This window comes from Natronospirillum sp. (genome assembly GCF_022565775.1).
Taxonomy (GTDB): domain Bacteria; phylum Pseudomonadota; class Gammaproteobacteria; order Pseudomonadales; family Natronospirillaceae; genus Natronospirillum.
This window is the reverse complement of sequence record NZ_JAIUMC010000017.1, coordinates 1-46,846: the sequence shown is the minus strand read 5'-3', so window position 1 is coordinate 46,846 and position 46,846 is coordinate 1. Positions and strand designations below refer to the sequence as shown.

Here is a 46,846-nt window from a genome sequence, read left to right as displayed (position 1 = left end):
GCGTCAGCGTGGCCAAGGAAATCGAACTGGAAGACAAGTTCGAGAACATGGGCGCGCAAATGGTCAAAGAAGTTGCTTCCAAGGCCAACGACGAAGCCGGTGACGGCACCACGACGGCGACCGTTATGGCGCAGACTCTGGTTAATGAAGGGCTCAAGTCTGTTGCGGCAGGCATGAACCCGATGGACCTGAAGCGTGGTATTGATCAGGCCGCCAAGGCCATGGTTGATGAACTCGCCAAGATCTCCGTGCCCTGCACAGACGCCAAGGCCATCGCCCAGGTGGGCACCATTTCCGCCAACTCCGACAAGACCATCGGCAATCTGATCGCCGATGCGATGGACCGGGTCGGCAATGACGGCGTGATTACCGTTGAAGAAGGCACCAGCTTTGAAGACGAACTGGAAGTCGTTGAAGGCATGCAGTTCGATCGTGGTTACCTGTCACCCTACTTCGTGACCAATCAGGAAACCATGACCGCCGAGCAGGAAGAGCCCTTCATTCTGCTGGTCGACAAGAAACTGTCCGCTATCCGTGACCTGATTCCCGTGCTGGAGCAGGTAGCCAAGGCCGGTCGTCCGCTGTTCATCATTGCGGAAGACATCGAAGGCGAAGCGCTGGCCACTCTGGTGGTCAACAACATGCGCGGTACCGTCAAGGTCAGCGCTGCCAAGGCGCCCGGTTTCGGTGATCGCCGCAAGGCCATGATGCAGGATATCGCTATCCTGACTGGTGGTACTGTTATCTCCGAAGAAGTCGGTCTCGACCTGGAAAGCGCCACTCTGGAGCATCTGGGTACGGCCAAGCGAGTTGTGTCTTCCAAAGAGAACACCACTTTGGTCAACGGCGCTGGTGAACAGGCTGACATCCAGGCTCGCGTCGAGCAGATCAAGGCAGAGATTGAAAACTCTACCTCTGACTATGACAAAGAGAAACTGCAGGAGCGGATGGCCAAGCTGGCTGGCGGTGTAGCCGTGATCAAGGTTGGCGCCGCGACTGAAATGGCCATGAAAGAGAAGAAAGCGCGCGTTGACGACGCTCTGCACGCAACTCGTGCCGCCGTTGAAGAAGGTGTTGTGCCTGGTGGTGGTGTGGCTCTGGTGCGCGCACTGTCCGCTCTGGGAGCGCTGGAAGGCGAGAACGAAGAGCAGACTCTGGGTATCAAGATCCTGCTGCGGGCCATGGAGGCGCCGCTGCGCCAGATCGTGACCAACGCCGGTGGCGATGCCTCTGTCGTACTGAACGAAGTGAAGAACGGCAGTGGCAACTTCGGCTATAACGCAGCCACCGGCGAATACGGTGACATGAACGAGTTCGGTATCATCGATCCGGCCAAGGTCACGCGCAGCGCGCTGCAGGCAGCCGCTTCCGTCGCTGGCCTGATGATCACCACCGAAGCCATGATCGCCGACAAGCCGGACGACAAGGACTCCGGCGGTGCCCCTGATATGGGTGGCATGGGCGGCATGGGTGGCATGGGCGGTATGATGTAGCGTTCGACCCTGCCCAAGGCGGACAGCTGCACCGCAGTCGTCTGCCTGTCCACAAAAGCCCGCCTCGAGCGGGCTTTTTTGTCAGTATCGGATTTGTTCAGCTTTACCCCCGCGTCATTGATGCCATACCGCTGCCTCAAGTACACTTGCCTATTGGCTGTACGACTGTGTCTGAGCATAATGACCAAAACCCGTATACTTTTTGTTTTTTTTCTGCTGGCTTTTATTGTCACGCTTGTCCTGACAGTGCCCGTGCGCCTGCTGTGGCACCATGGAGGCAGTCAGTTGGGTTTGCCGGTTGAACCGCGAAACCTGTCGGGTAACCTCTGGCAGGGTAGCGGCGATATATCGCTGGCCGGTGAAGAATGGCGATTGCATTGGCAAATTGATCCCAAGACACTGGGCTCTGCACATGTCGGTTATGCGATTTCGGTCAACAGCAATGGCATGGACCTGCAGGGCCGGCTGGATTACCGCCCGGGCAGCTATCGGGTGACCGGGCTTGAAGGTTATGCTGATATGGCACGCGCCAACCCCTGGTTGAGCCAGGTGGATACCGAACTGGAGGGCCGCCTGCTGGTCGACAACCTCGACCTGCAGTGGCGTCCGGGCCATGGTCAGGTGAGTGGCGACGGGAGACTGGACTGGCAGAACGGCCATGCCGCGTTCAACTGGATCGACGGTCAGCGCCGGTCGGTCAGCCTGCCGCCCATTGAGGGGGCCATCAACACGGATGCCGAGGGGCTGACACGTGCGCTGATTCGGGATGTCGATAACGACATGCCCATACTGCTGGCTGAGCTGGACAGTAACTCGGAATTGATGTATCGCATCTATACGCACCTGCGCGATGTATTGCAGGTGGAAATGCCGGGAGGCCAGGAAGTCATCATGGAAGGACAGACCAACGTACGTGAGTGGTTGCTATGACTGGACTGGGTCGCTTGTCGGGCAGATTACTGGGGCTGCTGCTGATCGTGCTGGCGATCTGGGCGGGGTCTCTGCTGGCGCGTGGCATCTGGTTGCTTCTGGAGCCGCAGCCACAGGTCGTCGCTCGAGTGGACTGGAGTGCCAGCCCACAGCCGATGTCGGACAATGGCGTTCCGGCGCGCGAACAGGCCGAGCAGATTGCGGCCAGCTACTGGTTCGGCCGACTTGAAGACAATGCCGACGACCCCGAGCCGGAGCCCGTACAGGTAGTGGAAATGCCGGAGACCCGACTGCAATTGGTACTGCGCGGTGTTGTTGCCCGGCAGGACCCGGCTCAGGGGTCGGCTCTGATTGCTCGCGAAGGCAGAACCTCCGAATACTTCCGCGTGGGTGACACCCTGTTTGATCAGGCCGAGTTGATCGAAGTGCATGGCAACCGGGTTGTGCTGAACAGAGGGGGTGAGCTGGAAACTCTCAGTTTCGACAAGAACCTGCCTGCCGGCGCCAATGGGGAGTCGGCACCTCAGACCGCCCAGCGCCAGACACAACAATCCCAGTCTTCCGCTCGTTCCTCATCGGCACCTGACCGAAATCGCAGCAGCAACGACAGCCGAACCAGCAGCCCTGGCGGCGCCTCTGCCAGCAGAGACTCCGGCCAGCAGGCCAGCAGTGCACAGCAGCGACTCGAGGAAGACCTGCGGCAGGCCATGAACGAGTTGCAGGCCCGTGCTCAATCCGACCCGCAGGGTCTGATGCGCCAGTATGGGCTGGAGCCTACCGATGGCGGTTATCGGGTGACCTCACGCGCCGGCATTCTGATCGCCAATGGCCTGCGCCCGGGCGACCGGATTACCGAAATCAATGATCAACCGGTTGGCAATATCGATCGCGATCAGCAACTGGTGGACTCAGTGCTGGGGTCGGATCAGGTCAAGATTACGCTGGAGCGCTCTGGGTCAACCTACCGCTTCTATCAGAGTTTACCGAGTTTCTGAGGAACTTATGGACATCAAGTCAATACTTCGGCCAGTGATGGTCGCGCTCTGCCTTTGTCTGTTGTCGGGGGCGCTACTCGCAGAAACATTCCGTATCAATCATCAGGAAGCAGACCTCAAGCAGTTCATCAATCAGGTCGCCGACATCACCGGCAAGACTTTCGTGCTGGATCCGCGGGTACGGGGTCAGGTGACCGTCATTTCCGATGAAGAGCTCACTGAAGAGCAAGTCTATGAGGTGTTTCTCGCGGTCCTGCAGATGCAGGGCTTTACCGTAGCCGAGCGGGGCAACGAAGTTCATGTGATTCCAGTCAATGACGCCAAGCAGATTACCGGCCCGGTGATTGAAGGCGAGCTGCCGCTCAGCCGGGACTTTGTGACCCGGGTGATTACGCTGGACAACCTGTCGGCCATGGAACTGATCCCGATTTTGCGCCCGGTGGGGGCCAGTTATGGCCACATGTCGGGCATCCCGTCAGCCAACGCCATTCTGATGGTGGATCACGCGGAGAATATCGCCCGCATCGAACAGATTCTCAACCGGTTGGATGTCGCTACTGAATCCGACATCCGCATGCTGCCGCTCGAAAGCGCTTGGGTGGGCGATGTGCTGGAACTGCTGCAGGCCCTGATACCGAATGAACTGGCCAGTCGCAGCGGCGGCGAAGACGCCATCCAGGGCAGCTTGCGCCTGGTGGCGGATGAGCGCTCCAATCGGTTGATCGCCCGCGGCAGTCCGGAAGTGCTGGATTTTGTCGAAGAGCTGGTGCGTGAACTGGATGTCGAGTCACAGGCCGCTCGCGGCAATACGGAAGTCATCTTTCTGGACAATGGCGATGCCATGCGCATGGCAGAATTGCTGCGCGGTCTCGGCAGTGAATCCTCCAACGGTGCCAACGGGGAAGGCCAGCGCCGCACCGAGTTGTCCATTCTTGCGGATGAAGAGCTCAACGCTCTGATTGTGCGCGCCGAGCCGGACGACATGTCCGAAATCAAGCGCATCATCGACCAGCTTGATATTCCGCGTGCCCAGGTGCTGATAGAAGCCGCTATTGTCGAAGTCAGTGGCAGCCTGAGTGAACAGTTTGGTATTCAGGCTGGGTTGTTGCATCAGGGCGATGGTACCGCCCCGGCGCTGCTGGGCGCCAATGTGCGCGAAAGCACCGCGCAGTCGATATTGAGTGGCGGCCTGCCCATCAGTCAAATTGGTGAGGGCGGGCTTTTCGCTGGAGTGGGTGGCACCGAGGGCGATGTTTCTTTCGCGGCCATCATTCAGGCCCTGGAGACTCAATCCAATACCAACCTTCTGTCGACGCCCTATGTCATGACCATGGATAATTCCGAGGCCCGACTTGTCGTCGGGGAGACGGTGCCGTTCCGGCGCGCCGACCCCTCGGATGACAACCCGTTCACCATTACCCGGGAAGACGTGGCGACGGAAATCACCGTGCGCCCCAATATCCAGCAAAATGACGTCATCCGCCTCGCCATCAATCAGAAAACCGAAGAGTTGATTGGTGCTGCCAGCCTGGAATCAAGAACCTCAAAGCGTGAAATTGATACCAATGTTCTGGTCGGCAATGGTGAAACCATCATACTGGGCGGCATGGTCAAGGACCGCGTTATCGACACCGAACGCAAGGTACCCTTGCTGGGTGATCTGCCGATCATCGGTGGACTTTTTCGCAGCACCTCGTCAGAGCATGAAAAGGTAAACCTGCTGGTGGTTATCCGGCCCAGTATCGCCCGTGAGCGCACCACTGATCAGGCCCGGGAGCGCTATTTGGGTATCTGGGATCTGCGCTTTGGTCCGGAAGGCCCGGAAATGGATGCGGTCATCTCTCCACCGAGCTTTGATGAGCTGTATCGTGGCATCCAGACCATCGAAGACGAATGAGCAGCCCTATGCACTGGAACACGGCGGATGCGCTGATTTTCGATATGGATGGCACCCTGGCCGACTCCATGCCGGCCCATTTCGAGGCATGGCAGGTAGCGGCTAGAGAATTCGGGTTCAGCTTCACGGCGGAGCGATTCCAGCAACTGGGGGGCGTTCCGACGCGCCAGACGCTGGAGATACTGTGTCGCGAGCAGCAACTGGATCTGCCTATCGAGACCATTGCCGGGGTCAAGGAGCAGGCCATTCTGGGCAAACTGGATCATGTACTGCCCCTGCAACCCATTCTGGACATAGCGCGCTGGTGGCATCATCAGGGTCGCCCGATGGCAGTAGCGACCGGTGCATCCAGAACCAATGCCGAGATAACCCTGCGCACCATTGGTGCGGACCGCTGGTTTTCGGTGGTGATGACGGCGGAGGATGTCAGTGCTCACAAACCGGCGCCGGATGTGTTTCTCAAGGCTGCCCTGGCAATCGGCGCAGAGCCGGCACAATGTGCCGCCTTTGAAGACACGGACATAGGCCTGCAGGCCATTCGGGCTGCGGGTATGCAGGCCTGGGATGTGCGGCAGCCAATTCCTGTGCCACCTGATAATACCGCGCTTTCAGACTGAAGTATGACGGCCATCGACTTGTCTCTCGTCGATGATGCGGTTATCTTTACCCGCCTTTGACCGGCCAGAAAAACAAAAGAGATCAGGTTGGCCGGCCGATCCGCAGCAGACAGGAATCATATTCAGGAGTCAATCATTATGCGCGTCATACTCTTGGGAGCCCCGGGTGCGGGGAAGGGAACTCAGGCGCAGGCCATCTGCGAACATTTCTCGATCCCCCAGATCTCCACCGGAGACATGCTGCGTGCCGCAGTAGCGGCAGAGAGCGAACTGGGCCTGAAGGTCAAGGAAATCATGGCGTCAGGCGCTCTGGTATCCGACGACATCATCATTGCGCTGGTCAAGGAGCGTATTGCACAGAAGGATTGCGCCAACGGGTTTCTGCTCGACGGTTTTCCGCGCACCATCCCGCAGGCAGACGCACTCCGCGAGAGCGGCGTGACGATAGACAATGTGGTCGACATTGATGTGGCTGATGAGGAAATCGTGCAGCGGTTGAGTGGACGACGCATTCACGAGGGCTCGGGCCGCGTCTATCATGTGGATTTCAATCCGCCCCGGGAGCCGGGCAAGGATGACGCAACCGGTGAGCCGCTGATCCAGCGCACCGACGATCAGGAAGACACCGTGCGCAAGCGTCTGCAGGTCTATCATGATCAGACTGCACCGCTGGTCGAGTACTACCGGAGCTGGGCGGCCAAAGATGCTGCTGCGGCACCCAGCTATCACCACATCGTCGGCAAGGGCACTGTTGATGACATCGCTCGCCAGATACTGTCTGCGCTAGAGGGTTAATACGGTTCAATGACGCGCCTGCTGGCTCTGGACACCACCACCGAAGCCTGTTCTGCCGCCCTGTGGGCGTCAGGGGAGCTTGTCGCCGAGGAGCGCGTCATCGAGCCGCGCGGCCACACGCAGCGCCTGTTGCCCATGGTCGAGTCACTGCTGGCGCAGGCAGGCTGGGCTCTGACTCAGCTTGACGGCATTGCATGTACCCGAGGCCCGGGCAGCTTTACCGGTGTCCGGGTCGGCGTCAGCGTCGCACAGGGGCTGGCGTATGCCGCCGAACTGCCTGTACTGTCGCTCTCCACGCTGGATGTTCTGGCCTGGCAGGGGCGACAGTTGTTGCCTGGCCCGGGGCGTTGGCAAGTGGCCATGGATGCCCGCATGGGTGAACTATATACCGCCGGCTATCGGGTCACAGACGCCGGGCTGGAACGGGTCACCGAAGAGGCGCTGCTGGCACCTGATGCGCTGACGGTATGGTCTGAAAACGATTGTGGACGGATCGGCGCTGGCTGGGCCCTGGCACCGCTGAATCATTGGGGCAGCAGTGTTTCTGATGATCTTCCGGCGGCGCGCCATGTGGCGTCATGGGCGAACCGGCTCTTGCAACAGAATCCAGGTGCCTGGGTGACTCCGATCGAGCTGCAGCCGGTTTATCTGCGTGATCGGGTTACCTGAACCAGGACGCCGCTGCAGAGCCGTTATGGCGCAGCGGAGAAAATTGATTTATATTATTCACTGAGCAGCCGATACAGGTTGCACAGACGTTGCCGCCAGAAAGTGGCAGCGGAAGAAGCGGTGCCCGGTGGCGTCCGCAAGAACAGGTAGGGTCTGGACGTGTCAAACGGTCTGATCAACTCGCTCATCAATCCCGGCATGAAGATGCGTGGCAATGTGTCTGCGCCGGTGCAGCCTGTGCCTCCGGTTCAGGAAGCCTCGAACCGTGTGCGTGAACCAGAGCAGACACCAGAACTGCCGCGTCCGGTCAATCGCAGTGGCCCGGTGGAAATGCAGGCCATGTCGCAGTATGAAGCCTTTTCCGCTCAATCGCTGGCAGGCGCCGGCTCCGGGTTCAATGCAATTGTCTGACCCCGCCAAAGCGGTGCCGTGTTTACCTTTCAAGCTTTATCCATGCTGAGCATACACCCCGAAGCGCACGCCTATGCTGAAGTCCACACGCTTGCGTTACCTGATCTTCCGGTGCGCAGCCAGCCCTGGGCAGAGGACAGTCTGCAACTGGTGCGCGACGAAGGTCTGGCCGTCAGGCTGCTGAGCCAGCCCAAAATGAAGCCTCTGAGAATCGATTTCGTCTCCGGAAAGCTGGATCACCGACGCCGTTTCGGTGGCGGACGACAGCAGGATCTCGCCAGGGCCTGTGGTCTTCATGAAACAACCAACCTGACCATTCTTGATGCCACGGCCGGTCTGGGACGTGATGCCTTTGTGCTGGCGTCTCTGGGGGCTTCTGTCTTGCTGGTCGAGCGCCACCCCGTTCTGCAGGCACTGCTGCAGGATGGCTTGCAGCGTGCTGCAGAGGCTGCGGGCGAGGACGACGCAATAAGTCAGATTTTGCAACGCATGCAGATTAGACAGGTCGATGCCCTGACCCTGCAGCCGGAGCCTGCACCCGATGTCATCTATCTGGACCCGATGTTTCCACCGCGAGAAAAAAGTGCCTCGGTCAAGGCAGACATGCAGATCATGCATGCATTGATGGCAGAACAGCAGAGTGGTCCTGATCAGGCAGCAGGATTGCTCGACTGGGCACTGAATCAGGCCCGCCACAGAGTGGTCGTGAAACGCCCCAGAACAGCGCCACCGCTGGCCGGGCAGTCGCCATCCCATCGCCTGACCGGCAAAAGCAACCGCTTTGACGTCTATACGCTCAAACGCCTGCCAGTTTGAATGCCTTCAGCAGGTCCGGCAGGGGCTGAGGCCGGGCGTGCAGGAAGCCCTGTACCTGATCGCACCCCATGCACTCGAGCCAGGCTTGCTGTTCCGACGTTTCAACCCCTTCGGCGACGACTTGCAGGTTCAGGTTGTGACCCAACTGCAGAATGGCTTCCACAATGGCTTCATAATCCGCTTCGGTGCCCAGGCCGCGAACAAACGACTTGTCAATTTTCAGCGCAGCCAGTGGCAACTGCGCCAGGCTGGCCAGGTTGGAGTAGCCCGTTCCGAAGTCATCGAGTGAAAAGCTGACGCCGTGCTGGTTCAGTTCCCGCATGAACCGTTCGCAGTCGGCATAGTCCTGCACGATGAAGGTTTCCGTGATCTCGAGATCCAGTCGCTCTCCGGGCAGGTTGTAGCGCGCCAGGGCCTGCAGAATGAATTCGTTCAGTTTGTTGGCCATGATCTGGCGCGGAGAAAGATTGATCGACAGAGTGATCTCTGGCGGCAGTGACGACTGATGGTCCCGAAAATCGCGCAAGGCACGGTTCAGCACCCAGTGCCCCAGTGCGACAATCTGCCCGGACTCTTCCGCGATCGGAATGAACTCGTCCGGAGCGACTTGGCCATAGCGCTTGCTTTTCCAGCGCAGCAGGGCTTCTATGCCGGTGATCCGCCCGGTTTTCACTTCTATTTTGGGCTGGTAAGCCAGTGACAGCTCATCCGTATCAATGGCCTGGCGCAGTGCTGATTCCAGTTGCGTTCGCCGGTTGAAATCCTCGGCCAGGTGTTCGGCATAGACCTGATAAGTGCCGCGCCCTCTGGATTTGGCCCGATACAGTGCCAGGTCAGCGCACTGGTACATGGCCTCATAGTGCCGGGCATGGTCCGGGTAAATCGCGATACCCACGCTGATACCCATGAAGATGTCATGGGACAGAGCCGACATGGGCGAAGACAGTTTGTGGATGACCCGTGCCGCGACATGGCCGGCATCATCTCCCGGGGGCAGATTCGGCAGCACCGCGATAAACTCGTCACCGCCCGTGCGTGCCAGTGTGTCCTCCGGCTTCAGGGCACTGCCGATGCGCTGACTGACAATGCGCAGCACTTCGTCACCCACCTGATGACCCAGTGAGTCGTTGATGTCCTTGAAGTGATCCAGGTCGATGTGCAGTATGGCCAGGCGCTGTCCCGTCTGCTGGTGTTCTGCCAGCAGTTGCTCCAGTTTCTGTTTGAAATAGAACCGGTTGGGGATATGCGTCAGGGCGTCATAATAGGCCAGATGCTGCAGCTTCTCTTCAGTGGCCTTCTTTTCGGTAATGTCCAGAAGGTTGCCAATGATCAGTTCGGCCTCGTCGCCATCCCGTGACTGGCTGCGTTCTGCCGTGTGCAACACGGTCAGCTCACCCTGCCGGGTGAGCAGGCTGTGTTCCAGTGTCATCTGCTGGCTATCACCCTGAATCAACCTGTCCATTTGCTCGCGCACACTCTGGCTGTCTTTTTCGGTAATCAGTTTCTCCCACTGCGCCATCGGCATTTGTCCGGGCTGTCGCAGCAGCTTCTGCAGGTAGGGTGACAAGGTGCAATACTGGTTGCCGGGGCGGTAGCTCCAACTGCCCATGCGGCCCAGACGTTGCGCCTCATCCAGCATGAATGCGGTGGTGCGAAGTCTCCTTTGAGCTTCACTGGACTGTTGTCGGGTGCGCACCAGCAGCAACGTAATCACGATCGAGACGGCCAGAAGTGCGGCCATGACCAGAGCCACACTTATGCGCACATGCACCGGCAGCACCACAGGCACCGTTGGTGCAACCTGCAACGTCCACTGACCATTGGGGATGCTGGTGGTATGCTCAGCCCAGGCCTCCACAGATGAGTCGGTGCTGCTCCAGATAAGTTCCGGGCCGTCGGGTGACTGCTCGGACTCGGCATAAATCGCGACATCGAAGCGGTTTGCCAGTTCGGTGATCCCGCTGGCTTCAAGAATGCCATCCAGGGGCAGCACGGCAGCAATCACGCCCCAGGCTTCATCGTCTGCCGGGAAGACGCCCTGATGGATGATGAACCCGGAGCCTCCCTGAACCAGTTCAATGGGGCCGATCAGCACTGGCTCGCCCGTTGCCATGGCGACCTGAATCATCGGCCACTGGGTGGGTACGTCGGGATAATAAAGACCCAGGGCGGGCTCGTTCCCGACCACCGGATAAATCAGGTTGATCGTCATGTCCCGGGCGGCTGCGACATTGGTATAGAGGCCAGGGTACGTCAGCATCCTGTCCAGAAACACTGAATAAGCGGTTTGCTCTATGTCAGGCTCTGATTCGAGGTAGGCTGCGAGAGCTCGGGCTTCAACGAGTCTGGCTTCCAGCACGCCATCCAATCGCTGCCCCAGGTCAATCAGTTCATTGTCCGCCTGTTGCTTGAGAGCCTGCTCGAAACGAATGGTCAACTGATGGCCCGAATAGGCATACACCAGCAGCCCGCCCAGTACCATCAAGGGTAGCACCAGCTTAAGGTGCCGGGTGCGCACCAGTCCCCAGATCAGAAAGAGTGCCGTACCCACCAGCAGGGCAAGGGCCAGGTCGGCCAGGCTGGCAGCAAGGTACTCGAAATCAGCCATCGTTCTGGGTCGCCTGAATTGCGGTCAAGGCAATGGTGTATACGATATCTTCGACCAGGGCACCGCGGGACAGATCATTGACCGGCTTTCTCAACCCCTGCAGCATCGGGCCGATCGACACCACATTGGCACTGCGCTGCACGGCCTTGTAGGTGGTGTTGCCGGTATTGAGATCGGGAAAAATGAATACGGTGGCGCGACCGGCTACCGGGCTGTCGGGTGCCTTGCTTTTGGCCACACTGGCGATCGCGGCCGCATCATACTGCAGTGGGCCGTCGAGCAGCAGGTCTGGCCGTTTGCGCCGGGCAATTTCCGTGGCCTCACGCACCTTGTCCACGTCCGCGCCAGTGCCGCTGCTGCCGGTTGAATAGCTGATCATGGCAATGCGCGGTTCAATGCCAAAGGCGATGGCCGAATCGCCGGACTGGATGGCGATGTCGGCCAGTTCCTCCGCGTTGGGGACAGGATTGACGGCACAATCGCCGTAGACATACACCTGATCGGGCAAAAGCATGAAGAACACGGAAGATACCAGGGCTGCGTCGGGGCGCGTCTTGATCAGCTGCAGGGCCGGCCGGATTGTATTGGCAGTCGTATGCACAGCTCCGGAAACCAGGCCATCCACTTCATCCAGAGCCAGCATGATGGTGGCCAGCACCACAGAATCCTCGAGCTGGGCTTCGGCCATCGGCTCACTCAGGCCCTTGTGCTTGCGCAACTCCACCATGGGTGCAATGTAGCGCTGACGAACGTCATCAGGGTCAATGATTTCGATACCCTCCGGCAGCGTAAGCCCCTGACTTTCGGCCACGCGTTGTACCGTTTCGGGGTGCCCGATCAACACGCAGTCCGCGATACCGCGGGTCTGACACTGCACCGCAGCCTGCACCGTGCGCGGCTCGTCGCCTTCGGGCAGAACAATCCGTTTGCGCGCCTGCCGTGCCCGCTCAATCAGGTAGTGGCGAAAAGCCGGCGGTGACAGGCGCCGCTCGCCCTTGATACTGGCGAGGCGGGCCAGTTGCTCGGCTTCCAGCGCGGAGGCCACCGCATCCATGACCCGTTCCATGCGCGGCAGGTCATCTACTGGAACTTCATTGTTCATGCTGTTCAGCCACTGGGCCGTCGAGTAGGTGTTGTAAGAGGTCAGCAGTACCGGCAGGCCAGTGGCTATGGCGGTTCGGCACAGGTCGAGTACTTCCTTGTGCGGTCGCAGGTCGCCGGTCAGCAGCAGGCCAGCGAGGGGCACATGATTCAGTGCGGCCATGCAGGCGGCGAGCAGTATGTCTTCCCGGTCGCCCGGTGTTACCACCAGGGTGCCGGGGCGCAGGGTATACAGCATATTGGGCATGGTGCGGGCGCACAGCGTGATGCTCTGCACCCGGCGCTCTTGCAGGTCACCCGCACTGAGCACCTCAGCTCCAATGTGGTCTGCCACGTCACTGGTGCGTGGTGCAACCAGAGCGGGCTCCCAGCGAATGGCGCCGAGTAACAGGAAATCATCATCGAAGACAGTGAGTTTTTCCCGGATGCGTTCAACGGAAATGTCGCGCGGGCCTTCTTCGTCAGGGCCGTCCGAAGCACGGACAGACTGGTACTCCCTGGGCGGTGCGCCGACCTTGTTCAGGATACAGCCCAGCACCTGCGGGCTGCGGGTGCCACCAAACAGACTGGCTGTCATGCGCAGACGCTCGTTCAATTCATCGGAACGGATCTCGTTTTTGGCGGATACCAGGATCACCGGCGCACCCAGTGCCTTGGCCATCTCGATATTGAGCCGTGACAGATAGTTTTCATTGGCTGTCGGGACGAGACCCTCGACAATGACCAGGTCGGCGTCGCTGGCCGACTGCTGATACACCTGAATCACTTCTTCCATCAGCTGGTCTTTCTGACCCAGCGTCAACTGATGCTGGGCATACTGCAGGTCCAGCGGCTGCGCCGGCTGCATGCCCAGTATCTGCTCTGCCAGCAGCGTCGAGCGCTCCGGTCCATCATCGCCTTCGTGAATCTGCGCGATTGGCTTGCAGAATGCGACGCGCACACCCAGGCGCTCCATGGCGCGGATCAGGCCCAGCGTCACCGAGGTCAGGCCGGTGCCTGCTCCCGTCGGGGCCAGGAAAAACGCATTCTGCATTCTGCTGCTCCTGTTCGAAACTACGTGACTGTCGGGTCCGGATACTGACAGGTTAGCGTGCGTTGGCTACCAGTGCCTGTGTGTCCTGTGCAATCATCCATTCTTCCCGCGTTGGAATGACCAATACTGCAGGTTCCTGCGTGGTACTGATGATGCCCTGCTGATAGCGGCCATGATTGAGATTTGCCGTCACATCCAGGTTGAGTCCCAGCCACCCCAAATGATAGACAGTGCGCTCGCGCACCCCGGCTGCATTCTCGCCTATGCCCCCGGTAAAGACCAGTGCATCCAGGCCCCCGGTGGCGACAAGCAGGCTGCTGATGCCCCTGGCCAGTCTGTAACAGAACACCTCGATGGCCAACTCGGCGCGCGCATGACCGTCTTCTGCTGCCGCCAGCAGTGTGCGCATGTCATTCGATAGACCGCTGATGCCCAGCAAACCGCTTTCGCGATTCAGCAAACCGGTAATCTCCGCCAGATTCATGCCAGTACGTTCGTGCAGAAACAGATGGATACTGGGGTCGACATCACCGCTGCGAGTGCCCATGACCAGGCCTTCCAGCGGTGTCATGCCCATGGTGGTATCCAGGCTTTGCCCATTTTTTACGGCACAGGCCGAGCACCCGTTGCCCAAGTGTGCCGTAATCACCCTGTGATGGTCCGGTTCGAGCTGCAATAGCCGTACTGCTTCGCTGCTGACATAGCGATGTGACGTGCCATGAAACCCGTATCGGCGGATGCCGTGGTCCTCATAAAGGTGATAGGGCAGAGCGTAGGTGTAGGCGGCAGCCGGAATAGTCTGGTGAAAAGCGGTGTCGAAGACGGCAACCTGAGGCAAATCTGGCAAGAGTCTGGACAGCGCGCGAATACCCTCAAGATTGGCCGGATTATGCAGTGGCGCGAGGTGGCTAATGTCGTCAATCCGCTGCACTATGTCTTCGGTGACCCGAACCGAGGCACTGAATGACTCGGCACCATGTACAACTCGATGGCCGGCTGCCAGCCAATGCTCCGGAGAAAATCCGCGCTCAGAGAGCGCTGCAACCAGAGCCTCCAGAGCAACCTGATGATCCGCGCCAGGCAATTCCCGGCTGGTTTTGCCGTCTGCTGAGCGCACGGTCAACCGGGCGTCTGGCTGCCCCAGGTTTTCTGCCAGACCAGACACCGGCTCAGTCTGGTCTGCACTGTTGAAAATGGAAAACTTGAGCGACGAACTGCCGCTGTTGAGCACCAGAATCATTGAAGCGGTCATCAGGATGTCATGCCTTGTATCGGATCATTGCGTTCAACACTCTAGTCAATTATACAGAAAATAACAGGGGCCAGTTTGGCCCGGAACCGGTTTGAGGTCGGGTAGATGAAGAAACGCGAAGTGCTGTTGCGATTACTGTCCGGTCTGGTACTCCTGCTGCTGACCAGCAGTGTGTATGCCAATGAAGAACGAGAAATGGTGCCCTGGTTCGGCAAGCTCGAATCCGGCGGCCACCTCTGGATTGAGACCCCCGAGGGCACAGAGCTCGAATGGCAGGGCAGCTTACTGGACGTCTATCAGCCGCGCACTCTGATCGGCTTCAGTCGTGATGAAGCCGGCGAGTTTGAACTGGTGCGCCGACTGCCAGATGGTGAAGAGGAGTCCTGGACCATTGATGTCGCGTCTCGAACCTATCGCGAACAGCGGGTTGAAGGAGTGCCCTCGGCTACAGTTTCACCTTCTGAGGAGCAACTGGCGCGCATTGCCCGTGAAGCGGAGCTAACCCTGGCTGCTCGGGACTCACTGACGCCGGGCAACACAGGGGTCACCATGCCTTTTGCCTGGCCACTGCACGGGCGTATTACCGCCGTCTATGGCAGTCGCCGTTGGTACAATGGCGAGCCGGGCACACCTCACTGGGGGATCGATATTGCCAGTCCGACCGGCACACCGGTGCGCGCTCCGGCCGACGGTCTGATTACTTTGTCTGAAGATCTTTTCCTGTCGGGAGAAACCCTGTTCATCGATCATGGGCAGCGCCTGACCTCGGCACTGCTCCACTTGTCTGAGCGTCACGTGGAAGCGGGGGACTGGGTGCGCCAGGGGGATGTGCTGGGTCTGGTCGGGGCCACTGGCAGGGCCACTGGGCCGCATCTGGACTGGCGGCTTGATCTGGCTGGTCAGCGCATCGATGCAGCGCTTTGGGTACCTCCCATGGATGATGTATGCACCATTCGTGGCGACGGGGATGAGGTGGTTATCCTGCTGCATGGTCTGGGGCGTACATCGCTGTCGATGGAAGACATGGCGCTGGCACTGCGCAATGAGGGGTTCAGTACCTGCAACCAGGGCTACCCGTCCCGTGATGAAACCATTCAGAACCTGTCGTCCTATGTTGCCAGTGCAGTTCAGCACGCCCGAGAGGAAGGAAAAACCACCATACACTTTGTGACGCACAGCATGGGTGGCATCATCCTGCGCTATTATCTGGGGCATAGCAGCCACGCGGAAGAGGGTCGAGTTGTGATGCTTGCCCCCCCCAACCAGGGGAGCGAAATAGTGGATGCGCTGGATGATATCCCCGGTTTCGAAGAATTCATGGGGCCTGCCGTGCTGCAGCTCAGCACTGACCCGGACAGTGTGCCCAATCAATTGCCACCCATCGAGTTGCCGGTAGGTGTGATTGCCGGCGATCGCAGCAGTGACCCCTGGTTCGATGGTATTTTCGAACAGGAATCTGATGGCAAGGTCACTGTGGAATCAACACGCATGACCACCATGACGGATCATCGGGTGATGCCTGTCGGCCATACCTTCATGATGCACAGTCGTGATGTACATGCGGAGGTGATTCACTTCCTGCAAAACGGTGCGTTCAAATAGGCGCCTGGACTTCAGGAGGTCAGTCGGTTCATAGCATGTCACCGCGAGCGGCTCGATACAGCAGTTCGTCGCGCCATTGCTCGGCCAGTTCGACGGTCAGCCAGGGCAGCGTCAGACGCCCACCAGCGGCTCTTACCTCCAGCGAGGCTCGCCCAAGTCGGCGCTGCCAGAGGGGTTGCTTCAACGTGACCGACTGAACACGGGCAGCCGGAAGCCAGCGTGTGGTGCGTCCTACCACCCCCTGGCGAACACCCAGCCATTCAGGCGTGCGACACAGGCGCAAACGACGCCAGGCCAGCAGTGACCAAGCCGAACCCAGCACCATCAGGCCAGCCGGGACGAGCAGCGCGACCGCAGACGCCCCCACAATGAACAGAACTACCAACAGCAGGCTGCTCAGCACCAGCCAACTGATCAGGCCGGGAAACAATACACCCACATGAGTCGTCTGCCACGGTGGAGCTTCTGGCAGCTCGAACTCCTTGCACATAGCGTCTGCACGCTTTGCGTCCAGCACCGGGACAACGAAGCTTTCCTTGTCCTGCCCGGTTGCGATATCTCCGGCCTTGTTGATCAGCATGGATTGCCGCTGCAGCAGCCGCCCGACCCAGCTCAGGCGCAAGGTGACCATCTGCACACGCGACAGGCGCACACTGCGGGTCAGCACTGTGGTCAGGCCGGCACGATAGCGAAAATGTTCGCCATGGCGTTCCAGCCGGTAGCCGTAGTAGCGCATCAGACCCAGCACGACCGAGACCAGTACCAGGGCCAGCAGCACAGCCAGCAATAATGCCAGAATCGCCGTGATCCGCTGACCGCCACTTAGCGCATCGCTGGCAATCCAGTCGGGCGCCAGCCATGACAGCACGGTTTCCAGACGGCGGATCAGTACTTCGGAAAAGGGGGCCAGCACCGGCAGAATGACCAGCAGCGTGTTGTGCATCAGGCCATAGCGCACCACTTCACTGGCTGGCAATGTCATTACATAGTCCGCTTCAGCAGTGCTGTCCTTTGCCAGGTCGGGCCGGTCTGCAGTGGCCTGATCCCGCTGGGTAAGTGCCCGCTCACGCAGGGCTTCGGCCGCGTCCAGTCTGATTCCGGAAATATGCACCGTCTGGCCGCTGGCGCCGGCGCTGTCCAGAGACAGCATGGCCAGACCGAAAGGGCGATAGTACCAGGGCACCTGAACATCGGCCTGTTGCACGCGCTTGAAGTCCAGGGTCAGGGCCCGTCGCCGCAACACGCCCTGGCGCAGCAGTATCCGGTCGGGTTCGACAGCATAGCGAAAAGTCAGATACCAGAGCAGAGCACCGCCTGACAGCGCAGCCACTGCCAGAACCAGGCCATAGTTCAGAGCCAGTTCGCGCAAAGACTCGTTGATGATGACCACCACCAGCAGCGGCGTCAGGCTGATCGCTTCACTTATCAGTCGGCGCATGCCGCGCAGGGCAAAGAAAAGGATGGCCACCGGCGACACACGCTGCCACTGGGTCTCCCCGGCAGCTGCGGGTTCGCTCATGGTGAGTCCTCGTCAACACGGCTCATGGTTCGGGTCTGATTCAGGTGCTCCAGTACATAGAGCCGCAACTGATCGGCATGAGCGCGCTGCAACCCCGGTATGGCCAGATCCTGTCCACTGCCGCCGGCGGTGTATACCAGCAGCCTCGCCAGTCCGAGCAGACGCTCAAGAGGCCCTTGTGTGACTTCGAGGTGCTGAATGCGACTGAAGGTGACGGAGGTCGTGCTTTGCCAGAGAGCGCCTGTGCGCAGATGAAGATCATGCTGGCGCAGGCAATAGCCGGTCAGCCGATAGCGTCGGGGCGCCCAGATCAGCGCCAGCAATACGACCAGCAGCATCGGGGGCACCAAAGCAAGAAGAGTCAGGAGAGGCAAAGTCAAAGACCAGGGGCCCTGAAAGAGTATCCACCACAAGGGCACTGAAAAGAGCAACATCGGCAGTAGAGACAATCGCAGTTGCGTGACATAGGCGGGCGCCACCCGCGTATAGTCGGTCTCTGACAAGGGCGGGAAACGGTCGCTCGGCAGCACCGGGTTCTCGTGCACGGTCATGGGCGTTTCGGCCATTCAGTCAGTATCTGTGAATTGTCCCGCGATGGTCGCTGGGTGCGTGATGGCCAGGGTCGACCCTGAGTATGGCTGACGTAGCGCACACCCGTGTGCAGGGCCACCTTGGCCATCATGTGCGAGCTCACGGGTGCGGTGATGAACAGAAACATGGAAATCAGAAACTCGTGCAGGCTAAGGGTCTGCAGCGAAAAGCTGAAATAGATCACTGACGCGATCAGTGTGCAACCGACGCCCAGCGTGGTGCCGGCCGTGGGCAGGTGCACCCGCATGTAGAAATCCGGCATGCGGGCCAGGCCCAGCGCGCCGATCACGGCAAAACCGGCTCCTGTCAGTATGAAGGCCGAGACAATCAGCTCTACCAGAAAGGGCAGCTCACTGTTCATGGTCGTCAGTCCTCCGACTGTTATTCAATGATATTGCCGCGCAACAGGTATTTGCACACGGCGACCGTGCCGACAAACCCCATCATGGCAATCAGCATGGCGGCTTCAAAAAACAGGGTCGACCCGAGGAAAATACCCAGCAGAATGATCATGGCGATGGCATTCACATACAGCGAGTCCAGGGTGAGAATGCGGTCTGCGAGATCCGGGCCGCGCACCATGCGATACAGGTTCAGCAGCACGGAGACAGTAAACATCAGCATGGCGATGATGACGGCAATGCGCAGCATCAGAATATCTCCTTCAACGGTGCTTCATAGCGCGCCTTGATCTGTGCAATGGCGGCCTCGACGTCCGGCACATGCAGGCCATGCACCAGCAGCCGCTCCTGGCGGGAAGACAGGTCCGCACTGACCGTGCCTGGCGTCAGCGTGATGGTATTGGCCAGTACCGTGATGGCCACCGGGTTGGTCAGTTCCAGATGAATGACAAAAAAGGCCGGCTTCAGTTCCTGGGGTGATTTGAGCAGCAGGCGCACTGCCTGCAGATTCGCGGTAATGATGTCCCAAATGACGATGATGGCAAACCGCACCAGCCCGGTCCAGGAGCGGACATGCACCGGATGGCGCCAGAAACGACGTGTCATGCGGGGCAGCGCCCAGGCCAGAAAGGCCCCCAGCAGCACATTGGCGGGGGTCAGGTTGCCGTCCAGCACCAGCCAGGCGGCCAGAATCACCAGACTGATCAGCGGGTGCGGAAGCAGGCGCAGCCAGAGCGGATCGCGTGCGGGCGCTGCCGGTGGTGTCGAGTCTGTCATCAGAGTCCTCCCCCGGTGGTAATCAGGGATGTGGTTTCGCTGCTCAGTACTGCCTGAATGTACAGCCAGGGTGCATTCTGCTGCAGCGCCACGGATTCGGTAAACAGAATCACCGGCTCGGCAAATATAGCCAGAGCCGGACTGAGCAGCAGTGTAAAGGCGGTGACCCCCAGTTTGATCGGGTCTGCCTTGCGACGACCCGGTGGCTGGCGGTTGGTGCGCCAGAACAGGGTACTGCCGGCCCGCACAAGTGCAATCAGGGCAATCAGCCCGGCCAGCAGCAACAAAGTCCACAGCAGCGGCGCAAGCGGGTGCGTCACCGTGCCCCGGAAAATCAGCACCTTGCTCAGAAAACCGGACAGCGGCGGCAGGCCGATAATGGCCGTCGCACCGATGAAGTAGAGTACACCCAGAGTATTGGGCTGCACCAGCGGCTGTGCCTGCGTCAGGTAGTCTCGAGTGGTACCGCGCTGCGCGCCGATCAGGTCTGCCAGCAGATAGAGGCCGGCCACCACGAAGGTGGAATGAATCAGGTAATACAGTGCCCCGCTGAGCACATTGGGATCATTGATCGCCAGTGTGGTCAGCACGGTGCCCACGGAAATGACCACCAGGTAGGACACCGCGCGTTTCAGCGTGCGTGCTGCCACCAGCCCGATGATGGCCAGCGCCAGGGTGCCGATGGACAGAATCCACAGCCAGATCTGCATACTGCCCGCCAGCACTCCGGCATGATCGCCAAACAGCAACCCATGCACGCGCAGAATGGCATATAGCCCTACCTTGGTCATGATCGCAAACAGCGCTGCCACAGACGGACTGGCCGCACTGTAGGCCGCCGGCAGCCAGAAATACATGGGTAGCATGGCCGCCTTCAGACCGAACGCCATCAGCATGATCAGACCGGCTGTGCGCACGATGGGTGCATCTGCCGGGTCGATCTCGATAATGCGCAGCGCCAGGTCGGCCAGATTCAGCGTGCCGAGCATGCCGTACAGAGTGCCGATGCCGATCAGGAAGATGGCGGAACCGGCTACATTGAGGATGACATAGTGAAAGCTGGCGCGGGTGCGTTCAGGCCCGGCGCCATGCATCAGCAGCGCATAGGAGGCGATCAGCAGCACCTCGAAGAACACGAACATGTTGAACAGGTCGCCAGTCATGAAGGCGCCCTGAACCCCAAGCAGCAAGAAATGAAACAGTGCATGATAGTTGCGCCCGAAGCGGTCGTCGCCACGGATGCCATAGAGCAGCGCAATCAGTCCCAGCAGGGCCGTCATGGTGACCAGCAGCGCACTCAGCCGGTCGATGACCAGTACAATGCCGAACGGTGCCGGCCAGTTGCCCATCGCATAGGCCATGATGGCGCCACTCTGTGCCTGCATCAGCAGCACAATAGCGACCGGAACGCCCAGTACCGCTGATATGACGCTGACCCAGCGCTGCGCATTCAGGTCGGCCCGTGCCATGAAGATCAGAATGGCGCCAGTGAACAGTGGCAGCAGCACCGGGAACAGCGACCAATGCTGCATCATGGGCGCGGCTCCTGTGTGTCGTCCCCGGGCTCCGCAGGCTTTTCTTCGCTGGCAGACTGCTGGCGCTCCTGCTCCCGGCCGCGCTCCTCAAAGCCGTCTACATGGTCATTGCCCAGTTCACCCCGGGCGCGCAGAGCGAGCACGGTGACGAAGGCCGTCATGGCAAAGCCGATCACGATGGCGGTCAGCACCAGTGCCTGCGGCAGCGGATCCGTGTAGGACTCGCCGGTGCCGATGATGGCCGGCTGCCCGGTACGCAATCGGCCCATGGCTAGCAGGAACAGGTTCACCGCATAGGAAATCAGCGCCACTCCCATGACCACCGGAAATGTCCGCGCGCGCAACAGCAGGTAGATGCCGGTGCCGGTCAGGATGGCAATCAATACGGAAAACAGCAGTTCCATCAGCGATTCTCCTCTGCAGACGTGTCGAGAGAGCGCAGTTTGCCCAGGTTGGCGAGAATCAGCAGCGTTGCCCCGACCACTGCCAGGAACACTCCGATATCAAACAGCATGGCCGTGGCCAGTTCGACTTCACCCAGCAATGGAATGGTGAAGTAGTCGAAGGCCGAGGTCAGGAAGGGGGCACCGAAAAACCAGCTGCCCAGCCCGGTCAGCCCGGCCAGCAATACACCGGCGCCGACCAGCGGGTGATAGTCCCATTGCATCCGGTTGTTGGACCAGCGCAGGCCGTTGGCCAGGTACTGCAGAATCAGCGCTATGGCGACAATCAGCCCGGCAATGAAGCCGCCGCCCGGCATGTTGTGGCCGCGCAGGAAGATATACACCGCCACCATCAGCGCCAAGGGCAGTACCGGCATGTTCAGTATCAGCAACAGCAGTGGATACTTGTCGCTGGCCCATTTGATATTGGGGTCCTTCTTCGGGTCGAACAGGCGCATGCCGTCCAGCAGGCCGAAGATGCCGATGGCGGCAATGGCCATCACGGTGATTTCACCGAAGGTATCGAAGCCACGGAAGTCGACCAGTATCACATTGACCACATTGGTGCCGCCACCGCCGGACACGCTGTTCTGGATGAAATAGTCACTGATGGTTTCCTGCGGCCGGGTCAGCACCGCATAGGCCAGCACACCCACTCCGGTACCGGCTGAAGTGGCCACAATGCCGTCGCGCACCAGGTGGCCATAGGTCGAATCATTGGGGCTTTTGGGCGGCAGCAGAAACAGGATCAGCATCAGCAGCACAATGGTAACGATTTCCACCGACAACTGCGTCAGCGCCAGATCCGGCGCCGAGAAGCGGGCAAACACCAGGGCCATGCCCAGGCCGACCACACTGAGAAACATCAGCGCCGCAATGCGTTCATGGTGCCAGATGGCTGAATACACAGCCGTCACCATCATGATCAGCGCAATGGCCACACTGGGCGGGTCGATCGGTGACAGAGGGACGTCGCCGCGAATGCTCTCCAGGCCCCACAGGCCCGTGGCTGCTACCACTACGGTCCCCAGTATCAGTAGGCTGAGATAATGCTGCAGCGACCCGTTTTCCAGCAGGCCGGTGAACTGGCGTGCCCGCACAATGACCACGTCGTGCACAAAGTCCTCGAAGGCATCCATCGCATTGATCGCTGGCAGGCGCTCCCACAGGCCCAGCAGGCGGTGGAAGTTCAGATAGGCCATTGTGCCCAGCACCATGGCCAAAATGCTCATCAGCAACGGCAGGTTCCAGCCATGCCAGATGGCGAGGCTGTAGTAGGGTATCGGGCCGGCCAGTGTGGTCTCGGCGGCAGCGGCCAGCAGCGGGCCGATGATCAGCCCGGGCGCGATACCGACCAGCAGGCACAGACCCACCAGAATCAGAATGGGCGCACGCATGAAAAACGGCGCCTCGTGCGGAGGCTTGGGCAGTTCCGTCGGCTCTGGGCCATAGAACACACTGTGAATAAAGCGGATGGAGTAGGCCACCGAGAAGACCTTGGCCAGCACGGCCACCACCGGAATCACCCAGCTCCAGCCCCCGAGCACCTGCTGCGCCACCGCTTCGCCGAGGAACATCTCGGTACTCAGGAAGCCGTTCAGCAGGGGCACACCGGCCATGGCACCGGCGGCAATCAGCCCCAGCATGGCCGTCATCGGCATGTACTTGCCCAGGCCGGACAGCACCCGCATGTCGCGCGTGCCGGTTTCGTGGTCGACAATGCCCACGGCCATGAACAGCGACGCCTTGAAGGTCGCATGGTTCATGATGTGGAACAGTGCAGCCACTACTGCCAGCCGGGTATCGAGCCCGAACAGCAGGGTCACCAGGCCCAGGTGGCTGATGGTGGAATAGGCCAGCAGGCCCTTCAGATCGTGCTTGAACAGCGCAGTGACGGCGCCCAATGTCATGGTGATCAGCCCGACCATGGACACCAGAATGAACCAGAGTTCGGTACCCGACAGGGCGGGGTAGAGGCGAGCCAGCAGAAAGACGCCCGCCTTCACCATGGTGGCGGAATGCAGGTAGCTCGATACCGGGGTTGGCGCCGACATGGCATGTGGCAGCCAGAAGTGGAACGGAAACTGCGCCGACTTGGTGAAGATGCCGAGCAGAATCAGCACCAGAATCACCGGGTACCAGGCATGCTCGCGAATCAGATCGCCCGAGGCCAGCACCACATCCAGATCGAACGAGCCCACCACATGGCCCAGAATCAGCACCCCAGCCAGCATGGCGAGCCCGCCGGCGCCGGTCACCGTCAGCGCCATACGCGCGCCGCGCCGCGCATCCGAACGGCCGTTCCAGTAGCTGATCAGCAAGAAGGAACTGAGGCTGGTCAGCTCCCAGAAGAGCACCAGCAACAACAGGTTGCTGGCGGTCACCACACCCAGCATGGCACCCATGAAGAGCAGCAGCAGGCCGAAGAACTTGCCCATCGGATCGGTTTCGGCGAGATAGTAGCGGCCGTAAAGAATGACCAGCAAACCAATGGCGAGAATCAACAGGCAGAAGAGAAACGACAGGCCATCAAGGCGGAAAGCCAGTTCCAGACCCAGCTCCGGAATCCAGTTCCAGCGCACCACCTGGACTTCGCCGGCGAATACCCGACTCGCCTGTGACAGCAGCAACAGCAGGCCGGCAAAGGGAGGGATGGCCGTGGCCCAGGCGCAGGCGCTGCGCCCATAGCGGTGAAAGATCACCGGCAGCAGGACTCCGATGAACGGCAGCAGTATGATGAGCGAAAGGAGCATGGCAGCAACGAGTCCCGTCGTCGAAATCATTTCCCGACCAGCATATCCCTGGCCAGGCTGACTGGCGGGCAGTATATCGACTTTTCAGAACCGATACCCGCCTCTGCAGGAAAAAAAGTATTGCTTATATATAAGAAGCAAGATCATGCCGCAAATCTGAAACCTCCAGCCTGCGCACCCTTGCAGGCGCCGGCCTTGGCCGCGCTTGGTAACGTAGCAGCGCACCCCGTTGCCCGATGGGGCCGCAGGCCCCCAATAAAGGCGGCTGGTGCCGCCGGTCGCTCCTGCGCATCCATGCGCCCGCGACATTAGTGCATCCCTGAACGTCAGCGCAGGCAAGCCAGCGCCTACAACGGAGGCACATCTGTAGGCGCCGGCCTTGGCCGCGCTTGTTTGAACAAGGCTCAGAGCTTCAGGGCTCCACCTTCCCCCGCAGTGCTTTCGTCTTGCCTTTTCGGGTCTTGCTGTCGACGCGACGGCGCTTGGCTGATCGGGTAGGCTTGGTAGGGCGTCTTGGCTTCTGCTGCTTGACGGCATCCAGTATCAGGGCTTTGAGGCGCTGCAGGGCGTCTTCCTTGTTTTTTTCCAACGTGCGAAAAGACTGTGCCTTGATAATGATCACGCCTTCCTTGCTGATGCGCTGGTCGGACAGGGCCATCAGACGCTCCTTGTAAAAGGGCGGCAGGCTGGAGTTCAGAACGTCGAACCGAAGGTGCACGGCAGAGGCCACCTTGTTGACGTTCTGGCCGCCCGCGCCCTGGGCGCGTATCTGGGTGATTTCGATCTCCCATTCGGCGAGTTCGACTGTGTTGGATAGTGTCAGCATGGTGGGGGATAGTAGGGCAGCCGTGGCTGAAGCTCAAATCGGAGGCTGAATGAACGTTTCATCTGCGTATTGGTGATAAGGTTTGACGTTGATAAACAGGCCCTCCCGGTCTATGGTTAAGTTGGCCTGTAGCCGGCAGCCTGCAACGATTGCCCAGACCACTGCAGGCGTATCTGCCTTGTTGCGGTATGCTTTGCCTAGAGGTCGTGATGAAAACAACAAAGCTTGCTCTGATTGGTTTCCTGCTCTCGTCGGCTCTGAATGCCCATGCAGATTGCATCGGCCTGGTTACTGCCAGTGGCGGGCATGCGTTCTGGGAAGAGGTTGAGCGTGGCGCTGAGCAAGCGGCGACGGAACTGGGCATCACCCTGTATACCCGCGGCGCGGCGGATGAAAACAACGTGCTGGCCCAGCGGGCGCTGATTGAACGCGTAACCCACCTGGGTTGTCGCGGCATGGTGCTGGCCCCCAATTCCGATACTCATCGCGAGGCGGTTGCCCGCATGAAAGCTGAAGGCATCCCCACCGTGTTCGTTGACCGTGACATCGGCGGTGAGCGTGTGAGTGTAATCAAAACAGACAACGAAGAGGCCGGGGCGTTTGCGGCTCGGGAAATGATCAGGGCGCTGGGTGACCCGGGGCTGATTGCCGTGTTCCGTATGGATCCGGCGGTGGTAACAACGACAGAGCGAGAAGAGGCCTTTATCCGCGTTCTCGAGAACTCGGGAATAAATCTGGTTGTCGCGGATTATGTCGGCACCCAGGTGGGTCAGGCCCGCTCTATGGCCTATGATCTGCTGGTCGCCTACCCGGACATAGAGGTCGTTTTTACGCCCAATGAATCCACCAGTCTGGGTACTATGGCGGCGATCAATCGTTTGCCCTTGACTGACCGACCGGGGCATATCGGATTTGACGCCAGTCCGCTGCTGACCCAAGCGGTTGAAGACGGGGTCATGCTGGGCCTGGTAGTGCAGTCACCTTATCAAATGGGGTATCAAAGCGTCAGAACCGTATACCAGGCCATGAACGATGAGTTTGTGGAGCTCTATCAGAGCGTGCCGGTGACCTTTATGGGCCAGGATCACGCCCGGTGACTTCACCGCCTGGCACCCGAATATCGTGGAAACAAGCCCTCGGGGTTATCCTGAATCGGCAGATCTCCCTCAGTACAGGATCGGCTATCAGATAGCTTGAACGGCCTTGGCCAGGGCGTCGCGGACCTGCTTTGTGACGTCGGTCAGTTCCTTGTTTTCGATAGCAGCCATGGACGCCACCGGATCTACGGCACAGACCTCTATGCCTGCGGCAACCTCCCGCAAAACGACATTGCAGGGCAGCATGACCCCTGCTCTGGGTTCGGCCTGGAGCGCATCCCAGGCCATTGTCGGGTTGCAGGCGCCGAGAATACGATACGGTGCCATTTCCTTGTCCAGCTTGTTCTTGATGGTGTTCTTGACGTCGATTTCGGTCATTACACCAAAGCCATGATCAGCCAGTGCCTGTCGAGTTCTCTGGTCGACCTGTTCAAAATCAGCATCGGCAATCAGACGATTAATGGTATAGGACATATCGGTTTCCTCAATTTGAAGGCTGGCGCGGCCTGTAGCAGTCCGGCCAATGTCATTGTTGAACAGTATCTGGCGCCGGGCCGAAAACACGGTCGGTCAGTTTCACATACCAGGCCGCAGACTGCACCTGAATCACGAAGGCAACGGCGATGACCAGGGCGGCATCCGCACTGGCTGTGCCGAAGGCATTCATAGCCAGCGCCAGAGCGATGGACAGGTTGCGCATGACAGTGCCGTACACCATGGCAATGGCGTCTCCGCGCGGCAGCAGCCAGCGCCCGATCAGGGTGCTCAGAGCATAATTGCCGACATACAGTATGAGCAGCGGGGGTATGATCCAGAGCAGAATGCCGGGCTGTGCCGTCAGATATTCAGCGTTCAGCGCCATGGCGATAAACACGATACCCAGCACGCCCAGGGATGACAGCGGTGGGAAGCGGGGTGCCCACTCTTGCTTGAACCTTTGCTGACCAAAGCGGCCGACTAGGTAGCGCTGAGTCAGATAACCAGCCACCATGGGCAGAAAGACAATCACGGCGATCTGGCGAAATACCGCGAGCAGGTCGACGGGGATATCAGCGCCCATCAGCCATTGAATGTAGAAGGGCGTGGCCAGTGAGCCGATAATGAGCCCGGCCACCGTCATCTTGATGGCGGCACCCAGGTTGCCCTTGGCAAACCCGGTCCAGGAGATGGTCATGCCACTGGTCGGCAGCAAAGCCGCAAGCATCAGGCCGAGTGCCAGTGCGGGTGTGTCCGGGAAGAACAGTCTTCCAAGCCAGAAGGCAAAAAAAGGGACCACCCCGAAATTGATCAATTGGGCGATGCCCTGAGCCTTGTAATCGCCTCCTTCCAGCACCTGTTTAAGTTTCAGGTTGACCATCATGGGATACACCATGAGAAAGGTCAGGGGCAGGATCAGTACCGAGAGTGCGGAAGCATCACCTAGCACACCCAGCAGGAAACCCAGCCCCATGGCGATGGGGATGGCGATGGTCAGTTTGCGGGTCATCCAGCTCAGAAAAGCCATTCAACGAACCCCAAACAAGACGTTTCTCACCAAGGTCATGACTTTCCTGCCGTAAAGCCGCCATCGACCAGCAGATTGGCACCAGTGACAAAACTGGCTTCATCACTGGCCAGGAAAAGAAACGCGTTGGCGATCTCTTCCGGCTTGCCCAGCCGTCCGATGGGATGCAGGCTGATCAGCCCTTGCCGCATCTCCTCGTCCAGTTGCGCCAGCAGCGGTGTGTCGATATAGCCGGGGCCTATAGAGTTGACGCGTACCCCTTTCTTGGCGCTTTCCAGTGCCAGTGTGCGGGTCATGTTGACTACGCCAGCCTTGGCAGCCGTGTAGGCAGCCGTGTCGGACTGGCCGAACACGCCAAGAATCGAAGCACAGTTTACGATGCTGCCGCTACCCTGGCTGTACATTTGCCGAAGTGCTGCACGGGACACCCTGAACACGCCTACCAGGTTAATGTTGATGATGTTCTCGAAATCTTCATCCGGGTACTCGTCAGCGGGACAGAGACCCCCAATACCAGCGTTGTTGAACACCGCATCCAGACTGCCGAACTGATCGACCGTGGTTTTAACCATGGCATCGACCTGAGCCGTATCGGTGACATCCACAGCCACAAATCGGCAACGCCCCGGATACTGCTTGTCCAGACGCTCTGCCTCCTGCTCGCCAGCGCCACTGGGCAAGTCTCCGATAACGGCAAACGCACCTTCTTCCAGCACGCGTTCAATGGTTGCAAGGCCGATACCGCTGGCGCCGCCTGTAACAATTACTACTTTGTCTTGAAGTCTCATGATGGGATACCTCTTTGGTTGACACTTTTTCATGGTAGGCTGATCGAGCTGATCAAGTAGTGACCTGTATCAAACATGGCCGAGAAATTGGATCGAGGATCGGAGGCGGGTGAAAACCAATGGACAGAAAGAAACGTGACAAACCAGGAATCGAAGACCACTACTCCGTCAGATCTGGTGACACGATAAAGGATCTGACCCCCGCGGCCATTGCAGCGTATAGGTCAAGTGAAAGCACCAAGGGTGCCCAGGATTCTCTGGAAGTTGTTCTGAAGGAGATTTCGGCCCAGGGCGCCGAGGAAACAGACCAGTCTGTTATCGAGGATATTTCCGAGCGGTTGAGCGCCATACTCTCCGGCGCGTCGCCAGATGATGTAGCCCTGTTGCACAAAACGTTGCTCAGCGACAAATTTCAGCAGATTGCCGAACTGGGCAAAGAGTCGGACAATGAGCTATTGCCGGATTGGCGCGAGCGGAAGTACCCCTACAAGAACCGAATGCGTCGTAAGTCTTACGAGAAGCAAAAATACAATCTGCAGGTTGAGTTATTGAAGTTGCAACATTGGGTAAAAGAAACCGGCGCTCGTGTGGTCATCCTGTTCGAAGGGCGGGATGCCGCCGGTAAAGGAGGGACGATCAAGCGCTTCATGGACCATCTGAATCCACGGGGTGCCAGAGTGATAGCGCTGGAAAAGCCGACCTCTGCCGAACAAGGCCAGTGGTATTTTCAGCGCTATATCCAGCACCTGCCAACAGCCGGTGAAATAGTGCTCTTTGATCGCTCATGGTACAACCGGGCAGGTGTTGAGCGAGTGATGGGTTTTTGTTCTGATGACGACTATCGTGAGTTCATGCGCCATGTGCCGGATTTCGAGAGAAACCTGGTGCGTTCAGGTATACATCTGATCAAGCTCTGGTTCTCTGTCACGCGTGAAGAGCAAAAGCGTCGGTTTGTCGAGCGTGAGAGTCATCCATTGAAACAATGGAAGCTCAGTCCTGTAGACCGTGCTTCCCTGGACAAATGGACCGAATATTCCAAGGCCAAGGAGGCCATGTTTTTTCAGACCGACACTGCAGAGGCGCCCTGGATTGTCGTCAAATCGGACTGCAAGAAGCGTGCGCGGTTGAATGCCATGCGCCACGTCTTGAACCAGTTCGCCTATCCGAACAAGGATATCAAACGCATGGGCTCGATAGACCCTCTTATTGTAAGTCGGGCCAATACCCGCAGGGAGAACTACTAGTGATTCACGGGAGGTCCGGTCTATCGACTCCTCATCAATCTGAGTCAATGACTGTGCACATTATTCCTCTGGCTGACCGGATAGAGTTTGTGCGTGAACTGGCGGAACTTCACCACTCAGAGTGGGGCCATTTCAACCCTTCGTTTACTCTCGATATGCGCGCCGAAGCCATTGAAAAAGCGGCACGACGAGAGGGCATCCCGTCGGTTTTCATTGCCGTAAAAGAGGGTGAATTGATCGGCTCAGCAGCGCTGATCGAGCTGGATATGAAAACCAGGCCCGATCTGTACCCCTGGCTGGCTGCGGTCTATGTCAAAGAAAAATTCCGGCATCAGGGCATCGCCTCCGCATTGATTGCCCGGTGTGAAACCGAAGCTGCCCAGTCAGGCGTCACCCAATGGTATCTCTTTACTGAATCCGCGGCTGACCTGTACAGGAAGCTTGGGTGGCAGCATTTCGAGCAGTGCGATTACAAGGGCGCCACGGTTGATATCATGGTCAAGGATATTTCACCCGGATGCTAAAGAGAGAAACAGCTAGAAAGTCGCCCATTGAGTACGAAAAGATGCAGGAACATCTGGATATGCTGGAAGAGATCTACAAGGCTGAAGAGCAGATCGCCAGTGGGGAGGGGATTGCTCATGAGGATGCGAAAGCGCTGCTTCTCCGTCGGTACGGATCACCAGATTTTTTGGAAGTTGACGAAATCGAAAAACCCGCTCCAGCAGGAGACGAGGTGCTGGTCAGGGTTCACGCCGTCTCGATCAACGACTGGGACTGGGCTTTGATCCTCGGTACGCCGTTTATTCCAAATCGTTTGATGACGGGACTGCTCCGGCCAAAAATAGTAGTTGGGTCGGACATAGCAGGACGTGTTGAAACTGTTGGCAGTAAGGTCACGCGTTTCAAACCCGGAGATGAAGTATTTGGTGATCTGTCCGGCTGTGGATTTGGAGGATTTGCGGAGTTTGTCTGTGCACCGGAGAGCGCTCTGATGTTCAAGCCCCCCAAGATGAGCTTTGAGCAAGCTGCCGCCATACCGCAGGCAGGTATGCTGGCCCTGCAGGGAATCGCGGCGGGGCAGACCCACAAGCCCGGACAAACAGTTCTCATAAACGGAGCCGGGGGCGGTGTCGGCAGTATTGCGATTCAGCTTCTGAAATTGCATCAAGTCGAGGTGACGGGCGTTGATGCTGCGGCCAAGTTGGAGGCGATGAAACTGTGGGGATACGATCATGTGATCGACTATGCCGCACAGGATTTTACCCGCAGCGGAAAACGCTACGATTTGATACTCGACGTAAAGACGGATAGGCCACTGGCCGACTACGAGCACGCCCTGAACCCACACGGTGTTTATGCAACAGTGGGTGGGCAGCTACCCAGGCTGCTGCAGGTGGCCTGCTCGCGTTTCCGCTTCTGGCGCACCAGTGAAAAGACGCTTTCTGTTGTTGCACTCAAGGCAAACCGAGATCTTCATTATTTCAACGAACTATTCGGGTCCGACAAATTCAAGCCAGTGATAGACTCGGTATACGCGTTCAGCGAGGCAGACGTGCGCAAGGCATTTCATCACTTCGGCACCTCGGCTCACAAAGGGAAGATCGTCGTCAGTACATAACCATCAAGTGCACGCGAGCAGCTATGCTGACGACATGTGTCTGTTTGAATTGTGAAGTCCTGAGTAGTGGCAGACAGCGATTTATCGGAATTATGAGCGGGTTTGGCGGTAGTCTGAGGAGAGGGAATAGATGGATAGCTGCTTGGAGGGAGTTTGGCGGCAGTTAGCAGCTAACGAGGATGGCGGGATCATCGACCAGTTTGATGATATCACCTTGACGGTTCGAGGCTCGGCTTTCACAGTGCGCAGGAATGGTGAAATTGAAATCGAAGGATCTTTTGAGGTCAACTCCAAAGAGCAGCCAACATCGATAGACTGGAAAGACTTGGTCGGCGCCGATACTGGAAAGGTCTTCAAGTCCGTATGTACATGCCGAGGCAATGAGTTCGAGTTCTGCGCTGCTGACGAGGGCTTGCCTCGACCAACGGATTTTAACGGGGTGAAGGGACACACAATTCGTCGATTTAAGCGCATTGGGGACTAACAGGCGATAAAGTTATCATGCTGCGTGCGCCGGCTCTTGTTTCACCAAGCCCCTTGTATTGGGATTTAAGGATAATGAGCAATGATTAGCCTACGGGAATATCGTGACAGTGACATACCGTTGCTTGTGGAGTACCTGAACAATCCGCGTGTCACACAGTATTTGACGTCGAGTATTCCTCAGCCTTATTCCCTGGATGACGCAACCTGGTGGGTTGAGGAAGGCTCGAAAGAGGGCATTGTCAAAGCTGTTGACTACGACGGCATATTTGTCGGTACTGTCAGTGTCAGGCCGGGCTCATTTGAAAGCTCACGGTCCGGAGAGATTGGATATTGGTTCGGCGAACCGTTTTGGGGAAAGGGTCTGGCAACGCAGACCATTTCTGCGATGACTGACACAGTCTTTGAAACGACTGATATTGTTCGTTTGTTTGCCCCGGTGTTCTCGCCCAATGAAGCCTCGAAAAGGGTTCTTGAGAACTGTGGTTACCATCTGGAGTCCATTCAGGAAAAAGCCTGCTTCAAGCATGGTGTTTTTTATGACAGCCATATATACGTCAAGCTTAGCCTGTAGCAACCCATGAACTATCAAATCTCTGAAGTTCAGGAGCACGAAAAAGAATCCCTGGTACAGCTCCGCATTTCGGCCATGCGCGAAAGCCTGGAAGCGATAGGCCGCTTTGATCCGGCCAGAGCTCGCGGCAGGTTTTTAGACGCCTTCGACAGAGAAGCCACTCGTAAAATTGAAATCGACGGACAACTGATCGGGTTCTATGTCCTCAAGGACAAAGGGGACCATCTCTATCTGGACCATCTGTATGTCCATCCCGATTTTCAGGGGCAGGGTCTGGGTGCTTCGGCACTGGCACCCATCATCGAGCTGGCCCAGGATCGGCAGCTTCCGCTGCGCCTTTGTGCACTGCGCGGTAGCCGGTCCAACAGCTTTTATCTGTCGCACGGCTTTGTACAAACCGGCGAGTCAGAATGGGACCTGTTCTATGAGTATCGGGTCTGCTAGCAAGCACTCCTCGTTACTCAATCTGACTCAGATCCCCAGTTCGCTGGTCGCACCCGTGCCATAGCTTTGTAGCTGTGTGGTGTAGGCATCGCCCGGCATGGCTTCTTCATCGTCCGGGGCGTCTTCGCCATTCACCGATGAAACCTGATGCTGCACGATACCACCCGGCACCTGATCGCTGAGCCACCAGGTCTCCTGACCGCCACCGGCACCAAAGCGTACCCGAGTGGCATCGAAGGTGCCGGCGGGTACATCAATGGTTTCCTGGCCCTCTGTGGCACCGTCAATGCTCTCCTGAGTCAGTACCCGAGGTGACTGATAGTTCTGGTCATCAACCGGCATTTCCTGTGGTTCGTCATCGTCCGGGAACTGGGTACGCAGGCGCAGCATCTGCTCGCGGTTCTCCGAGAACAGCGCCTCCATGATGATGATGTCGTCGCTGGCATTGTCCTGATAGATCACCTGCCACCATTCCTGACCGTCGTCCTGACGCTCCAGCAGCGCACGCCGCATGACATTCTCCGGAACATCTTCGTCATCCGTTACCACCACCCATTCGGTGTATTCACCTGGCTCGTAACCGCGAGTGGCGTCGGTGAGGATGTAGCCCTGGCTGTTGAAGGCAACCTGCATCAGGTAACCAGTGTAAAAACGCGTCAGTTGTGGTGAATACTGGCGCACTATGGCCTCGCCAACGGCCTCTCCGATAGCGCGCCCGGCTGCTTCACCCATGGCGCTGGTGGCGGCATCCAGTGGATTCATAGGGCGCGAGGAAGAGCCACCCCCGGGTGAACCGCAGGCAACCAGGCCCAAGGACAGACATACTGCAGCCGTGCGAACCATGTTCATGCTTCTACTCCCTGTGAGTTCCAGACTGCCGGACAGCAGACCTGTAGTATTTCAAGCCAGCATACCGACCGTGTGTGGCTCAGGCAATGCCGCGGTCTTTGAGTACCTGAGTAATTATGGGGATCGGGGTTTTGAGATGGTCGCGCATCATGGGGATGGCGCGTTCGGTGTCGCGGGCGAGCAGCACTTCGACCAGTTCGGCATGCTCGCGGCGTTTGGTGGCCAGGGCTTGGGTGGAAAAGACGGTTTGCTGCAGCCACAGGTGGCGGTAGCGTTCTGCCTGCTCAAACAGACTTTCTCTGGCCTGCAGCAGGTGCCGCGAGCCGCAGCCTTCGGCAATGGCGTTGTGAAAGGCCTTGTGCCGCTGGTCCCATACCGAGAGCACTTCTTCTGGGCTGTTCAGGTCGACCACCTTGGAGAGGGTATGGTGCTGGGCGATGACGTTGGCTTCCCAGGCGTCGTCGCCGCGCTGGATGGCCAGTTCGACCACCAGGCCTTCCATGTGTGAGCGGGCGTCGTAGATGTCGTGCAGTTCGTCCAGTGACATGGGTGCAACGCGATAACCGCGTTGACTGATGGCCACCACCAGATGTTCTGACACCAGTTGCGACAGGGCTTCACGCAGCGGGCCGGTGCCCAGTTCGTAACGTTCGCGCAGGCTGGTCATGCGCAGTTTTTCGCCCGGGGCGAAGTGGCCGCGGATGATGTCGCGTTTGAGCCAGCGATAGGCGCTGATACCCTGATTGGGTCTGGCGGTTTCAGTCATGGACAACAGAATCTCCTTTTGTCTACATGATAGCCGAATATCGACTATTGTAGTAGGCGACCGCTGGTTCAGACACTGCTCTGGATAAAGTCTTCCCGCTTCAGTTCGTACTTCTGCATCTTCTGGTTCAGAGTGCGCCGGGGCAGGTCAAGCACTTCCATGACGGCCTTGATGTCACCCTTGTGGTGGGTCAGTTCGGCGCTGATCAGGGCCTTTTCGACCTGCTGCAGCCGCACGCTGAGCGAGTGCTCTCCGTTGCTGTGCCGGTCTCTGTTGCTGGAGCCGAGTTGCAGCAACTCCTGCACCGAGGCTTCACTGAAGCTCTGGGTGAGCAGGTGGCGCTCTGCGGTATGGCGCAGTTCACGCACATTGCCCGGCCAGTCGTGGACTTCCAGCGCCACCAAGTCTTCATAACTCAGTTCCGGTTCGGGCAGGTCATGGTTGCGTGCCGATTCGCGCAGAAAATGGCCGAACAGCAGGGGGATGTCGCCAGCTCGCTCGCGCAGCGGGGGCAGTTCGATATCGGCGACCATCAGGCGATAGTAAAGGTCTTCTCTGAACCGCCCGTCGGACGCAGCATCGCGCAGATTCTCCTTGGTGGCGGAAATCACCCGCACATTGACCGGGATGGGCGTACGTGAGCCGATACGCACCACCTCCCGCTCCTGCAGCACGCGCAGCAGTTTGATCTGGAACTCCATCGACATGCTTTCGATTTCATCCAGAAACAGGGTGCCGTTGTGCGCTGCCTCGAAAATGCCCTGACGCATCTTGTGCGCGCCGGTGAAAGAGCCGGCTTCATGGCCGAACAATTCACTCTCCAGCAGGTTTTCCGGAATGGCAGCGACATTGATGGCGACGAAAGGGTGGTCACGCCGGATGCTGAGGTCGTGCAGGCTGCGGGCCACCAGTTCCTTGCCGGTGCCGGTCTCGCCCAGCACGATAATGTCGGCGTTGACGCGCGCCAGGGCACTGATCTGGCGGCGCACCGTTTGAATCTGTGCAGAGTGGCCGATGATGCGTCCGGTCAGCAGGCTGTCGTCGGCGTCGTCTTGCTGAGCCGGGCTGGTGGCCAGAGTGACCTGCCGCTGGCGGCAGGCGCGTTTGATGGTCTCCACCAGGCGCTCCGGCTTGTAGGGCTTTTCCACAAAATCATAGGCCCCGAGTTTCATGGCCTCCACGGCCTGGGCAACGCCCCCGTGACCGGTTATCAGAATGACCGGGATCGCATTGTCGATGTGCTTGAGCAGGCTCATGCCGTCCATGCCGGGCATGCGGATATCCGTGACCACCACACCGGCGAAATCCGGTGTGATCAGGGGCAGTGCCTCGCGGGCATCGGGAAAGGTGCGAACCCGGATGTCGGCCAGATCAAGCCACTGGGCCAGTGACTCGAGTACGGCCGGGTCGTCGTCTATTACAATGGCCTGGTAGTTCAACTGCATCGTCGGGTCTGCTCTGCTGTTACTTCAGGATCAAGTTCTGACCGGTGTCATCCGGAGCCTTGGCTGGCGTCGGCTGAGCCTTGCGCTGGGTGAAATGGAGCGAGAAGGTCGAGCCTTTTCCGGGTGTGCTCTGTACTTTAAGTTCGGCCCCCATGTCTAGCGCCAGACTATAGCTGATAGCGAGGCCGAGGCCTACACCATCGCCCACCGGCTTGGTGCTGAAAAAGGGTTCGAAGATTTGCGCCTGGTCGCTGGGCGACATGCCCGGCCCATTGTCGGTTATGATGATACGGGCGTCCGTCCGGTTTTGACTGACGGCGATTCGAATGTGGCCATCCGGCTGGCCCTGCAGGGCGTCTATGGCGTTGTTGAGAATATTCACCATGATCTGTTCGAGCATCATGTTGTTGGCATCCACCACCGGTTCAGCGGCAAACTCGATATCCAGTTGAATGTGGCCTTCTTCCAGCCGGTGGTCCAGCAGGTCCAGGGCATAGCGCACCGGGCTTTGCAGCGGCACCGCTTCGCTGCCGGTATTGCGCTTGCCGGAAAAGACGCGCAGTTGGCGCGAGAGCTGGGACAGACGGTCGACAATGGATTCGATGCGGCCCAGGTTCTGGCCGACCTGCTCGGGCTTGTTGTGCTCCAGCAGCAGTTGGCTGCTGGCCACATAGTTGCTCAGGGCCGTGATGGGCTGGTTGATTTCATGTGCAATGGCCGACGACATGCGGCCCAGTGCGGCCAGCTTCTGATTCTGGGCCAGGGCGGCCTGGGCTTCCTGCAGATCACGGGTGCGGGCTTCCACGCGGGCTTCCAGCTCTTCATTGGCCTGCTCGAGGGCTTCCTGTGCGGTGGTCAGCTCCGTGATGTCCTGAACCGTCAGGATGAATTCATCATTGTCGCCCACCCGAATGGGGTTGAGGGTGTAGATGATCGGGAACGAGGTGCCATCGGCCCGCTGGCCTTCCCCGCGCACCGAGGTCCGGCCCGAGGTGTCAGGTGACCAGGGCGACAGCAGGGCGACCGGCGAGTTGGGCGTGTCGTCGTCCAGCCCGAACAGTTGCCTTGCCTTTTCGTTGATGAACAGAGGCTTGAAGCCCGCATCAAGGTTGAACAGGCCGGCATCGGTATTCTGGATGATGGCTCTCTGATGTGACTCCCGCTCAGCCGTCAGTTGGCTGACGGCAGATTGAGCAGCAGAGCGCCGCCGCCGTTCACGGTAGTAAAGGAGCCCGCCAGCGAACAGGATATAGCCGATGATAACGGCGGACTGCTGCCCTCTGACGGTTGCCCGCAAGTCATCCAGAGGCACGCGCCAGTGCATTTCCCAGGGGTAGTCACTGACGTTTGAGGCGAAGGCGATCTGCACACCCTCGTCGCCCAGATCAAAGGCGCGACTGCGTTGCGTCGCGGGCGCATCGGCGCGGGCCAGCTCAGGCACGGGTGAGCTGCCGTACTGACGGGTCTGGTCCAGCACGGCGCGGGTTTCGGCGTCCAGTGGGTAGAGGGCATGGTAGTGCCAGTCGCTGTCTGACGACAGAAAGATAATGCCCTTTTCGTCGGTGACCCAGACCGGGTCGCCCGAAGCCAGCCAGCTTTCTTCGAGAGGCGCCAGATCGATCTTTACCACCACAACGCCCAGCACTTCATCGTCATCCATGACCGGGCTGGCAAAAAAGAGGCCCGGGATGCCGGAGGTGGCGCCGACCGCATAGTAAAAGCCCTGACCTCCGGACACTGCATCGCGAAAATAGGGACGAAAACCGTAATTGCTGCCGACGAAGCTGTCTTCTGTCTGGTAATTGCTTGACCAGCGTGTCATCCCGTCCGGGTCCATGATGAACATCTCATCGGATCCGGCCTGGCGGTTGATCAGATTCAGCAGCGCCGAGGTTTCCTCGGAAGGCGTCGGCACGGGTCGCTCGCTGCTCAGTTGGCGCAGGGGCACCAGAATACGCGGATCGGAAGCCAGCACCCGCGGCAGGTATTGATGGCGGTCGATAGTGGCCTGCAGTGAGGTCTCATAGGCACCGAGGCGTCGTTCCGCCAGTTCAGCGGTGCGCTGCGCTTCCAGGCGCAGCAGCCAGCCATCGGTGACCACCAGCAGCAAAAACACCAGGCCGGCGCCGACAGACAGGGCCGTCATCAGGGTAGGCTGGCGCAACAGGCTGTGGGCATAGCTGTTCATGGGCATGGCTGCGACCCGGTTTATTGTGGTTGTGGTCTGTTGCCGATGTTACCCCAGCAGGGCAGCTCGGGAAACTGAACCGGTGCGTCGGCAATTTTTTGCTTATCCAAAGTGGGGGAATGAGCAGACTGTTGCGCACTGTCCCGTTTCTGGGTTGACCCTGACGAACCTATACCCCTCAGCCACTTTGCCTGCGAGGAACCGCGGTTCGGGCCTCTCCGATCTGATCCCGGTTTCTTTTTGCCTGTGCAAGGCGATCTGGCATAGCCATTGCTCTAACACTGATAACGCTGCTGTCCGGGTGCAGGGCAGCAGGGTGAAACAGGTACAACAATAAATACTGGAGAACAATTTATGCGTCGTTTAATTCCTTCCCTCGCGTTGGGTCTGGGTCTCGCCATGGGCGCTCAGGCAGATACTTCGCTGTCCATTGCTACCGGTGGTACCGGTGGTGTTTATTATCCGATCGGCGGTGGTCTGGGTGAAATGATTGGTCGTCATATCGACGGCTACACAGGTGTGGCTGAGGTGACTGGTGCCTCGGTAGAAAATATGGGCCTGGTGTTCCGTGAAGACTCCGATATGGCTCTGGCTCTGGCCGATACCGTGCTGGCGGCTTATGAAGGGACTGATCCTTTCGAAGGTCGGGCGCTGGAAAACATCCGCGCGCTCGGGTCGATTTATCCCAATGCCGTGCAGATTGTTGTACTGGCCAGCTCTGACATTCACTCATTGAGTGACCTGGCCGGTCAGCGGGTCTCTGTTGGTGCGCCGGGCAGTGGAACTGAAGTCAGTGCCCAGACGCTGCTGGAAGCCAACGGCATGAGCTACGATGACTTTCGGTCTACGCAGCGCCTTAACTTCAACGAGACGGCCGATGCCCTGCGTGACGGTGACATTGATGTTGGTTTCTGGAGTGTTGGTCCGCCGACCAGCTCCATCATGAGTCTGGCGACATCACGTGACATTCGTGTCATCGAACTGAGCCAGGAAGAAATCGACAATGCCATTGCGGTTGAGCCGACTTTTGCACCCTACGACATGCCGGCTGGCCTGTATGAAGGTGTCGACGACGTACTGACCATCGGTACTCCCAACGTACTGGTAGTGAACGAAGCCATGGACGAAGAGCTGGCCTACAACATCACTCGGATCATGTTCGAGTATGTGCAGGAACTGCGTGACGTCCACCCGGCGGCAGAGAGCACAACCGTGCCCTTCAGCCTGGGCGCCACGCCCATCCCGCTGCACCCTGGCGCACTGCGCTACTATGAGGAAGTCGGTGCCGATATCCCGGATCGCCTGCGCTGAGCGCAGGTGAACTGAGGAATCAGTCACCATGCCGTTGATCCCCTTGCGATTGACCGGCATTCTGCTTGGGCTGCTGCTACCCTGGGTAGCAGCAGCCCACAATGCTGTCTATTATCTGGATATCCATCGTGCCGGTGAATCAGAGCGTGTGGCTCAGGTTCCGCTGGATGCCGACGGAGACTGGTGTCTGCATTGGCATCACTCGGTGACCGGCTTTCTGGTGCGGGACTGCTTCACGGTCGAAGAAGGGCGCCTGATGCTGCAGCGCAGCCATCAGCCCGATTTTGCCGCAGGTCTGGATCATATTCCAGAGCGTGGAGATCTCGAAAGTGACGGCAATGGTGGATATATAATCAATAACATCAATGAACCCGTGGCGGGCAATGCGCTGCGATTGAGGGTGGGGTCGGAACGAGTAGGCCATCGCATCGTCAGTGCACAGCAGGATCTGGACCTGTCACAACACTTTTCCGGAGAGCGCCTGGAGCTCCGGTTGCGCGGCCACCCCTGAGGTAGCCGTTTTACGTCATTCGGGAGTGCGAAATGACCCAGCTCAACACCGAGGTCCTGGAAGAGAAACCCTTTATTGAACGCACCGGGCCAAAACCATTGATCTGGTTTACCGCCGTCATGGCGATCGGTTTGTCCCTGTTTCAACTTTATGGTGCCGGCATCCAGCCGCTGGGCCTGTTCTACCAGAGAACCATTCACCTGTCTCTGGTGATGATGCTGGTGTTTCTGATTTTCCCGCCCTTCGGCAAAAAGCGCGGGCCGATCGCGGCTTTGGTCGATGTCGGTTTTTTTGCTGCCGCTTTCTATTCGGGCTTTTACATCGTCTGGAATCTCGACGCTATTTTTGCGCGCGCCGGCTTCTGGAGCGAGCAGGATATTCTGGCCGCGACCATTGCCACGATTACACTGCTCGAGGCCAGCCGCCGTGCCGTAGGCCTGGGGCTCACCATCATCGGTCTGATTGCCATTCTGTACGCCTTTGCCGGAGCACGCGGTGAACTGCCGTGGCTGGGTGAATGGTTGCCCGGCATTCTGAACCACCGGGGCTACAGCATGGAGCGGGTAGCCGCGCAACTGTATCTCGGCCAGGAAGGTATCTTTGGTATTCCGCTGGGTGTGGCGGCGACCTTTGTGTTTGTTTTCGTGCTGTTCGGTGCCGTGCTGGAAGTCACGGGCGCCGGGCGCTTCTTTATCGATCTGGCTTTTGCCGGTACCGGGCGTCAGCGCGGCGGGCCAGCCAAGGCCGCGGTGCTGGCGTCTGCCACCATGGGCTCCATTTCCGGCAGCGCGATTGCCAATGTGGTGACCAGCGGTTCTTTTACCATTCCTCTGATGAAAAAGCTGGGCTACAAGCCTGCCCAGGCCGGGGGGGTCGAGGCTGCAGCCAGTACCGGTGGGCAAATCATGCCGCCGCTGATGGGCGCCGGTGCCTTTCTGATTGCCGAGTATACCGGGACTGCCTATATCGACGTGGTCAAGGTCAGTGTCTTCCCGGCGCTGCTGTATTTCGCCACCGTCTATCTGTTTGTACATATCATCGCCCTCAAGCAGGGCATGACCGGCATGAAAGCCTCAGAACTGCCTGTGGTCAGTGAGGTTCTGATGAAGGGCTGGTACCTGCTTATTCCCGTGCTGATCCTGGTGGCCCTGCTGGTGGCCGGGCTGTCGCCGCTGCGTGTCGGGTTCTGGGCGGTCATCAGTATTCTGGTTGTGGCGGGGCTCAACGGGCTCTGGCTTGCTGCCCGTCAGGGGTGGCGTGACAACAGGCTGGTGGACGCCGTCTGGCAGGCCACGCTGGTCGGCTTTCACAAGACCCTTCAAGGGCTGGAACTGGGCGCCCGCAATGCACTGTCAGTCAGCATCGCCTGTGGCGTGGCGGGCATCATTGTCGCCGTCGTCGGGCTGACCGGCCTGGGCCTCAAGTTCTCGTCCATGATGATTGCTCTGTCCGGCGGCAATCTGGTCATCGCTGTGTTCCTGGTCGCGATAGCCAGTCTGATTCTCGGCCTGGGGCTGCCCGTAACGGCTGCCTACATCGTGCTGATCATTCTGGTTGGTCCGGCGCTGACTGCCCAGTTTGGCGTACCGCTGCTGGTCGCCCACCTGCTGGTGTTCTGGTATTCACAGGATTCGAACGTGACGCCACCGGTGGCACTGGCGGCGTATGCCGCCGCAGCCATATCGGGCAGTAAAACAATGGAAACCAGTGTGCAGGCCTGGAAGTTTGCCAAGGGGCTGTACCTGATACCGCTCTATATGGTCTTCCATCCGGAAATCATCATGGGGGCCTCGCTGGACATACTGCTGTGGAAGGGCATGATGATCATACTCGGGCTGGCGGCCTTTGCCGGCGCCATAGAGGGTTACCTGTTCACCCGCCTGCAGAACTGGATGCGCGCGGTGATCGCGGTCGCCACCGTGCTGGTGTTCTTCCCCGAGTTCTGGCACCAGGCTGTTGCAGGTGTGGCGATTGTGTTGATGGTGGCGCTCAACTTCCTGCACTACAGAAAGGAAAACGCCGCCGCCGCACAAAGTTGACAGCTTGCCGGCCTGCACAGCGCTGCAGGCCGGCATTTCGGGTGAGAATCGCACTATGTTGGTGACGCAGATTCGGCTATAGTCCGTTTCATGGAGGTTAACGTACCTCTTTCGTTGCGTTCATGAGGTGTACGCCCTTGAAACCATTGCACAATAGGCCCCGGAGTTGGCTGATCTCCAGTGTCTGTAGTTTCGTGCTGCTCGTTTCTGTTTTCAGCCTGACCGCCGTAGCGCAGACACTCGACCAAACCGGTCACTGGGTGGATATTGCTGCGCCTGAATCGGACTGGCCCGAGCCATGGGCAGACAGACCAGCCGAGGCCGGACCACCGCCCCTGACCGGAGGTGTGGGTTGGTACCTGATGGAGGTCAGCCTGCCGCACGCCGGTGAGTGGGTTATTGATTTTCGCCATTCTTCGGTCATCGGTACCTTTGAGCACCGGGTTTACGACGCATCCGGCCGTGAAGTCGAAACACTCGGCGGGGGGCTGCAGAGAACAACCACCAGTGACTTCATCATGCGCCACGGCGCGCGCCTCGCGCTGCCGGCTGGCGAGTATTTCATTGTAACCCGCACCGACAGTCCGTTTTATCTCGCGCAGCCGGAGCCGGCGCTGTTTCCCCTGGCTGATTACCAGCAGCAGTACCGCAAGACGATAGCCTTTGTGCTGATCGGGCTCGGCATCTTTGGTGCACTGGCATTTTACTATCTGAATCTGGGGCTGTGGCGGCGCTCGGCGTCCGACCTGCTGTATGTCGGCTTTATTCTGGGCAACATTGTCTACAACGGCACAGCCCTGATGGTACCGCAGGCTCTGGGACTGACCACGCACTTCTACCTGATCAGCTTCCCGATTCTGGTGTCCAATCTGTGCTATGTGCTGTTTGTGATGCGGCTGCTGCGCATTGGTCGAGCGCAGCATTCTCGTGTCTGGCTCCTTGGCGTGACGCTGGCGGCTGTCATGGTCGCCTTTTGGCCGATTGCCTTGATCTGGCCCAGTGTGTCACTTGAACTCTGCCGCATCGGTGTGGGCCTGATGGCGGTCTACGGCATGATCGCCGGAATTGCGCGGGCCCGCATGGGTGACCGGGTAGCCTGGCTGTATCTTATTGCCAATTTTTCTTTTCTGGTGCCGGCCCTGATGGCCATCACCGCGCGGCAACTGGCGACAGGTGACCTGTGGCTGATCGAGCATCTGGGTTTGCTGGCCGTGTTGCTGGAAGTGCTGCTGCTGGCGCTGGTCATTTCGTATCAGATCAGCATGATGCGGGTCAATCAGGATCGCATGCAGCATCTGGCAGACCATGATCCGCTGACCGGCTGCCTGAACCGCAGCAGTCTGCAGACACGTCTGGATGATCTGCTGCAGCACATGGGTCGGTCATCGGACAAGCTGGCGCTGCTGTTCATTGACCTGGATGGCTTCAAGCCGATCAATGATGATTATGGCCATCGCCTCGGGGATGATCTGCTGCGGGTGGTGGCGGACCGTATCAAGACCCGGCTGCGCGGTTCTGATCTGGTGGCGCGCATCGGGGGCGACGAGTTTGTGGTGGTACTGCATCCGATCCATGAGGATCAGGCAGCGTTGCAGATTGCGGACAAGATTCGTCAGGCCATCGGCGAGTCGGTACGCTTGCTGAACAAGGATCTGGTTTGCACCGCCAGTATCGGCCTGGCTCTTTATGGCCAGCATGGGCAGGATCGCAACGGCCTGATGGAGGCCGCAGACCAAGCCATGTATGCGGCCAAGGCACAGGGACGCGATCGTGTTGTGATTGCCGAGGCAGACCAGTCAGAACTGGTTCCGGCCTGATCGCCTGACGAAACGGCATGACTCAGCGACGGCTGACCCGTCGCTTGACCTGTGGCAGCCCGATGAACCCCAGCAAAAAGCCACTGATAACGCCGCCCAGGTGGGCTGCATTGTCGATCATGGGCACGGTAAAGCCGAGCACCAGATTGATCGCAATGAACACCACTGTACCGCGCAGAAAGCTGCGCTTTACTTCGGGCTTGAACAAATCACTCATCAGCAATGCCAGGAAAAACCCGTACAAACCGAAAATGGCGCCCGAAGCTCCGACACTGATCGCACCAAAATTGAAGAACACGCTGCTCAGGCTGGCTATGATGCCCGTGGTGATATAAAGACCGGTATAGAGCCATCGGCCCAGCAGCGGTTCCAGAAAAAAGCCAATGTTCGCCAGAATGATGCTGTTGAACACCAGGTGCAGCAGCCCACCATGCAGAAAGACACTGGTAATCAGCCGCCACCATTGACCATCTGTCGTCCAGGGTCCGAAGTTGGCCCCCCAGTCGGCCAGTGTCTGCGCCGGGAACCACATGACACTTTGCGTCAGGACGACGAAAAAGAGAAATATGGCGGTGTTTAGGTAAATGATCAACGGGGTAATACGGTACCCCGGCCGAGGGGTCAGCAACTGGGCCAATGGGCTCATAGCAGGGTGCGTACCTTGTCGGTTACCACTTCACCCAGCAGGCGATGTGCGTTGGCTTCAAGATGAATGCCATCCAGGTCACTGGAGACGACAAACTCCCCGGCATCAATCCAGGACACCTGCTTTTCAACCGCCATGCGGGCAAACTCGCGGGGGAACGCTTCCGAGCGCGCGTCGGCTCCGGCGAAGGGACTGCGCGGGATCGACACCTTCTTGGCCTGGGGCGGACAGATCACCAGTACAGGCAATTCCTCGCCACTGTGCGCCCACACGGTTTCCACCAGGGTGCCCACATTGTTGGCTATGGTACGGGCGTCGGCATTGAAGCGGCTTTTGAGATCATTGGTGCCCAGCATGAGGATGACCAGATCCAGCGGGTCATGGGTCAGCAGGCTGACGGGCAGGTGATCCAGCCCGCTCAGCCAGGCGCCTTGCACCGGGTCGCGATAGCAGGTGGTGCGACCGCACAGACCGTTTTCGATCACCTGATGGTCTTCGCCCAGTTGCTCGGCGAGGACGCCGGGCCAGCGCACATGGGGCGGGAAACGGGGCAACTCTTCACTGGGCAGGCTGGGAGGTGCCCCCCAGGTGTTGGAGTCGCCAAAGCATAGGATTGTGCGCATGTGGTGGTGTCCTTACTGGGTTACCGTGCTACTATTTTCGCCACTGATCAATGTCCGGCGCAAGGAAAGATTATGGAACTGTCTACCATTATTACGCTGGCAGTTGTTGCAGCCATCGTGCTGTATGTCATCGCGATCTACAACCGACTGGTTGCCCTGCGCAACCGTTTCCAGAATGCCTTTGCTCAGATCGAGGTGCAACTGAAAAGGCGCCACGATCTTATCCCCAATCTGGTGGAGACGGCGAAAGGATACCTCAAACACGAACGCGAAACGCTGCAATCGGTCACTGAAGCCCGCAATACGGCGGTAGCGGGACTGAAAGCGGCAGCCGAGAATCCGGCCAGTGCCAAGGCCATCAAGGATCTGGGCGGCGCCGAAGGCGCTCTGACGCAGGCCATGGGTCGACTCAATGTGGTCATGGAGGCCTATCCGGACCTCAAGGCATCACAGAACATGCAGCAGTTGTCCGAGGAACTGGCCAGCACTGAAAACCGGGTAGCCTTTGCCCGCCAGTCTTTCAATGATTCCGTAATGGCCTACAACACCTATCGGCAAAGCTTTCCGCCAGTCGTTCTGGCTGGCGTGTTCGGCCACAGCCAGGATGCCTCGTTGCTCGAATTCGAGGACAGTGCGCAGATTCAGGCCGCACCCCAGGTCTCTTTCCAATAGAGCTTCTGAATCAGGGAAGATAAACCAATGGATTTCTTTACCGAACAGGACAGGGCACGGCGCAAGACCGGGCGCCTTGTCCTTTTGCTGATTCTGGCCACGGCGGCACTGATCGCGGTGACCACACTGGTCATTGCGGTCGCCATCTACTTCATGGGTCTGTCGCAACAACCCTCGACGCAAGCCGTCAATCTTGACCTGTCACCGGAGGGCGTGTTGTCGGCGCTGTCCGTGGAGCTGGTCGCGGGAGTGGCGGCGGTGGTGCTGAGCCTGGTGGTGCTGGGCAGCCTGTTCAAGCATCTGCAACTTAACCGCGGTGGTCGCGCCGTGGCTGAAGCCCTTGGGGGTCGCCTGATCAGTGGCAACACGGATGATCCGGATGAGAAGCGAATTCTCAATGTGGTTGAAGAAATGTCACTGGCCTCCGGAATGCCGGTGCCTCCGGTCTACGTTCTGGACGACGACAGCATCAATGCCTTTGCCGCCGGCTACCGGGCGGATGATGCCGTTATCGGTATCACCCGAGGTAGCATCAGCAACCTGACGCGCCCCGAGCTGCAGGGCGTGGTGGCGCATGAATTCAGCCACATCCTGCATGGTGACATGCGCCTGAATATGCGTCTGGTCAGCATCCTGCACGGGATTCTGGTCATCGGTCTTCTGGGGTCGACCCTGCTGCGCAGCATGCGCTATCGCCGTTTCGGTGGGCGCGGTCGTCAGGACAATTCGGCAGTCGCCATACTGTCCATCGGTGCCTTGCTGACCGCTATCGGTTATGCGGGCGTGTTTTTCGGCAATCTGATCAAGTCGGCCGTCAGCCGTCAGCGCGAATATCTGGCCGATGCATCAGCCGTCCAGTTCACCCGTGAGCCGCAGGGGATTGGCGGGGCACTGGTGAAAATCGGAGCACACAGCAAGGGTTCCCGGTTGGAGGCTGCGCAGGCCAATGAGTTCAGTCACATGTTTTTCGGGCAGGGCGTCAAGCTCGGCTTCAACCGCATGATGGCAACCCACCCTCCGGTGGAAGACCGCATCAAGCGGGTCATGCCGGGCTGGGATGGACGATTCAGAGTCACCTGGCCGGCGGCTGATGCCAGCGCGAAGGAAGCGCAGGCGGCAAAAGAAGCCGGAGGCGCACCTGATCGCGCCGCCACGGCACT

General features: G+C 58.9%; 44 protein-coding genes. 23 read left to right on the top strand and 21 right to left on the bottom strand.

The genetic code is table 11. The features are described from left to right. The 9 genes from groL to LAT62_RS05825 all read left to right on the top strand — a co-directional run. Positions 1-1,493 (top strand): chaperonin GroEL (groL, locus tag LAT62_RS05865; RefSeq protein ID WP_293380393.1); only part of this gene is annotated, 1,493 nt, incomplete at its 5' end. A 180-nt stretch (positions 1,494-1,673) separates the two neighbouring features. Then, positions 1,674-2,423 carry a hypothetical protein gene (locus tag LAT62_RS05860; protein ID WP_293380390.1) on the top strand — a complete coding sequence of 250 codons (750 nt, stop codon included), beginning with the start codon at positions 1,674-1,676 and terminating at the stop codon, positions 2,421-2,423. After that, positions 2,420-3,418, top strand: coding sequence for a type II secretion system protein N (locus LAT62_RS05855; protein ID WP_293380387.1), 999 nt, complete (start codon positions 2,420-2,422; stop codon positions 3,416-3,418). Before LAT62_RS05860 ends, LAT62_RS05855 begins: the two co-directional genes overlap by 4 nt. Before the next feature lie 7 nt (positions 3,419-3,425). Further along, positions 3,426-5,315, top strand: a complete 1,890-nt coding sequence (gspD, locus tag LAT62_RS05850; protein WP_293380384.1) for a type II secretion system secretin GspD — start codon at positions 3,426-3,428, stop codon at positions 5,313-5,315. Between the two features lie 8 nt (positions 5,316-5,323). Next, entirely contained in the window at positions 5,324-5,932 is a 609-nt protein-coding gene (locus LAT62_RS05845; RefSeq protein ID WP_293380381.1) for an HAD-IA family hydrolase, read from the top strand. A gap of 138 nt (positions 5,933-6,070) precedes the next feature. Further along, positions 6,071-6,727: an adenylate kinase gene (gene adk / locus LAT62_RS05840; protein WP_293380378.1), complete on the top strand. Its 657-nt coding sequence runs from the start codon at positions 6,071-6,073 to the stop codon at positions 6,725-6,727. Between the two features lie 9 nt (positions 6,728-6,736). Then, the gene (gene tsaB, locus LAT62_RS05835; RefSeq protein WP_293380375.1) at positions 6,737-7,396 is read left to right on the top strand and encodes a tRNA (adenosine(37)-N6)-threonylcarbamoyltransferase complex dimerization subunit type 1 TsaB; all 660 of its coding nucleotides are present in this window, start codon (positions 6,737-6,739) and stop codon (positions 7,394-7,396) included. A gap of 159 nt (positions 7,397-7,555) precedes the next feature. Beyond that, positions 7,556-7,807, top strand: coding sequence for a hypothetical protein (locus LAT62_RS05830; protein ID WP_293380372.1), 252 nt, complete (start codon positions 7,556-7,558; stop codon positions 7,805-7,807). A 42-nt stretch (positions 7,808-7,849) separates the two neighbouring features. Then, entirely contained in the window at positions 7,850-8,623 is a 774-nt protein-coding gene (locus tag LAT62_RS05825) for a class I SAM-dependent methyltransferase (RefSeq protein WP_293380369.1), read from the top strand. On the opposite strand, the gene LAT62_RS05820 is transcribed toward LAT62_RS05825, so the two are convergent. Genes LAT62_RS05820 through LAT62_RS05810 form a run of 3 tightly spaced genes read right to left on the bottom strand, consistent with a single transcriptional unit; the run spans position 8,604 to position 14,617 of the window. Continuing rightward, on the bottom strand, positions 8,604-11,231 hold the full coding sequence (locus LAT62_RS05820) for an EAL domain-containing protein (protein WP_293380366.1): 2,628 nt from the start codon (positions 11,229-11,231) through the stop codon (positions 8,604-8,606). The genes LAT62_RS05825 and LAT62_RS05820 overlap by 20 nt on opposite strands. Beyond that, a complete protein-coding gene (pta, locus tag LAT62_RS05815) occupies positions 11,224-13,365 on the bottom strand; it encodes a phosphate acetyltransferase (protein ID WP_293380363.1) in 2,142 nt (713 codons plus the stop codon). The genes LAT62_RS05820 and pta overlap by 8 nt, the downstream gene beginning before the upstream one ends. A 52-nt stretch (positions 13,366-13,417) precedes the next feature. Next, complete coding sequence (locus tag LAT62_RS05810) at positions 13,418-14,617, bottom strand: acetate/propionate family kinase (RefSeq protein ID WP_293380360.1); 1,200 nt, start codon at positions 14,615-14,617, stop codon at positions 13,418-13,420. A gap of 105 nt (positions 14,618-14,722) precedes the next feature. Here LAT62_RS05810 and LAT62_RS05805 point away from each other — a divergent pair, with 105 nt between their 5' ends. Continuing rightward, on the top strand, positions 14,723-16,219 hold the full coding sequence (locus tag LAT62_RS05805; RefSeq protein ID WP_293380357.1) for a peptidoglycan DD-metalloendopeptidase family protein: 1,497 nt from the start codon (positions 14,723-14,725) through the stop codon (positions 16,217-16,219). Between the two features lie 28 nt (positions 16,220-16,247). Here LAT62_RS05805 and LAT62_RS05800 read toward each other — a convergent pair whose 3' ends face one another. The 9 genes from LAT62_RS05800 to arfB form a co-directional block, all read right to left on the bottom strand. Further along, complete coding sequence (locus LAT62_RS05800; RefSeq protein ID WP_293380354.1) at positions 16,248-17,738, bottom strand: PH domain-containing protein; 1,491 nt, start codon at positions 17,736-17,738, stop codon at positions 16,248-16,250. Beyond that, positions 17,735-18,304 carry a PH domain-containing protein gene (locus LAT62_RS05795; RefSeq protein ID WP_293380351.1) on the bottom strand — a complete coding sequence of 190 codons (570 nt, stop codon included), beginning with the start codon at positions 18,302-18,304 and terminating at the stop codon, positions 17,735-17,737. The genes LAT62_RS05800 and LAT62_RS05795 overlap by 4 nt, the downstream gene beginning before the upstream one ends. Continuing rightward, on the bottom strand, positions 18,286-18,690 hold the full coding sequence (locus LAT62_RS05790; protein ID WP_293380348.1) for a Na+/H+ antiporter subunit G: 405 nt from the start codon (positions 18,688-18,690) through the stop codon (positions 18,286-18,288). Before LAT62_RS05790 ends, LAT62_RS05795 begins: the two co-directional genes overlap by 19 nt. A 20-nt stretch (positions 18,691-18,710) precedes the next feature. Beyond that, positions 18,711-18,980 carry a K+/H+ antiporter subunit F gene (locus LAT62_RS05785; protein WP_293380345.1) on the bottom strand — a complete coding sequence of 90 codons (270 nt, stop codon included), beginning with the start codon at positions 18,978-18,980 and terminating at the stop codon, positions 18,711-18,713. Beyond that, on the bottom strand, positions 18,980-19,507 hold the full coding sequence (locus tag LAT62_RS05780; protein WP_293380342.1) for a Na+/H+ antiporter subunit E: 528 nt from the start codon (positions 19,505-19,507) through the stop codon (positions 18,980-18,982). The genes LAT62_RS05785 and LAT62_RS05780 overlap by 1 nt, the downstream gene beginning before the upstream one ends. Beyond that, the gene (locus tag LAT62_RS05775; protein ID WP_293380339.1) at positions 19,507-21,042 is read right to left on the bottom strand and encodes a monovalent cation/H+ antiporter subunit D; all 1,536 of its coding nucleotides are present in this window, start codon (positions 21,040-21,042) and stop codon (positions 19,507-19,509) included. Before LAT62_RS05775 ends, LAT62_RS05780 begins: the two co-directional genes overlap by 1 nt. Further along, complete coding sequence (locus LAT62_RS05770) at positions 21,039-21,446, bottom strand: Na+/H+ antiporter subunit C (RefSeq protein ID WP_293380336.1); 408 nt, start codon at positions 21,444-21,446, stop codon at positions 21,039-21,041. Before LAT62_RS05770 ends, LAT62_RS05775 begins: the two co-directional genes overlap by 4 nt. Continuing rightward, a complete protein-coding gene (locus LAT62_RS05765; RefSeq protein WP_293380333.1) occupies positions 21,446-24,238 on the bottom strand; it encodes a monovalent cation/H+ antiporter subunit A in 2,793 nt (930 codons plus the stop codon). Before LAT62_RS05765 ends, LAT62_RS05770 begins: the two co-directional genes overlap by 1 nt. A gap of 412 nt (positions 24,239-24,650) precedes the next feature. Continuing rightward, the gene (arfB, locus tag LAT62_RS05760) at positions 24,651-25,064 is read right to left on the bottom strand and encodes an alternative ribosome rescue aminoacyl-tRNA hydrolase ArfB (protein WP_293380330.1); all 414 of its coding nucleotides are present in this window, start codon (positions 25,062-25,064) and stop codon (positions 24,651-24,653) included. Positions 25,065-25,273: 209 nt separating this feature from the next. Here arfB and LAT62_RS05755 point away from each other — a divergent pair, with 209 nt between their 5' ends. Further along, positions 25,274-26,161 (top strand): substrate-binding domain-containing protein, encoded by an 888-nt coding sequence (locus LAT62_RS05755; RefSeq protein WP_293380326.1) that lies wholly within the window; start codon positions 25,274-25,276, stop codon positions 26,159-26,161. Positions 26,162-26,248: 87 nt separating this feature from the next. On the opposite strand, the gene LAT62_RS05750 is transcribed toward LAT62_RS05755, so the two are convergent. From LAT62_RS05750 to LAT62_RS05740, 3 genes are read right to left on the bottom strand one after another with little or no spacing between them, the layout of a single operon-like run. Next, positions 26,249-26,635 (bottom strand): DUF302 domain-containing protein, encoded by a 387-nt coding sequence (locus LAT62_RS05750; RefSeq protein ID WP_293380323.1) that lies wholly within the window; start codon positions 26,633-26,635, stop codon positions 26,249-26,251. 52 nt (positions 26,636-26,687) lie between these two features. Beyond that, on the bottom strand, positions 26,688-27,665 hold the full coding sequence (locus LAT62_RS05745; RefSeq protein WP_293380320.1) for a bile acid:sodium symporter: 978 nt from the start codon (positions 27,663-27,665) through the stop codon (positions 26,688-26,690). 35 nt (positions 27,666-27,700) lie between these two features. Further along, positions 27,701-28,453, bottom strand: coding sequence for an SDR family NAD(P)-dependent oxidoreductase (locus tag LAT62_RS05740; protein ID WP_293380317.1), 753 nt, complete (start codon positions 28,451-28,453; stop codon positions 27,701-27,703). A gap of 119 nt (positions 28,454-28,572) precedes the next feature. Between LAT62_RS05740 and ppk2 the strand changes: the two genes are divergently transcribed. From ppk2 to LAT62_RS05710, 6 genes are all read left to right on the top strand, one after another. After that, entirely contained in the window at positions 28,573-29,697 is a 1,125-nt protein-coding gene (ppk2, locus tag LAT62_RS05735) for a polyphosphate kinase 2 (protein ID WP_293380314.1), read from the top strand. A gap of 47 nt (positions 29,698-29,744) precedes the next feature. After that, a complete protein-coding gene (locus tag LAT62_RS05730) occupies positions 29,745-30,221 on the top strand; it encodes a GNAT family N-acetyltransferase (RefSeq protein ID WP_293380311.1) in 477 nt (158 codons plus the stop codon). A gap of 41 nt (positions 30,222-30,262) precedes the next feature. After that, positions 30,263-31,318 carry an NAD(P)-dependent alcohol dehydrogenase gene (locus LAT62_RS05725; RefSeq protein ID WP_293380308.1) on the top strand — a complete coding sequence of 352 codons (1,056 nt, stop codon included), beginning with the start codon at positions 30,263-30,265 and terminating at the stop codon, positions 31,316-31,318. Between the two features lie 130 nt (positions 31,319-31,448). After that, positions 31,449-31,802, top strand: a complete 354-nt coding sequence (locus LAT62_RS05720; protein WP_293380305.1) for a TIGR03067 domain-containing protein — start codon at positions 31,449-31,451, stop codon at positions 31,800-31,802. Positions 31,803-31,883: 81 nt separating this feature from the next. Next, positions 31,884-32,375 carry a GNAT family protein gene (locus LAT62_RS05715; RefSeq protein WP_293380302.1) on the top strand — a complete coding sequence of 164 codons (492 nt, stop codon included), beginning with the start codon at positions 31,884-31,886 and terminating at the stop codon, positions 32,373-32,375. Between the two features lie 6 nt (positions 32,376-32,381). After that, entirely contained in the window at positions 32,382-32,819 is a 438-nt protein-coding gene (locus LAT62_RS05710; RefSeq protein WP_293380299.1) for a GNAT family N-acetyltransferase, read from the top strand. Between the two features lie 27 nt (positions 32,820-32,846). On the opposite strand, the gene LAT62_RS05705 is transcribed toward LAT62_RS05710, so the two are convergent. The 4 genes from LAT62_RS05705 to LAT62_RS05690 all read right to left on the bottom strand — a co-directional run bounded on the left by LAT62_RS05705 (position 32,847) and on the right by LAT62_RS05690 (position 38,067). After that, a complete protein-coding gene (locus LAT62_RS05705) occupies positions 32,847-33,668 on the bottom strand; it encodes a hypothetical protein (RefSeq protein ID WP_293380296.1) in 822 nt (273 codons plus the stop codon). 79 nt (positions 33,669-33,747) lie between these two features. Next, positions 33,748-34,434 carry a DNA-binding transcriptional regulator CsiR gene (gene csiR / locus LAT62_RS05700; RefSeq protein ID WP_293380293.1) on the bottom strand — a complete coding sequence of 229 codons (687 nt, stop codon included), beginning with the start codon at positions 34,432-34,434 and terminating at the stop codon, positions 33,748-33,750. Positions 34,435-34,502: 68 nt separating this feature from the next. After that, positions 34,503-35,879: a sigma-54 dependent transcriptional regulator gene (locus LAT62_RS05695; protein WP_293380290.1), complete on the bottom strand. Its 1,377-nt coding sequence runs from the start codon at positions 35,877-35,879 to the stop codon at positions 34,503-34,505. A gap of 19 nt (positions 35,880-35,898) precedes the next feature. Next, positions 35,899-38,067, bottom strand: a complete 2,169-nt coding sequence (locus LAT62_RS05690) for an ATP-binding protein (protein WP_293380287.1) — start codon at positions 38,065-38,067, stop codon at positions 35,899-35,901. 354 nt (positions 38,068-38,421) lie between these two features. On the opposite strand from LAT62_RS05690, the gene LAT62_RS05685 reads away from it, so the two are divergent. The 4 genes from LAT62_RS05685 to LAT62_RS05670 all read left to right on the top strand — a co-directional run bounded on the left by LAT62_RS05685 (position 38,422) and on the right by LAT62_RS05670 (position 43,745). After that, positions 38,422-39,378, top strand: a complete 957-nt coding sequence (locus LAT62_RS05685; RefSeq protein ID WP_293380284.1) for a TAXI family TRAP transporter solute-binding subunit — start codon at positions 38,422-38,424, stop codon at positions 39,376-39,378. A gap of 28 nt (positions 39,379-39,406) precedes the next feature. Beyond that, entirely contained in the window at positions 39,407-39,889 is a 483-nt protein-coding gene (locus LAT62_RS05680) for a DUF1850 domain-containing protein (RefSeq protein ID WP_293380281.1), read from the top strand. Positions 39,890-39,921: 32 nt separating this feature from the next. Beyond that, positions 39,922-41,928: a TRAP transporter permease gene (locus LAT62_RS05675; protein ID WP_293380278.1), complete on the top strand. Its 2,007-nt coding sequence runs from the start codon at positions 39,922-39,924 to the stop codon at positions 41,926-41,928. Between the two features lie 194 nt (positions 41,929-42,122). Beyond that, positions 42,123-43,745, top strand: a complete 1,623-nt coding sequence (locus tag LAT62_RS05670; RefSeq protein WP_293380275.1) for a diguanylate cyclase — start codon at positions 42,123-42,125, stop codon at positions 43,743-43,745. 22 nt (positions 43,746-43,767) lie between these two features. On the opposite strand, the gene LAT62_RS05665 is transcribed toward LAT62_RS05670, so the two are convergent. Both LAT62_RS05665 and LAT62_RS05660 read right to left on the bottom strand, forming a co-directional pair. Then, a complete protein-coding gene (locus tag LAT62_RS05665) occupies positions 43,768-44,391 on the bottom strand; it encodes a rhomboid family intramembrane serine protease (RefSeq protein ID WP_293380272.1) in 624 nt (207 codons plus the stop codon). Continuing rightward, entirely contained in the window at positions 44,388-45,014 is a 627-nt protein-coding gene (locus tag LAT62_RS05660; protein ID WP_293380269.1) for an SGNH/GDSL hydrolase family protein, read from the bottom strand. The genes LAT62_RS05665 and LAT62_RS05660 overlap by 4 nt, the downstream gene beginning before the upstream one ends. 72 nt (positions 45,015-45,086) lie before the next feature. Between LAT62_RS05660 and LAT62_RS05655 the strand changes: the two genes are divergently transcribed. Further along, positions 45,087-45,686 (top strand): LemA family protein, encoded by a 600-nt coding sequence (locus LAT62_RS05655; RefSeq protein ID WP_293380266.1) that lies wholly within the window; start codon positions 45,087-45,089, stop codon positions 45,684-45,686. A 27-nt stretch (positions 45,687-45,713) separates the two neighbouring features. Beyond that, positions 45,714-46,846, top strand: a 1,133-nt coding sequence (locus LAT62_RS05650; RefSeq protein WP_293380263.1) for a M48 family metallopeptidase, incomplete at its 3' end; no start/stop codon positions are given.

Bases quoted from the DNA above. Each gene is read 5' to 3' on its own strand.
- LAT62_RS05860 (WP_293380390.1), top strand. From the start codon at position 1,674: ATGACCAAAACCCGTATACTTTTTGTTTTTTTTCTGCTGGCTTTTATT.
- LAT62_RS05855 (WP_293380387.1), top strand. From the start codon at position 2,420: ATGACTGGACTGGGTCGCTTGTCGGGCAGATTACTGGGGCTGCTGCTG.
- gspD (WP_293380384.1), top strand. From the start codon at position 3,426: ATGGACATCAAGTCAATACTTCGGCCAGTGATGGTCGCGCTCTGCCTT.
- LAT62_RS05845 (WP_293380381.1), top strand. From the start codon at position 5,324: ATGCACTGGAACACGGCGGATGCGCTGATTTTCGATATGGATGGCACC.
- adk (WP_293380378.1), top strand. From the start codon at position 6,071: ATGCGCGTCATACTCTTGGGAGCCCCGGGTGCGGGGAAGGGAACTCAG.
- tsaB (WP_293380375.1), top strand. From the start codon at position 6,737: ATGACGCGCCTGCTGGCTCTGGACACCACCACCGAAGCCTGTTCTGCC.
- LAT62_RS05825 (WP_293380369.1), top strand. From the start codon at position 7,850: ATGCTGAGCATACACCCCGAAGCGCACGCCTATGCTGAAGTCCACACG.
- LAT62_RS05820 (WP_293380366.1), bottom strand. From the start codon at position 11,231: ATGGCTGATTTCGAGTACCTTGCTGCCAGCCTGGCCGACCTGGCCCTT.
- pta (WP_293380363.1), bottom strand. From the start codon at position 13,365: ATGCAGAATGCGTTTTTCCTGGCCCCGACGGGAGCAGGCACCGGCCTG.
- LAT62_RS05810 (WP_293380360.1), bottom strand. From the start codon at position 14,617: ATGACCGCTTCAATGATTCTGGTGCTCAACAGCGGCAGTTCGTCGCTC.
- LAT62_RS05805 (WP_293380357.1), top strand. From the start codon at position 14,723: ATGAAGAAACGCGAAGTGCTGTTGCGATTACTGTCCGGTCTGGTACTC.
- LAT62_RS05800 (WP_293380354.1), bottom strand. From the start codon at position 17,738: ATGAGCGAACCCGCAGCTGCCGGGGAGACCCAGTGGCAGCGTGTGTCG.
- LAT62_RS05795 (WP_293380351.1), bottom strand. From the start codon at position 18,304: ATGGCCGAAACGCCCATGACCGTGCACGAGAACCCGGTGCTGCCGAGC.
- LAT62_RS05790 (WP_293380348.1), bottom strand. From the start codon at position 18,690: ATGAACAGTGAGCTGCCCTTTCTGGTAGAGCTGATTGTCTCGGCCTTC.
- LAT62_RS05785 (WP_293380345.1), bottom strand. From the start codon at position 18,980: ATGCTGCGCATTGCCGTCATCATCGCCATGCTGATGTTTACTGTCTCC.
- LAT62_RS05780 (WP_293380342.1), bottom strand. From the start codon at position 19,507: ATGACAGACTCGACACCACCGGCAGCGCCCGCACGCGATCCGCTCTGG.
- LAT62_RS05775 (WP_293380339.1), bottom strand. From the start codon at position 21,042: ATGATGCAGCATTGGTCGCTGTTCCCGGTGCTGCTGCCACTGTTCACT.
- LAT62_RS05770 (WP_293380336.1), bottom strand. From the start codon at position 21,446: ATGGAACTGCTGTTTTCCGTATTGATTGCCATCCTGACCGGCACCGGC.
- LAT62_RS05765 (WP_293380333.1), bottom strand. From the start codon at position 24,238: ATGCTCCTTTCGCTCATCATACTGCTGCCGTTCATCGGAGTCCTGCTG.
- arfB (WP_293380330.1), bottom strand. From the start codon at position 25,064: ATGCTGACACTATCCAACACAGTCGAACTCGCCGAATGGGAGATCGAA.
- LAT62_RS05755 (WP_293380326.1), top strand. From the start codon at position 25,274: ATGAAAACAACAAAGCTTGCTCTGATTGGTTTCCTGCTCTCGTCGGCT.
- LAT62_RS05750 (WP_293380323.1), bottom strand. From the start codon at position 26,635: ATGTCCTATACCATTAATCGTCTGATTGCCGATGCTGATTTTGAACAG.
- LAT62_RS05745 (WP_293380320.1), bottom strand. From the start codon at position 27,665: ATGGCTTTTCTGAGCTGGATGACCCGCAAACTGACCATCGCCATCCCC.
- LAT62_RS05740 (WP_293380317.1), bottom strand. From the start codon at position 28,453: ATGAGACTTCAAGACAAAGTAGTAATTGTTACAGGCGGCGCCAGCGGT.
- ppk2 (WP_293380314.1), top strand. From the start codon at position 28,573: ATGGACAGAAAGAAACGTGACAAACCAGGAATCGAAGACCACTACTCC.
- LAT62_RS05730 (WP_293380311.1), top strand. From the start codon at position 29,745: ATGACTGTGCACATTATTCCTCTGGCTGACCGGATAGAGTTTGTGCGT.
- LAT62_RS05725 (WP_293380308.1), top strand. From the start codon at position 30,263: ATGCAGGAACATCTGGATATGCTGGAAGAGATCTACAAGGCTGAAGAG.
- LAT62_RS05720 (WP_293380305.1), top strand. From the start codon at position 31,449: ATGGATAGCTGCTTGGAGGGAGTTTGGCGGCAGTTAGCAGCTAACGAG.
- LAT62_RS05715 (WP_293380302.1), top strand. From the start codon at position 31,884: ATGATTAGCCTACGGGAATATCGTGACAGTGACATACCGTTGCTTGTG.
- LAT62_RS05710 (WP_293380299.1), top strand. From the start codon at position 32,382: ATGAACTATCAAATCTCTGAAGTTCAGGAGCACGAAAAAGAATCCCTG.
- LAT62_RS05705 (WP_293380296.1), bottom strand. From the start codon at position 33,668: ATGAACATGGTTCGCACGGCTGCAGTATGTCTGTCCTTGGGCCTGGTT.
- csiR (WP_293380293.1), bottom strand. From the start codon at position 34,434: ATGACTGAAACCGCCAGACCCAATCAGGGTATCAGCGCCTATCGCTGG.
- LAT62_RS05695 (WP_293380290.1), bottom strand. From the start codon at position 35,879: ATGCAGTTGAACTACCAGGCCATTGTAATAGACGACGACCCGGCCGTA.
- LAT62_RS05690 (WP_293380287.1), bottom strand. From the start codon at position 38,067: ATGAACAGCTATGCCCACAGCCTGTTGCGCCAGCCTACCCTGATGACG.
- LAT62_RS05685 (WP_293380284.1), top strand. From the start codon at position 38,422: ATGCGTCGTTTAATTCCTTCCCTCGCGTTGGGTCTGGGTCTCGCCATG.
- LAT62_RS05680 (WP_293380281.1), top strand. From the start codon at position 39,407: ATGCCGTTGATCCCCTTGCGATTGACCGGCATTCTGCTTGGGCTGCTG.
- LAT62_RS05675 (WP_293380278.1), top strand. From the start codon at position 39,922: ATGACCCAGCTCAACACCGAGGTCCTGGAAGAGAAACCCTTTATTGAA.
- LAT62_RS05665 (WP_293380272.1), bottom strand. From the start codon at position 44,391: ATGAGCCCATTGGCCCAGTTGCTGACCCCTCGGCCGGGGTACCGTATT.
- LAT62_RS05660 (WP_293380269.1), bottom strand. From the start codon at position 45,014: ATGCGCACAATCCTATGCTTTGGCGACTCCAACACCTGGGGGGCACCT.
- LAT62_RS05655 (WP_293380266.1), top strand. From the start codon at position 45,087: ATGGAACTGTCTACCATTATTACGCTGGCAGTTGTTGCAGCCATCGTG.